We start from the raw sequence: 57,671 nt of genomic DNA, 5'->3' as shown, positions 1-57,671 counted from the left end.
GACACGGTCGTCGGGACCGACTCGCACACCCCGATGGTCAACGGACTCGGTGTGCTCGGCTGGGGCGTCGGCGGCATCGAGGCGGTGGCGGCCGTGCTGGGCCGGCCGCTGACCCTGCGCGTCCCGAAGGTCATCGGCTGCGAACTCACCGGACGGCCGGCTGACGGAGTGACCGCGACCGACATCGTGCTGACCCTGACCGAACGGCTGCGGGCGCACGGCGTGGTCGGCGCGTACATCGAGTTCAACGGCCCGGGGCTGGCCGCGCTGAGCGCCGCCGACCGCGCCACCATCGCCAACATGTGCCCGGAGTACGGGGCGACCGCGGCGCTCTTCCCCGTCGACGACGAGGTGCTGCGCTACCTGCGCGCCACCGGCCGTCCGGAACGCCACCTGGACCTGGTGCGCGCCTACGCCGAGACCCAGGGGCTGTGGTACGACCCCGCGGCGGCGGCCACCATCCGCTACACCGAACGCGTCCGCTTCGACCTGGCCTCGGTCGTCCCGTCGATCGCCGGACCCCGGCGCCCCCAGGACCGGGTGCCGCTCGCCACCACCCGTACCGCGTTCGCCGAGGCCGTGTCCGAGGTCAACGGCGGGACCGCGCGACGGGCCGAGGTCACGGCCCCGGACGGCAGCCGCCACACACTCGGCGACGGCGCCGTGGTGCTGGCCGCCATCACCTCCTGCACCAACACCTCCAACCCCGCCCTGATGATCGCGGCCGGACTGCTCGCCCGGAAGGCCGTCGAACTCGGCCTCCAGCCGCGCCCCTGGGTGAAGTCCACCCTCGCGCCGGGCTCCGCCGCCGTGATGGAGTATCTGGCCAGAGCCGGTCTGGACACCTACCTGGACAAGCTCGGCTTCAGCCTGGTCGCCTACGGCTGCACGTCCTGCATCGGCAACTCCGGGCCACTGCCCGAGTCGGTGGCCGGAGCCGTGCGCGAGTCGGGCCTGGCCTCGGTGGCCGTACTCTCGGGCAACCGCAACTTCGAGGGCCGGATCAACCCCGACGTCCGGATGAACTACCTCGCCTCGCCCCCGCTGGTGGTCGCCTACGCCCTGGCCGGGACCATGGACATCGACCTCACCACCGAGCCGCTGGGCACGGGCTCCGACGGCCGGCCCGTCACACTGGCCGACATCTGGCCCGACAGCCGGGAGATCGACGAGGTCGCGCGCACCGCGGTCGACCCCGGCACGTACACGCAGATGTACGACTCCCTGATGGCCGGCGACGAGCGGTGGCGCGCCCTCCCCGCGCACCCGCAGCAACTGTTCCCGTGGGCCGAGGACTCCACGTACATCGCGCCGCCGCCCTACTTCGTCGGCACCACCGCCCGGCCGCGGCCCCTGGACGACATCCGAGGCGCCCGGGTGCTGGCGGACCTCGGCGACTCGGTCACCACCGACCACATCTCACCCGCAGGCGGCATCCCCGCGCACTCGGCGGCCGGTGTCTTCCTGCGCGAGCTCGGGGTGCCGCCCGGGGACTTCAACTCCTACGGCGCCCGGCGCTGCAACCACGAGGTCCTCCTGCGCGGCCTGTTCTCCAACCCCCGGCTGCGCAACCGTCTGGCCGCCGGGAAGACGGGCGGCCACACCGTCAACCACCTGACGGGCGAGCTCACCACGATGTACGAGGCGGCGGTCGCCTACCAGGAGGCGGGCGTGCCCCTGGTCGTCCTGGCCGGACGCGAGTACGGCACCGGATCGTCCCGGGACTGGGCCGCCAAGGGCCCGGCCCTGATCGGGGTCCGTGCGGTGATCGCGGAATCCTTCGAACGCATTCACCGGTCGAATCTCGTCGGAATGGGAATCCTGCCGCTGGAGTTCCCGGCCGGACAGAACGCGCGGACGCTCGGTCTCACGGGCGCCGAGGAATTCGACATCAGCGGTGTGCGGGAATTCTCGGAATCCGTGCCGCGTACGGTCCGGGTGACCGCGGGAGCCGTTTCCTTCGATGCCGTGGTCCGGGTCGACACGGCCATGGAGGCGGAATTCATCCGGCACGGCGGAATCATGCCGTTCACCCTGCGCGGCCTCTTGGAATCGGCGTGACCTGAATTCCCCTCCGTAGCAAACCGATCGCACCAGGGACGAAAGGAGTGTGACCCATGACCGCTGTGTTTCCCGGTGAACTGCTGCTGGCCGAGGGCATCCACGAGATCGCCCGCGTGACCGCGCTCCTGTCCGGCCCGCTGCGCCGGGCGCCACGAGTGGCCCAGGTCGTGGGTCCCGGCTTCGCCGGACGCCCCTGGGCGCCCAGGCTGACGGACGCCCTGCGCCCCCTCGACCCCACGGTCGTGGTGCACGACGGGCCGACCACACCGGACAGCGTCGCCGCCCTGGCCCGGCAACTGCGCGCGATCCGTGCGGACGTGGCGGTCGCGATCGGCGGCGGTACTGTCATGGATGCGGCCAAAGCAGCGGCGGCCCTCGCCGACGGCGGCCCTCCGGACGCCGACCGGGTGCGCCAGGCCTGCGCCGCCGGACCGGCAGCCGGCGACACCCCACCGGCCGTACGGGTCGTCGCGGTGCCCACCACCGCCGGCACCGGAGCCGAGGCCACACCGTTCGCCACCCTGTGGGACCTGAAGCACCGGCGCAAGCTCTCCCTCACCGGACCCCGGGTCCGCCCGTCCGCCGCCGTCCTCGCCCCGGAACTGCTGGCCGGACTAGGCCGCCGCGCACTGGCCACCGGCATCCTGGACGCCCTGTGCCAGGGCGCGGAGGCCTCCTGGTCCATCCGCTCCACGCCGGAGTCCATCCGCTGGGGCACCTCCGCCGTCACCCTCGCCGCCGAAGCCCTCGACCAAGTCCAGGACGACGCCCCGGACGCCGCCGCACGGCTCGCCCTCCAGCGCGCCGCCCACCACTCCGGGCGGGCCATCGCCCTGGCCCAGACCTCCTCGTGCCACGCCATCTCCTACCCGCTGACGCTCCGGCTGGGCCTGGCCCACGGCCACGCCTGCGGGGTGACGCTGGGCCGGCTGCTGCGCTACAACCACGCCGTGCCCGCCGGGGACTGCGCCGACCCGCGAGGCACCGGCCACGTCCGCCGGGTGCTCGACGCCCTCGCGGCCCCGCTCGGCGGCACCCCGGCCCGGGCCGCGCTCCGCGTGGAGCGCTTCATCACCGCCTGCGGCCTGACCCCGTACGACGCACTCGACGTCGACCACCGAAGTCTGGCGGCCGAAGCCGTGACGTACCCCCGCTGCCACGACAACCCCCGCCGGCTGGACCGCGAGTCGCTCGGCCGGCTCCTGGGCGAACGATCGGAAATGGAGGAGACGTGCGGATAGACCCGTTCAAGCTCGCTCACTGGATGAACGCCCGCAAGTACACGGCCGCCCAGACCGCCGACCTCGCCGGGCTGCCCCTGGACGACCTGCGCCGCCTGCTCGGCGACGAGGCGAACGAACCGGACCCGGCCGCGGCCACCGCCCTCGCCGAGGCCCTCAGCGTCGAGCCGTCCCAACTCGCCGCCGACGCCCACCGCAACCTGACCGTGGTGCACAAGTCCGCCGAGGAGATGCACGCCTCCCGCCGCCCCATCCAGCGCGACGGCATCCACTTCTACAACTACTACACGCTCGCCGCGCCGGAGGGCCGGGTCGCCCCGGTCGTGCTCGACATCCTCTGCCCGTCCGACCGGCTGCCCGCCCTGAACAACGGCCACCTCGAACCCGCCATCACCGTCAACCTCGGCCCCGGCGACATCAACGGCCGGTGGGGCGAGGAGATCACCCCGCAGACCTGGCGGGTCCTGCACGCCAACCACGGCGGCGACCGCTGGATCACCGGCGACTCCTACGTGGAGCCCTCGTACTGCCCCCACAGCTACTCGCTCGCCGGCGACGCGCCCGCCCGGATCGTCTCCTACACCGCCCAGTCGAACATCTCGCCGCTCATGACGGAGGCCAACAACTGGTCGACCGGAGCGTTCGAGGAGGCGCTGAAGGCCCTGTCCGGCAAGGTGAGCGCCGGTTCGGTCCTGGATCTCTTCCTGGCCCGCCGGGCGCACACCCGCACCTCCGCGGCCGAGGCGGCGGGAGTGCCCCCGGCCGACCTGGAAGCGGCGCTGCGCTCACCGGCGTCCGAGACGGGTCTGACCGTACTGCGCACCCTCGGCCGTGCCCTCGGCTTCGACTACCGGGTGCTGCTGCCCGCCGACGACCAGCACGACGGAGTCGGCAAGACCTGGACGACCATCGAGGACTCCCGCCGTTCCCGCCGCACCTTCGGCACCTACGAAGCGGCCTCCATGGCCTCCGCCGCCCATCTGCCCGACCTGGTCGGCAGCTTCCTGCGCGTCGACGCCGACGGCCGCGGAGCCGACCTGATCGACCACGCCGAGAACCACTACGTCGTGACGGAAGGGCGCCTCACCCTCGAATGGGACGGACCCGACGGCCCCGCGTCGGTGGAGCTGGAACCCGACGGCTCGGCGTGGACCGGCCCGTTCGTTCGGCACCGCTGGCACGGCACCGGCACCGTGCTGAAGTTCGGCTCCGGCGCCCACCTCGGCTACCAGGACTGGCTGGAGCTGACCAACACCTTCGAGCCCGCGGCCACGCTGCGCCGGGGCCGGCGCGACCTGGCCGGCTGGGGTTACGACAACTAGGAGGAGACCCGTGCGCGTCGTCTACACCGACCCCGCCTGGGCCCTGGACGCCGACGGACGTCCCGACCCCGCCCTGGCCGCCGTCGAACGCTCCGTCCTCGGCCCCGACATCGACATCGAGCTGGGCCTGTTCGAGGACTCCTACGTCACCACCGGCGAACGCTTCCTGAAGCACGTGCGCGGCGCGGACGCCCTCGTCATCTACCGGTGCCAGGTCACCCCCGAACTCGTCGACGCCGTCTCGCCCGGCTGCCAGGTCATCGCCCGCAGCGGCGTGGGCGTCGACAACCTCAACGGCCCCCTGCTCGCCGAGCACGGCCTCATCGGCTTCAACGTCCCCGACTACTGCGGCGACGAGGTCAGCACCCATACCCTCGCCCTGCTGCTGGGCCTGGAGCGCGGCATCAGCGTCCAGGACCGGCTGGTGCGGGCGGACCGGTGGGGCATCCACCGCGGCGGCATCCCGCGCCGCACCTCCGACCGCACCGTCGGCATCGTCGGCTTCGGCCGGATCGGCCGAGCCACCGCCCGCAAGCTCCAGGCGTTCTACCGCCAGGTGCTCGCCGTCGACCCCTACGTCCACGCCGACGTCATGGCGGGCCACGGCGTCCACCCGGTCGGCTCCCTGGACGAACTCCTCGAACGCTGCGACGCGGTGGTCCTGCACACCGCGCTCACCGACGAGACCCGCGACCTGATCAGCGGTGCCGCACTGGACCGCGTGAAACCCGGCGCCCTGCTCGTCAACACCGCACGCGGCGCGCTGGTGGACCCCGGCTGTGTGCTGCGGGCCCTGGAGAGCGAACGCCTCGGCGGTTTCGCCTCGGACGTCTTCTCACCCGAGGACCCCAACCAGAACCCGGTCGCCCGCAAGCTCCTGGAACGCGACGACGTGATCGTCAGCTCCCACCGCGCGTTCCTGTCCGCGGAGTCGGAGGAGAGCCTGCGCCGGCGCGTGGCCGAGGGCGTTCGCTCGGTACTGCGCGACGGCACCCCGCCGGCCGAGGGCCGCGTGGCCTGACCCCCTGAACCAACCCCACGAAGCACGTCCCCATTGGAGGACCCATGAACGCGACGGAGCGGCCTGGCAGCGACGGTACGGGCTCCCCGGAATCCGTCGGCAGCCGGCTGAAGAACCTGCTGCACGGCCCCGGCACATGCCAGCTGATGGGCGTTCACGACGGGCTGAGCGCCCGCATCGCCGTCGCCGAGGGCTTCGAGGCGCTCTGGGCGTCCGGTCTGTGCATGTCCACGGCACGCGGCGTCCGGGACAGCGACGAGGCGTCCTGGACGGAACTGCTCACCCTCGTCGGCACGATGACCGAGGCCGCCCCCGGAGCGCCCGTCCTCGTGGACGGAGACACCGGCTACGGCAACTTCAACACCGCCCGCCGCTTCGCCGCCCGCGCCGAGCGGGTGGGCGCGGCCGGTGTCTGCTTCGAGGACAAGGTCTTCCCCAAGATGAACTCCTTCTTCGGGGACGGCCACCAGCTGGCCCCGATCGGGGAGTTCAGCGGAAAGATCAAGGCCTGCAAGGACACCCAGCGCGATCCCGGCTTCGTCGTCGTGGCACGCACCGAGGCGTTGATCTCCAACCTGCCCATGGAGGAGGCCCTCACCCGGGCCCACGCCTACGTCGAGGCCGGCGCCGACGGACTGTTCATCCACTCGCGGATGAGCACCCCCCAGCAGATAGCCGAGTTCATGCGGCAGTGGGACGGCAGCGCCCCGATCCTCATCGCCCCCACGACCTACCACAGGCCCTCCCTCGACGACTTCGCCGCGCTGGGCATCGCCGGCTGCATCTGGGCCAACCACAGCATGCGGGCCGCGTTCTCCGCGATGCGTGACGTGTGCCAGCAGATCCGGGCGGACCGCGGGATCTTCGGCGTCGAGGAGCGGGTCGCCCCGCTGAAGGAGATCTTCGGCCTGCTCGACTACGAGAGCCTGGAGCAGGACGAGAACCGCTACACGCAGGCCCCCGACCTCGCGCCGGTGCAGGGATGATCGGCGCGGCCGACCTGGTGGCCGGGCTCACCGGCCTCGGTGTGACCACCGTGGCCGGAGTGCCCTGCTCCTACCTGACCCCGTTGATCAACCGCGTCATCAGCGACCCCGCCACCCGCTACCTCACGGTCACGCAGGAGGGCGAGGCCGCGGCCGTCGCGGCAGGCGCCTGGCTGGGCGGCGGACTGGGCTGCGCCATCACCCAGAACTCCGGCCTGGGCAACATGACCAACCCGCTCACCTCCCTGCTGCACCCCGCGCGCATCCCGGCCGTCGTGATCACCACCTGGCGGGGACGCCCCGGCGAGAAGGACGAGCCCCAGCACCACCTGATGGGCCGGATCACCGGGGACCTGCTCGACCTGTGCGACATGGAGTGGTCCCTGATCCCCGACACGACGGACGAACTGCACACCGCGTTCGCCGCCTGCCGCGCCTCCCTGGCACACCGTGAACTGCCCTACGGCTTCCTGCTCCCCCAGGGAGTCGTCGCCGACGAGCCCCTGAACGAGACGGCACCACGGTCCGCGACAGGACAGGTCGTACGGTACGCCCGGCCCGGCCGTTCCGCGGCCCGGCCCACCCGGATCGCCGCCCTGGAGCGGCTGCTGGCCGAACTGCCCCGGGACGCGGCGGTGGTGTCCACCACCGGCAAGTCCAGCCGGGAGCTGTACACCCTCGACGACCGCGACCAGCACTTCTACATGGTCGGGGCGATGGGCTCGGCCGCCACCGTCGGCCTGGGCGTCGCGCTGCACACACCCCGCCCGGTCGTGGTCGTCGACGGCGACGGCTCGGTGCTGATGCGGCTGGGCAGCCTCGCCACCGTCGGCGCCCACGCCCCCGGCAACCTGGTCCACCTGGTCCTCGACAACGGCGTCCACGACTCCACCGGCGGCCAGCGCACCCTGTCCAGCGCCGTCGACCTGCCCGCCGTCGCCGCCGCCTGCGGCTACCGCGCGGTGCACGCCTGCACCTCCCTGGACGATCTGTCCGACGCCCTCGCCACCGCACTGGCCACGGACGGGCCCACCCTGGTGCACCTGGCGATCCGGCCGGGATCCCTGGACGGGCTGGGCCGGCCGAAGGTCACCCCCGCCGAAGTGGCCCGCCGCTTCCGGGCGTTCGTCACCACGCCGCCCGCCGGCACCGCCACCCCGGTCCACGCGGGAGGGGTGACCGCACGATGAGCGCCGAGCAGATCGCCGGGACGGGCGTCATCCACGGGCGGTTCCAGCCCCTGCACCTCGGCCACCTGGAATACCTGCTGGCCGGGGCGGAACGCTGCCGCACCCTCGTCGTGGGCATCACCAACCCCGACCCGTGGACCACCACCGAGGAGACCACGGACCCCGAGCGCGGTCTGCCCGAGTCCAACCCCTGCACGTTCTACGAGCGTTACCTCATGGTAGAGGGCGCCCTGACCGAGGCCGGGGTCTCCCACGAGCGGCTGCGCATCGTGCCCTTCCCCCACAGTTTCCCGGAGCGGCTCGCCCACTACGCACCCGCCGACGCCCGCTACTTCGTCACGGTCTACGACGACTGGGGCGACGCCAAGCTCGACCGCTTCCACGCGCTCGGGCTGCGGACCGAGGTGATGTGGCGCCGTACCGACAAGCCCGTCAGCGGCGGCCGGGTCCGCCGGTCCATCGCCGAGGGACAGCCCTGGGAGCACCTGGTGCCGCCCGCCGTCGCGAGGGTCGTCAAGGAGTGTGGAATCGATGAGCGCATCCGGGCCTGACAACCGGCCCACCGGGCCCCACGGCACACCACGGACGGGACGGCTGTTCATCACCGTGCTGTGCGGCGGCGCCGACCGGCCGGTGGCGGAACTGGGCGGGCTGACCCCCTTCGAGGCGGCCGCCACCCCCCACCTGGACGCACTGGCCGGGCGCGGCAGCTCCGCCGCGCTGGAGGTGATCGCCCCCGACGTGCCCCCGGAGTCCGACTCGGGCGCCATGGCCCTGCTCGGCTACGACCCCGCCACCCACTACACCGGGCGCGGACCGCTGGAAGGGCTCGGCATGGACTTCTGGCAACCCGACGGGTACTCCGTGGCGTTCCGGGTCAACTTCGCCAGCTGGGACCCACAGACCCGGCGACTGGACCGCCGTACCTCCCGTGACCTCGACGAGGACGACCAGACCAGGCTGGTGGAGGAGATCACCGAGCAGGTGCGGCTCGACGACCGGGTCGGCTTCAGCCTCACCGGATTCGGCCGCCACCGCGGCATCCTCGCCCTCACCAGCGACACCGTCCCGCTGTCCGGGAAGGTAACGAACACCGACCCGGGATTCGTCAGCCGGGGCCCCTTCGGCGTCCCCGTGAACGCCCCCTCGGCGACCCCGGCCACCTGCACGCCCTTCGACGGCGACCCGGCCGCCGCGACCACGGCGGAACTCGTCAACCGGTTCGTCGCGGCCAGCGCCGAGGTGATGCAGCGCAGCGAGGTCAACGCCCGCCGCCGGGCCCTCGGACGGCGGCCCGCCAACCTGCTGCTGGTACGGGACGCCGGTGACACCCTGCCGCAACTCGCCGGCTTTACCGAACGGACCGGGCTGACCCTGTCCATGTACGGGCAAGTGCCGGCCGAGCGGGGCCTGGCACAACTCATCGGCGCCCGGTTCACCCGCTCCCGGCCGGCCCGCGGCCAGAGCGAACCCGACTACTACCGGGAGCTGCTGCCGCGGTTGCTCGCGGACCCGGCCGACGCGGTGTTCGTCCACCTCAAGGGCCCTGACGAGCCGGGCCACGACGGGCGCCCGCACGACAAGGTCCGGGCCGTCGAGGAGATCGACGCACACTTCGTCGGCCCGCTCGCCGAAGCACTCACCGAGGACGACACGCTGGTCGTCACCTGCGACCACGCCACGCCCTGTGAGATGGGCATCCACAGCCCCGACCTCGTCCCCGCCGTCGCGGTCGGCCCCCGCGTGGCCGCCGACGCGGTGACGGAGTTCGGCGAGAAGGCCGCGCTCGGCGGCTCGCTGGGCGCACGCCGCGCCAGCGACCTGCTGTCCGTCCTGCTCACCGGGTCGGACGGAGGGCGCCGATGACGATCACCTCCGTCAGGCTGCGCGGCATCCTGGACTCGCGGGCACGCGTCACCCTGGAGGCCGAGGTCACCCTGGACTCCGGCCACACCGGGACGGGTTCGGCACCCCGGGCGATCGCCCCCGGCAGGCTGGAGCGGCGCCGGGGACCCGAGCCGGTGCTCGGCCCGGTCACCGCGCCCCCGCTCGCGGCCGCGCTCACCGACGGCGCCGTCGACGGTCAGCGGCAGTGCGACGCGCGGCTCGCCGACGTGTACGAGGCGGGGGAGGCCGGCTCCGACCTCACCCTCGCCGTGTCCCTGGCCCACGCCCGGGCCGCCGCGGCCGCCCGGCACCTCCCGCTGCACGCCCACCTGGCGGAGCAGTACGGCCTCGGCCATCCGGGACTGCCCCGCCTGATGGTCAACGTGTTATCCGGCGGCATCCACCGCGACGGGCCGCCGCGCGGCTTCCAGCAGGTGATGGTGCTCCCGGCCACCGGTCGCATCCACACCGACATCGAGGTGGCCGACCAGGTGTTCACCGCGGCCCACCGGGCCGTGGAACGACGCTTCGGCCCCGTCCCCCTCTCGGCCTCCAGCGGTCTGCTCGTACCACTGGAGAGCGAGGAGCAACTCGCCCTGCTGCAGGCCGCGGTGGCCGAGGCCGGGCACACCGAGGTGTGCACCCTCGGCGTGGACGTGGCGGCGGAGCACCTCCACACCGGCTCCGGCCGGTACCGCTTCGGCGACCGGGAGTTCACCTCCGGGGAGTTCGCCGAGCACCTCGCGGGGCTGGCGCACCGGTTCCGCCTGACCTTCCTGGAGGACCCCTTCGACCCGGCCGACGACGCCGGCTGGGACAAGCTGCGCGGCGCCCTGCCCTCAGCCACCAGCGTGGTCGGCGACGACTTGTTCGCCACCGACGCGCGGCGGATCGCCCCTGGCCTGGCCGACGGCATCCTGCTCAAACTCAGCCAGGCCGGCACGGTCAGCGCCACGCTGGCCGCGGCGGCCGCCGCCCGCCGGGCCGGGATGCTGCTCGCCGTGTCCCACCGCTCCGGCGAGACGGAGGACACCGCCATGTGCGACCTGGCCGTCGCCGTCGCGGCGGAGCTGATCAAGGTCGGCGGACCACGCCGCGGCGACCGCCTGGCCAAGTACAACCAGCTCCTCCGGCTCGACGAGTCCCTGGCGGGCCTCGTGACCGCTCCCTGACCCCCGAGACCCGACGCCCCGTCGGCGCGCTCCCGCGCCGGCTCCGACGCAAGGCACCTTCGAGGAGAGAAGAGATGGCCGTGACCAAGGCACGTACGTTCCGCGAGCTGATGAACGCCCCCGAGATCCTCGTCGTCCCCAGTGCGTACGACGCCCTGAGCGCCAAGGTCATCCAGCAGGCCGGCTTCCCCGCGGTGCACATGACCGGCTCGGGCACCTCCGCCAGCATGCTCGGCCTGCCGGACCTCGGCTTCACGAGCGTGTCGGAGCAGGCCACCAACGCCAAGAACATCGTGCTCGCGGTGGACGACCTGCCCGTGATCATGGACGCCGACGCCGGGTACGGCAACGCGATGTCGGTGTGGCGGGCGACCCGGGAGTTCGAGCGGGTCGGCATCGTGGGCTACCACCTGGAGGACCAGGTCAACCCCAAGCGCTGCGGCCACCTGGAGGGCAAGCGACTGATCTCCACGGAGGAGATGACCGGCAAGATCGAGGCGGCCGTCGAGGCGCGTGTGGACGAGGACTTCACCATCATCGCCCGCACCGACGCCCGTGAGTCGCTCGGCCTCGACGAGGCCATCCGCCGCTCCCGCGAGTACCTCGCCGCCGGCGCCGACTGCATCTTCCTGGAGGCGATGCTCGACGTCGACGAGATGAAGCGGGTCCGCGACGAACTCGACGCCCCGCTGCTGGCCAACATGGTCGAGGGCGGCAAGACCCCCTGGCTCACCACCAAGGAGCTGGAGTCGATCGGCTACAACCTGGCGATCTACCCGCTGTCCGGCTGGATGGCCGCCGCCTCGGTCCTGCGCAAGCTCTTCGCCGAGCTCAGGGACGCCGGGACCACCCAGAAGTTCTGGGACGACATGGGTCTGAAGATGAGCTTCGCCGAGCTGTTCGAGGTCTTCGAGTACGAGAAGATCTCCGAGCTCGAGGCGCGGTTCGTGCGCGAACAGGACTGATCACCCTCCCCTTCCCCACCCCCTTCGCGACCCACGGCTCGGGAGTCGTCATGTTCGTCAACGGAGCACTGCAGCCGGCCCGACGGCACACCACGGTCCACGACCGCTGGACGGGCGAGCCCGTCGGCACCGTCCCGCGCGACGGTGCCGAGGAGGCGGCGGCCGCGGTCGCCGCGCTGGCCGCCGGCCGTCGTGCCACGACTCCCCAGCAGCGGTCGGCCGTCCTGACCCGGGCGGCCGACATGCTCACGGCCCGTGCGGAGGAGTTCTCCACGCTCATCACCGCCGAGTCCGGCGTGTGCCGCAAGGAGACCCTGCGCGAGGTGTCCCGGGCCGCCGGGAACCTCAGGGTGGCCGCCGCGGAGGCGGAGCGGATCCGCGGCGAGTCCATCCCGCTGCCCGACGGCACCAGACTGGCGGTCACCCTGCCCGAGCCGGTCGGTGTCGTCCTGGGCATCACCCCCTTCAACCGCCCCCTCAACCAGGTCGTCGTCAAAGCCGCGCCGGCCCTGGCCGCAGGCTGCCCGCTGCTGCTCAAGCCGTCGGAGAAGACGCCGCTGACGGCACTGGCCTTCGCCGAACTGCTCGTCGAGGCCGGCTGCGCCAAGGACATGCTCGCCGTCGTCACCGGCGAACCCGGCGAGGTCGGCCCGCCGCTCGCCGCCCACCCGGACGTCGCCATGGTGACGTTCACCGGCAGCGTGGCCACCGGGCACGCGGTGGCAGCCCAGGCGGCCGGCAAGCGGCAGCTGCTCGAACTGGGCGGCAACGACCCGCTGTTCGTACTGCCCGACGCCGACCTGAGACGCGCCGCCAAGCTGGCCGCCGACGGGTCCTGCGCCACAGCCGGCCAGTCCTGCCGCGGCATCAAACGCGTCTTCGTCTGGGAGGAGGTGGCCGACGAGTTCACGGCCCTGCTGGAGCCGGCCGTAGCCGCCAAGCGCGCCGGTGACCCCCGCCGGGAGGACACCGACCTCGGCCCGCTCGTCAGCGAGGAAGCGGCCCTCGTCGTGGAACGCCGGATCGCCCGGGCCGTCCGCGACGGGGCCCGCCTCGTCACCGGCGGCGAGCGGGACGGGGCCCTGGTGCGTCCCGCCGTGCTCGACCATGTGCCGCCGGACACCGAGCTGGTCACCGAGGAGACCTTCGGCCCGGTGGCACCGGTGATCCGCGTCCGCGACGCGGACGAGGCGGTACGCCTGTCCAACGGCACCGCGTACGGCCTGCAGGCCGGAGTCCTCACCCGGGACAGCGCCGCCTTCTGGGACATCGCCGCCCGGCTGCGGGTCGGCGCGGTGAACCTCGGCGAAGGGCCCCACTTCGACTCCCCGCACATCCCGTTCGGCGGTGTGAAGTCCAGCGGAGTCGGCCGGGAGGGCATCCGCTACGCCATCGCCGAGATGACCGTCACCAAGACGGTCACCCTTCCCGGCCCCTACGGAACCGGCTGACCCCACGTCAGTCCGCTGACCGCCGACCGCCCGGGCGCGCGAGAGGAGAGAGACGGTGAAGCACTGCATCGTCGTGGGATACCACGAGACGGACATGTCCGGCGAGGAGCTGCAACTGGCCCTGGAGCACGGGGGCGACGAGCTGCCCGCACCCATCCGCAGCATGCTCCGCACCAAGATCACATTCGGGGGTGCCCACTACTCCTACCTGGACGCCCTGAGCGAGGTGCGCAACCAGGACCGGGGCACCGACCACGCCTACACGGTCTCCGAACTGCCGAGCCTCGGCACCCTGTACCTCGTCAACTACCTCCAGGAACAAGGCCATCCGGCCGACTTCGTCAACAGCTACACCTTCGAGCAGGACCAACTGGTCAAGCTGCTCGCCGACAACCCGGCCTCGGTCGCCATCACCACCACCTTCTACATGATGCCGGCGCCGGTGATCGAGATCGTCCGCTTCATCCGGCGGCACAACCCGTCCGTGCCGGTCATCGTCGGCGGGCCGCTCGTCGACAACCAGTGCCGGGCGGGACGCGACGACCGGCTGAACCGGTTCTTCGACCGGGTCGGCGCCGACTACTACGTGTGGGAGTCGCAGGGCGAGGCGGCACTGGCCGGGGTGGTCGGAGCCATCGTCGACGGCGACGTTCCGACCGAGGTGCCCAACGTCTTCCTGCGCTCCGCCACCGGCGAGTGGAAACTCACCCGCAAACGCCCCGAGGCCAACGACCTCAACGCCTGCTCGGTGCGCTGGAACCGCTTCGACCCGACCGTCCTCGGCCCGACCCTGTCCACCCGCACCGCCCGCAGCTGCGCCTTCAGCTGCGCGTTCTGCGACTATCCGGAGCGGGCCGGCGCCCTCACCCTCGCCGACCTGTCGACCGTCGAGCGGGAACTCGAGGAACTCGCCGACATGGGCGTCAAACGCGTCGCCTTCATCGACGACACCTTCAACGTCCCCATGCGCCGCTTCAAGGACCTGTGCCGGATGCTGGTGCGCCGCGACTTCGGCATCGAGTGGTTCTCGTACTTCCGCTGCGGCCACGCCCGCGAACCCGACGTCTACGACCTGATGTACGACTCCGGCTGCCGCGGCGTGCTGCTCGGCATCGAGTCGGGCGACGACCAGGTGCTGCTCAACATGGACAAGCGCGCCACCACCGCGCACTACCAGTACGGCATCGAACAGCTCAAGGCCCGCGGCATCTTCACCCACGCCTCGTTCGTGATCGGGTTCCCGGGGGAGAGCCCTCAGACGGTCCAGAACACCATCGACTTCATCAACCGCGCGGGGCCGGACACCTTCGCCGTCAACCACTGGTACTACATGCACGCCACCCCCATCCACGTACGGGCGCCCCAGTTCGAACTGACCGGCAACGGCCACACCTGGTCGCACCGCAGCATGAACTCCCGTGAGGCCCTGGAGGCCGCCGACCAGATCTTCGACTCGGTGGTCAACGCCGCCTGGATGCCGGTCAACGGCCTCGACTTCTGGGGCGTCCCGTACCTCCTCGGCAAGGGCATGGACCGCTCCGAGATCGTCCGCTTCCTGGAACTGGCCAAGCCGCTCACGGTGGCGAACGTCTCCCGCGGCAGCGCCGAAGAGGCCGCCGCGGCGGAGCACCGGTTCCGCGAGTTCGTCACCGGCCTGGACCTTGCACCCGCCCGCTACCGCACCGCAGGGAGTGAGTTTCGATGACCATCCACAACCCCGAGGAACCGGAGTACTTCCCCGAGGTCTTCCCCCGCGACGCCTTCCCCCGGTACACCTGGGACGACGGCATGCGGCCGCTCACCCTGCCGCATGAGGTCTGGCTGTCGGAGACCACCCACCGCGACGGCCAGCAGGGCGGACTGCCCCTCTCCCTGGACACCAGCCGGAAGATCTACGACATCCTCTGCGAGATCACCGGCGACTCCACGGCGATCCGGCACGCCGAGTTCTTCCCGTACCGCGACTCCGACCGCAACGCCCTGATCTACGCACTGGAACGGCACCGCGACGGCGCCCCGATCGAGCCCACCACCTGGATCCGCGCCCGCCGCGAGGACGTCGAGCTGATCAAGCGGATCGGCGTCACCGAGACCGGTCTGCTCAGCTCCTCCTCCGACTACCACACCTTCCACAAGTTCGGCTCGGGCGGCCGGACCGAGGCCGCCGCGATGTACCTCGACGCGGTCACCATGGCCCTGGACCACGGCATCAAGCCCCGCGTCCACCTGGAGGACACCACCCGCTCCGACCCGGACTTCGTGCGCGCTCTGGTCGAGGAGGTCCTGCGGATCGCCGCCCCGTACCCCGCCGAACTCCAGCCGCGCTTCCGGGTCTGCGACACCCTCGGCATCGGCCTGCCCTTCGACGACGTCGCCCTGCCGCGCAGCGTCCCCCGCTGGATCCGGCTGCTGCGGGGCTTCGGTCTGACGCCCTCCCAGATCGAGCTCCACCCGCACAACGACACCTGGCTGACCGTCGCCAACTGCCTGGCCGCGATCCGCGAGGGCTGCGGAGTGATCAGCGGAACGACGCTCGGCACCGGCGAACGCACCGGCAACGCGCCGCTGGAAGCCGTCATGGTGCACCTGCTCGGCATGGGCTACTGGCCCGAGGGCGGCGTCGACCTGACTGCCGTCAACAAGCTCGTCGAGCTCTACGACGGCATCGGCGCCGGCCCGTCGCAGAAGTACCCGCTCTTCGGCCGTGACGCCTACGTCACCCGGGCCGGCATCCACGCCGACGGCCTCAACAAGTTCTGGTGGATGTACGCGCCGTTCAACGCCCCCCTGCTCACCGGCCGGGAACTGGACGTCGCCCTCACCAAGGACTCGGGCCAGGCGGGTCTGCTCTTCGTGCTGAACAAGCGGCTCGGGCTGCGGCTGGAGAAGGGCGATCCGCGGGTCGTGGACCTGCTCGCGTGGATGGACGAGCAGTGGGACGCCGGCCGGGTCTCCGCGATCGAGTGGAGCGAACTCGAACCGGTCGTCGAGAAGGTCTTCGCCACCGAGGAAGAGGCGAGCTGACATGCAGGGAACGGCGCGAGGAGGCAGCACAGCATGACCGCAGCGACACCGGACACGGCGCCGGACCGCACCGGCCCGTCCCCGGGGGCCTGCCCCGTCGTCGCGGAGTTCGCACGACGGGCACAGGCCGGACCGGACCGCCCCGCCGTCGTCCTGCCGGAAGAGACGGTCGACTACCGCGAACTCGCCGCACGGGCCGACGCCGTGGCCCGCGCGCTCCTCGACTCCAGGGGCGAGGGCTCCGAGCCCGTGCCCCTGATGGTGCTGCACCCGGCGTGGATGCTCGCCGCGTGCCTGGGGGTGCTTAAGGCGGGCAAGTACTACGTGCCCCTCAACCCCCACCACCCGGACGCCCGCAACCGGGACCTGCTGGCCCGGCTCGGCGCGGCGCTGGTCGTCACCGACGGCGCCGTCCCGGGCCGGCTGCCCGGGCGGATCACCGTGCTCTCGGTGGGCGAACTCGACGTACGGCCCGGCACACCCGGCGAGCCGGGCCCGGCCGTCGCCCCGGACCAGTGGGCCTACGCGCTCTACACCTCCGGGTCGACCGGCCTGCCCAAGGGCATCCTGCAGAACCGCGCCGACATGCGGCAGAACATCGACCGGCACGCCGCGCTCGGCATCGGTCCCGAGGACCGGGTCACCCTGATCAACGCGGACGGTTTCGTCGCCGCCGTGTCCAACCCGTACATGGCGTTACTCAACGGCGCGGCGCTCGTGCCGTACTCCTTCCAGCGCGACGGGGTGCACGACCTGATCGACCGTCTGGACGCGGCGGGGACGACCGTCTACTACTCGTTCCCCTCGTTCCTCCGGCAGGCGGCCGCCGTGTCCGAAGGCCGCACCACGGACCGGGTCCGCCTGGCCTACCTCGGCGGGGAGAGCGTGCACAGCAGCGACGTCCTCGCGGCCCGCCGGCTGTTCCCGGCCGCCACCGTCGCGGTCGGACTCAACTCCACGGAGACGGGCCTGACCCGGCTCCGTCTGATCCCCCCGGGCGCCGAGGTGCCCGATCCGGTGCCCGTCGGCGGTCCGGTGCCCGGCGTGGAGGTCCGTGTCGAGGCGTCGCCGGGCCGTCCGGCGGCCGTGGGGGAGGCCGGGCGGATCGTCGTCCGCAGCGCCTTCCTGCACGCCGCGCAGTGGACGGACCAGGGGCCCAGGCCGCTCACCGAGGCCGTGCCGGAGGCGGACAGCGGGACCGCCTGCGAACCGGCGCCCCGGGACTTCCGCACCGGCGACCGCGGCCGGCTGGACGGCACCGGGCAACTGGTCCACCTGGGGCGGGTGGACGGCATGGTCAAGGTGCGCGGCTACCGCGTCGAGACGGTGGAGGTCGAGTCCGCGGTGTCCGCCGTGACGGGCGTGGCGGAGGCCGCGGTCGTCCCCTACGAGACGGCGGAGCACGCGACCGAGCTCGCCGCCTACGTCGTCGCCAAGGACCCCGACCTCACCGACGCCGCGCTGCGCCGTGCCCTGTCCGAGACCCTGCCGACCCACCTGGTGCCGTCCTCCGTGCTGCTGGTGCCGAGGCTGCCGCGCACCCGAAACGGCAAGATCGACCGCAAGGCGCTGCCCGACCCGGCGAGCGGCACCTCAGGCACCGCCGTCTCCCGGCCGGCTCCCGCCCACACCCCGGCCCCCGCGCCCGGCGACGGACCGGACGAGGCGCGGGCGAGGGTGCTGGGCCAGGTGGGTGAGATCTGGAGCGACGTCCTGGGGGCCGGTCCGGTGCTGCCCGGGGACGACTTCTTCTCCCTCGGCGGCACCTCCATCTCGGCGTTGCGGGTGGTCTCGCGCATCCGCAAGGAACTCGGCGTGCCACTCCGGCTCGCCGTGATCTTCGAGACGCCGTCCCTGGAAGCGGTGGCCGAATCCGTACTCCGCGAACTGAAGGGGACGTAGTAAAGAGGTGCCCGCCACCCGCTTTCGCAGAACACCGAAGGAAGACCACACGTGAGCCCAGAACGACGCCCGGTCGAGATCCGTCCCGCCACCGCCGCCGACATGGCGGCGGTCTGCGACATCGTCAATCACTACATCGAGACGAGCACGGTCAACTTCCGTACGGAGCCGCAGACTCCGCAGGAGTGGATCGACGACCTGGAGCGCCTCCAGGACCGCTACCCCTGGCTCGTCGCCGAGGTGGAGGGCGTCGTCGCCGGCATCGCCTACGCCGGCCCCTGGAAGGCCCGCAACGCCTACGACTGGACCGTCGAGTCGACGGTGTACGTCTCCCACCGGCACCAGCGGCTCGGACTGGGCTCCACCCTCTACACCCACCTGCTGAAGTCCATGGAGGCCCAGGGCTTCAAGAGCGTGGTCGCCGTCATCGGACTGCCCAACGACCCGAGCGTGCGCCTGCACGAGGCGCTCGGATACACCGCGCGCGGGACGCTGCGGGCAGCCGGCTACAAGCACGGGGGCTGGCACGACGTGGGGTTCTGGCAGCGCGACTTCGAGCTGCCGGCCCCGCCCCGCCCCGTCCGGCCCGTCACACAGATCTGAGCGGAGAGCGCATGGCATCGTCGGAGTTGGAGCTGGTGCGGGAACTGATCGGGCTCAACTGGCACACCCGCAACGGCGATGTGGAGCCACGCCGGGTGGCCTACGACCGAGCCCAGGAGGCCTTCGGCGACCTGGGCCTGCCCCCCGGCGAGACCGTCGTGATCGGCGACTGCTCGGCGGAGTGGGTACGGCCCGCCCAGGAGGACGGCAGGACCCTGCTGTACCTGCACGGCGGTTCGTACGCCCTCGGATCGCCGCAGTCGCACCGCCATCTGTCCAGCGCGCTGGGCGCGGCGGCCGGGGCGGCGGTGCTCGCCCTGCACTACCGCAGGCCGCCCGAGTCTCCCTTCCCGGCGGCGGTGGAGGACGCCGTGGCGGCCTACCGGATGCTGCGGGAGCGGGGCTGCCCGCCGGGGCGGATCACCTTCGCCGGTGACTCGGCCGGCGCGGGCCTCGCCGTCGCCGCCCTCCAGGTGCTGCGCGACGCCGGGGACCCGCTGCCGGCCGCCGCGGTGTGCATCTCGCCCTGGGCCGACCTGGCCTGCGAGGGCGCCTCGCACGTCACCCGCAAGGAGCGCGAGATCCTCCTGGACACCGAGGACCTGCTCCGCATGGCGGGGCGCTACCTGGCCGGCACCGATCCCAGGAACCCCCTGGCCTCGCCCGCCCACGGCGATCTGACCGGTCTGCCGCCGCTGCTCATCCAGGTCGGTTCCGAGGAAGTCCTGTACGACGACGCCCGGGCGCTGGAACAGGCGGCGCTCAAGGCGGGCGTACCGGTCACCTTCGACGAGTGGCCGGAGATGTTCCACGTCTGGCACTGGTACCACCCGGTGCTCCCCGAGGGGCGTGCCGCCGTCGAGACGGCGGGCGTGTTCCTGCGCCGCGCCACCGAGGAGGGCGAGCGGTGACCGACTGGATCCAGAGTGCCGAGGCCCCCCGTGCGGTGGCCCGGGTGGTCTGCCTGTCCCGGGCCGGCGGCAGCGCACGGGACTTCGACCAGTGGCGCAAGCCCCTGGGCGAGGAGATCGAGATGTGTGCCGTCCAACTGCCGGGGCGGCTCGACCGGTTCCACGAGGAGCCGCTGAGCGATCTGCACCGGATCGCCGAGGAGGTGGCCGACGCCCTCACCACGCTGTCCCCGCGCCCGTACCTCCTCTTCGGCGACTGCATGGGCGCTCTCGTCGCCTTCGAGACGGCGAGCGCGCTGCGCCGTCTCGGCGCCGCCGCCCCCGCCTCACTCGTCGTCGCCTCCTACCCGGCGCCCGACCGGATGCGCACCCAGCGCCCCTACTCCGACGGCAGCGCCGAGGATCTGCGGGAGCGGCTGCGTGAGGTCGGCGGGGTGCCGCCCGCCGTGCTGGACGAGGACGAGCTGTTCGAACTGATGCTGCCTATGCTCCGCGCGGACTTCGCCGCCTTCGAGGGCTACCGCTACCGGGAGACCGAACCACTCGCGTCGGGCATCCACGCCCTCGTCGGTGCAGACGACCCGTACGTCACGGTCGCCGACCTGCACGGCTGGCGGCCCCACACCACCGGGGAGTTCACGGCACGCGCCCTGACCGGCGGCCACTTCTTCCTGCACGAGAGCGACGAGGCGGTCTCCCTGGTACGGGATCTCGCGCTCGACGCCGCGCGGTCTCCGGAGCCGGGGAGCACCGCGTGAGCGGGCGGGGCGGGGCCGATCCGGAGCAGTGCTGCGCGCTCATCACACCGTGCCCGAGCCCGCCGTCGGCTGCTGTGCTTTCCTCATGCCGGCGCCGGGCCCGGCGTCTACCGACCGTGGGCGCGGGACATGCCGGCCGGCACGGAACTGTGGGCGCCCCGCTATCCGGGGCGGGAGGACCGGCTGGCCCACCCCTTCGCCCACAGCCTCGCCGAGCTGGCCGACGACATCGCCGCCGCCGTCGCGGCGGGACTGGGCGGTGACGTCCCGCTGGCGCTCTTCGGCCACAGCATGGGCGCGGTCATCGCCCACGAGGTCACCGCACGCCTGGAGAACGCCCACGGCATCCGGCCGGTGCTGCTCGCCGTCTCCGCGCGTGAGGGCCCGCTCCAGGTCGGCCACGCGGGGCTGCACCTGCTCTCCGACGACGACCTGCTCGCCCGCACCCGCAGTATGGGCATCCAGCCGCACGCCGACGCCTACGACGACCCGGAACTGCGGGATCTGCTGCTGCCCGTGCTGCGCGACGACTGCCGGCTGCTGGAGAGCCATCAGAACGTCCCCGTGACACGGGTGCGGGCACCCGTGCTCGCCTTCGCGGGACGCGACGACCGGACCAGCCCGCGCGCCCTGATGGAGTCCTGGGCCGAGGCCACGACCGGCGGCTTCCGGCTGCTCGAACTGCCGGGCGACCACTTCTACCTGTTCTCGCACACGAAGGACCTGCTGTCCCAACTGTTGCCGGTGCTGGCGGGGGAGGACCGGACGTGGCAGTGAGAGACACCGGCCCGGCCGCGCCCGACGCTCCGCCGGCCCGGCCGTGGCGCCAGTTGCTGAGCGGGGGAGTGGGACACACCGTCGAGTCGCACGACTGGTACGTCTACACCTTCCTCGCCGTGTACTTCGCGGACGACATGTTCCCGAAGTCGTCGGGCGATCCGCTGGTGCCGCTGCTCAACACCTTCGCGGTGTTCGCGATCGCCTTCGCCGCCCGCCCCGTCGGGGCCACCGTGATGGGTGCCTACGCCGACCGCTTCGGCCGCCGCAGCGCCCTCATGGTGACGATCCTGCTCATGGGCCTCGGCAGCCTGCTGATCGCCCTGACCCCGGGCTATGCGACGGTGGGCCCGCTGGCCCCCGCCCTGCTCGTGGTGGCCCGGCTGGTCCAGGGCTTCTCGCTCGGCGGTGAGTACGGCGCCGCGGTCAGCTTTCTCGTCGAGTCCGCCGCGCCCCGGCGGCGCGCGTTCTTCGGCAGCTTCCAGTACGTCGCCTCGTCGGCCGGCCACATCATGGCAGGGCTTTCCACCCTGGCGGCCGTCCAGCTCTCGGGCGACGGCATGGACGACTGGGGGTGGCGGCTGCCGTTCGCGTGGGGTGCCGTGCTGTCCCTGGTCGGGCTGGTCATCCGCCGTTCGGCCCAGGAGACCTACCGGCCGGAGCCGGACAAGGGAGGCGGGCGGGCACGCCCGGGCGCGTTCGCGGCGCTGCGGGACCATCCCCGGCAGGCGGCGATGGTCGTCGGCCTCACCACCGGCGGCACCGTGGCCTTCTACACGTGGACGACGTACCTGCCCGCCTACGCCACGGTCAACGCCGACGCCGACAAGGAGAGCGCGGTACTGGCCGGGACCGTCTCCCTGATCTTCTTCGGTCTGCTCCAGCCCCTCGGCGGCATGCTCTGCGACCGCGTCGGCAGAAGACCGATGATGATCGCCTTCGGCGTGACCACCGCCGTGCTGACGGTGCCTCTGCTGACCGCGCTGTCCTCGTCGTTCTGGTCGGTGCTCGTGGTGCAGTGCGCCGGCATGACCCTGCTGACCGCCTACACGTCGATCGCAGGGGCGGTCAACGCCGAGTTGTTCCCCCGTGCGCTGCGCGGCCGGGGCATCGGTCTGCCCTACGCGGGGTCGGTGGCGCTGTTCGGCGGGACCGCACCCTATGTGGGGACCTGGCTCAAGTCGGCCGGACACGGTGGTCTCTTCCCCTGGTACGTGGCGGCACTGTGCGCGGTGACGGCCCTGACGGCCACGCGGCTGCCCCGCGGGGCACGGGGAGTGGACCATGAAACGGCCGATGTCACGGAAATTCTTCCGAGGGATTCCCGGCCGAGTCGATAGTTTCTTCCGTCGGTGTGCCGTCTACAGATCATGTTTATGTGAATACTTGCCGAGCTGCCGAGATTCGCCCAGGGCGACTTCAGGACATCCTGCGTTCACTCCCAGGACAGTCTTGTCTGGGCCGGTGGTCTCGCTACACTGGCGGATTATGTCTGAACTTGTGCGTCAAGGGCGCCGCACACGGCTTTCAGAGGAGGCGGCATTGTCCTTTGAGCAAGTGGCGGCGTACGAGTTCTCCAATGCGGCCCACAGAAAAGGGTCACCCGCCCGCTTTTTCTCTCGCGAAGGCCCGTGGCCGGTACGCGCCGCCGACGAGCCGGGTGGTGACGCGGAATCCGTGATCTCACAGATCATCAGTGCCAATCGCAAAGCGGTGCGTGATCAGGGCGAGCTCCTCGAAGCCCTGGAGACGGCGCTCGCCGACCTGGTGCGCGCCTCCCCGGCGTCGCCCGACAGCGGGCCAGCCGAGTCGGAGTGCAGGGTGGTGAGCGGTACTTTCGGCGGTGACGCCCTGCCTGCGGCCATCACGGAGGTGCTGCTCTGTCTGGATCCGACCGATCTGGAGCAGGACCGCTTCGCCGGAGTGCTGCGATATGCCCGGAAAGCGTCCGCCCAGGGTGTGAGCCTTCGCTGCATCTGCGCGGAGTCGATGGTGAATGTGCCTGGCGGGAGGGCGCACATTCAGGAACTCCAGGAAGTCGGCGCGGAAATCAGGGTGGCCGCCCTGTTACCGTTCCGCCTGCTGCTGGTCGACTCCCGCATTGCCTATGTGCATGTGGTCGACCGCGACGGCCGGATCCCGGAGCTGGAGATCACGAATCCGGCTGCCTGCCAATTCGTTCACCAGGTATTCGACTACTGCTGGCTGGCAAAGACTTCCTCAAAGATCATTGAAGAAAAGACAAGTTCGGTGGATTTCTCCGAACGCGAGCTGATCATCCTGCGCATGCTGGCGAACGGCATGAAGGACGAGGCCATGGCCCGTGCTCTCGGAGTGTCCACGCGTACGCTGCGGCGGGCCATTACGGACATCATGGGAAAACTCGGGGTGAGTAGCCGCTTTCAAATGGGCGCGCGTGCCGAGGAATACCGTCTGCTATGGTCCTCCGTCTCCTGTGGGTGACATGCCTGCGGGTGACATGCCTGCGGGTGACATGGCCGCGAGTGCCGCACCGGCCGCGACCAGGGCGGCCAGCACCAGGAACGCTCCGGGGTAGCTGCTGAGCCCGGCGGCGAGCAGGGCTCCCGCCGCCGGTGCCACGGCCAGCGCGGTGCCGGCGGGGGCGGTGGCGAACGCGTTGAGCGTGGCGTAGCTCCTGACCCCCCATCGGTCGCTGACCGCCGTGGCCTGCAGCAGGGTGAACATCCCGCGCACCGCGCCCGCGGCCATGGCCGCCGCACACAGCAGGGGCGCGGGTCCGGGCACGATCGCGAGAAACCCGATCGCCACGGCCCCGGCGGACAGCAGGACGATCATCCGGTGCTGGGTGGTCGTTCTTCGGGTCAGGGCCGGATAGCCGAGCCGGCCGAGGATCTGTCCCGTACCGCACAGGGCGAGCGCGCCTGCCGCGATCCCTGTGCTGAAGCCCCGCTCGACGAGGAAGGGCACCAGGTTGAGCGTCGTGGCGTAGAGGCTGAGGGCGGCCAGGGCCAGGGCCGCCGCCAGCAGTGCGAACTCCCGGCTGAGGATCACCGGACGGACGTCGGCGAAGGCGGTGCCGGGGCGGCGCTCCTCGGCTCCGGGCCAGGGGGCCCGCAGGCAGAACAGGTGCAGCGGGGTGGCGGTGACGAGCAGGACGGCGGCGAGCAGCAGGAACGTGGTGCGCCAGTCCAGGTGCGCCAGCAGCAGCGCCGTGATCGGCGCGAAGACCACACTGGCCAGCCCGCCCGCAAGGGAGAGCAATGTCAGAGGGCGCAGCCGTCGGGGGCCGTACCAGCGGGTGAGGGCCGCGAAGGCCGGAGGGTAGAGCGCCATCGCCTGCGCGACACCGGCGAGCGCCCACGCGGCCGTGAACCACGGCAGTCCGGGCGCGGTCGCCACCGCGACCAGTGCGATGCAGCCCAGCACGGATCCCGCGCTCATCACCCACCGGGGACCGTACCGGTCGAGCAGCCGCCCCACCGGGATACCGGCCACCGCACTGGCGATCAGGCCGAGCGAGAAGGCGCACATGGTCGCCGTCGTCGGCCAGCCGGTGTCACCCGTGATGCTCGGCAGGCTCACCGGAAACGCGTAGTACAGCGTCCCCCAGCTCACGATCTCCGTGACGGACAGCGCGGCCAGCGCCCGACGCAGCGCCGGAGCCGCTCGCGACCCCTCCCTGTGTTTCTCTATAGAGAAAATCACCTCGCTATAGTACTACGATGGTCGCTCTCGCAACACTAGGCAGCCGCATCCAGGAACTGCGCCTGAGTCAGTCGCTGACCCTTCAGGACCTCGCGGACCGCGCGGCGGTGAGCGTCAGCATGCTCTCCTCGGTGGAACGTGGCCGGAAGGCACCCACGGTCGTGGTGCTGGCCCGGATCGCGGAGGGGCTCGGCGTGACGGCCGCGCATCTGCTCACCGAACCCGCGCCCGTCCGGGTCCGCCGCGCGGCCGAGCAGGACGTCGTCGAGGAACCCGGTGGCTGGCAGCGCACGATCCTGACCCCCGTGGTTCCCGGCGTGAACTTCGAGTGGATCCGGTCGGTCCTGCCGCCGCACTGCGACGCCGGGGAGTACCCGGCCTACGCCCCCGGCTCCCACGAGTTCGTCTTCGTGGAGTCCGGGGCCCTGCGACTCACCGTCGGCGAGACGGTCACGGACCTGGGCGCCGGGGACTCGGCCTACTTCGCCGCGGACGCGGTACACGGCTACGTGAACCCGGGCGGGACGCCCTGTGTCTACTACGTCGCCGCCCTGATCATGCGCTCCCGGGCCCGGGGCACCCCCACGCGGCGATGAGGCCCCGGCCATGTCCACGTCCGGAAGCGGAGGCGGGAGGCGGTCATGCCCGAGCTGCCCGACGTCGAGGGTTTCCGGCAGGTGCTGGAGTCCTGCGCCAGGGGCCGGACCGTCCGGCGCGTCGACGTGCGGGACGCCGGGGTGCTGCACGACGTCAGTGCGCGGGGCCTGCGCAACGCACTGGAGGGGCGGCGGTTCGGGGCGCCGGAGCGGCACGGCAAGTGGCTCCTGGCCCGGACCGGCGGCCCCACGCTCGTCCTGCACTTCGGCATGACCGGCCGGCTGGTCTGCTGTCATCCGGGCGATGCCGTCGAGGCGCACGACCGCGTGTTGTTCACCCTGAGCGGCGGTCGTCAGCTGCGCTTCCGTGACCAGCGCAAACTCCAGGGACTCTGGCTGGCCCACGACGACTTTGACATCGACCGGCTGCTGCGGCGGCAGGGCCCCGACGCGCTGACGGTCGACCGCGCGGAGTTCGAGGCCGTGCTCTGCGCCCGGCGCGGGAGCCTCAAGACCGCGCTCACCGACCAGTCGGTGCTCGCCGGTCTCGGCAACCTCCTCGCGGACGAGATCCTCTGGCGTGCCCGGCTGCGCCCCGACCGCCGGACGCGTGAGCTCACCGAGGCCGACCTCCGCCGCCTCTACGGCCGGATGCGCGGCACCCTGAGAGCCGCCGTCCCCGCCGGGTGCGTGCCGCCGCGCGACTCCTGGCTCACCGGCCACCGCGACGACCCCGACCCGACGTGCCCGCGCTGCGGCACCGGACTGCGCCGGTCCCGGATGGCGGGCCGGGGCACGGTGTGGTGCCCGCGGTGCCAGCCGGACGCTTGATCGGCCGCGGCGGCCCCGCTCAGACGTCGGGATGCCCCTCGGCGGCGAGCGCGCGTGCCTCCGCGGCTCCGATGTCCCCGGGTCCACCGGCGACGAGCGCCACCTGCTCGCTGGGACGCCCCGTCCTGACCGCCTCGGCTCAGGGCGCTGCCGCCGTCTGACGTTCCTCGTCCGGCGCCACGAGCGACCGCGTGAGCGGAATCCGCGCCAGGGCGAACACACCCGCCGCGATCAGCACGACACCGAACAGCTCGGGCAGCACCCACCACCCGGAGCGGATCTCCTCCTCGTACAGGGTGATGCCGAGCACGAGGCTCACCGTCGCGTCGCCGAGGGTGAGCGCGGGCTGCGAGGCGACCAGCGGACCGGCCTGCATCGCGTTCTCCAGCAGGAACAGCGCGCACACGCCGGTCAGGGCGAACCCGTACGTCTGCCAGGCGGTGAAGAAACCCACGAGCCCTTGTTCGTCGAGCACGTGCGTGGCCGTCTTCATCAGCGCCGCCGTCACCGCGTAGCTGATCGCCGTCGCGGCCCCCAGGCAGGCCGCCCGGGCGCGGCCCTCCGGACGCCGCAGAGCGGCGACGGCAAGGCCCGCGACCGCCCCCGCGCACACGGCGAGCGCGGGGATCCAGCGGTCCAGCTCCACATGCGTGCGGTTGCCGGTGGGGGAGGCGGCGGCCAGCGCCACCGCCAGCCCGGCCACCACCACCGTCACGGCCAGCCAGCCCGTACCCGGCAGACGCCGGCGCATCAGCAGCGACGCGACGACGAGGGTGAGCGGCAGCTCCAGCACGAACAGGGGCTGCACGACCGTCAACGGCCCGGTCGCCAGCGCCAGCGCCTGGCAGACGGCGGCGCCGATCACCGCGAGGATGCCGGCCAGCCAGACGGGCCGGCGCAGCAGGTCGAGCATCAGCCCGGCCCGGAACCCCTGGGAGCGCGGCACGGTCAGTGCCGCTTTGCGCTGCAGCACCGTCGCGACGGCGTTGCTGAAGGCCGCGCAGACCGCGAAGACGACAGGGAGCACGGTGTGCAGCGTGGCCACCTCCCGGATCGGCGGGGCGTGTGACGCCGGCGGTGCCGCCACCTGCCATGGTCGCCGCACCGGGTCTCAGGCGCGATCGGAGCCCCGCGAGCGCCGGCCCCCGCGGCGAGACCGAGACCCGGGATTCAGCCCAGCTTCCGGAAGAGCCCCTCCTGCACCACCGACACGACCAGCCGTCCGTCACGGTCGTAGATCCGGCCCCGGGCCAGGCCGCGCCCGCCGACCGCGATCGGCGACTCCTGGTCGTACAGCAGCCAGTCGTCCGCGCGGAACGGACGGTGGAACCACATGGCGTGGTCCAGCGACGCCATGTCGAAGCCCCGCGGGCCCCACAGCGGCTCGACCGGGATGCGGACGGCGTCCAGGAGAGTCATGTCGCTGGCGTATGTGAGGGCACAGGTGTGGACGAGCGGGTCGTCACCGAGTGGCCCCACCGCGCGCATCCACACGGCGCTGCGCGGCTCCGCGTCCTCGACCTCGTCCGCGCTCCAGCGCAGCCGGTCCACGTAGCGGATGTCGAAGGGCTGGCGGCGGGCCATGCGCTCCAACTGCTCGGGCAGCGCGCCCAGATGCTCCCGGATCTCGTCCGTGACCGTCGGCAGCGACTCGGGATCCGGAACCTCGCGGGCGGGCGGCAGCTGGTGCTCGAAGCTGCCCTCCTCCGGCTTGTGGAAGGAGGCGGTCAGATTGAAGATCGTGCGGCCCTGCTGCACGGCCGTGACCCGCCGGGTCGTGAACGACCGGCCGTCGCGGACCCGGTCGACCTGGTACACGATCGGCACGCCCGGGATGCCCGGCCGCAGGAAGTACGCGTGCAGCGAGTGCACAGGACGGTCGCCCTCCGTGGTGCGGCCGGCGGCCACCAGGGCCTGGCCCGCCACCTGCCCGCCGAAGACCCTCTGGAGGGACTCCTGCGGGCTCCGGCCACGGAAGATGTTGACCTCGATCCGCTCCAGGTCGAGCAGGTCGACCAGTCTCTCGGCCGGGTTCGTCGTCATGGGTGGGATTCTCCTGTGGTCGCTGCTGCCCGGCCGTTCACAGCTGGCCGACGTCGGTGACACGGACGACCGCGCGGCCTTCCGCGTCGGAGGCGGTGAGGTCGACCTCCGCGCTGATGCCCCAGTCGTGGTCGCCGCTCGGGTCGTGGAAGATCTGCCGGACACGCCACAGTGCGCTCTGCGGCTCCTCCTCGATGATCAGCAGCTTGGGGCCACGCGCGTCGGGGCCGGTGCCGAGGTCCTCGTACTCGTCCCAGTACTTGTCCATCGCCTCGCCCCACGCGTCGGCGTCCCAGCCGGACTCCGCGTCCATCTCGCCCAGCTCCTCGACCTGGTCGAGAGCGGCGAGTTCGACCCGGCGGAACATGGCGTTGCGGACCAGGACGCGGAAGGCACGCGCGTTGGCGGTGACCGGCTTGACCTCGTCGGCCTTCTCCTGGGCCTCCTCGGCGGTCATCTCCGCCGGGTTGGCGAGCTGCTCCCACTCGTCCAGCAGGCTGGAGTCGACCTGGCGCACCATCTCGCCCAGCCAGGCGATCAGGTCCTCCAGGTCCTCGGACTTGAGGTCGTCGGGGACGGTGTGGTCGAGGGCCTTGTAGGCGCTGGCGAGGTAGCGCAGCACGATGCCCTCGGTGCGCGCCAGCTCGTAGTGGGACACCAACTCCGTGAAGGACAGCGCCCGTTCGTACATGTCACGGATGACCGACTTCGGCGACAGCGGATGGTCGCCGACCCAGGGGTGGCTCTTGCGGTACGTGTCGTACGCGTGGAAGAGCAGCTCCTCCAGGGGCTTCGGGTACGTGATGTCCTGGAGGCGCTCCATGCGCTCCTCGTACTCGACGCCGTCCGCCTTCATCTGGGCCACGGCCTCGCCGCGTGCCTTGTTCTGCTGGGCGGCGAGGATCTGCCGCGGGTCGTCCAGCGTGGACTCCACGACGGACACCATGTCGAGCGCGTACGACGGCGACTCGGGGTCGAGCAGCTCGAACGCGGCCAGCGCGAAGGTGGACAGCGGCTGGTTGAGCGCGAAGTCCTGCTGGAGGTCGACCGTGAGGCGGACGATCCGGCCGGTCGGGTCCGGCTCGTCGAGCTTCTCGACGATGCCGCCGTCCAGCAGCGAACGGTAGATGGCGATGGCCCGGCGGATGTGCCGCAGCTGCTGCTTGCGCGGCTCGTGGTTGTCCTCCAGCATGCGGCGCATCGCCTCGAAGGCGTTGCCCGGGCGGGCGATCACCGACAGCAGCATGGTGTGCGTGACCCGGAACCGGGAGGCCAGGGGCTCCGGTTCGGAGCCGATGAGCTTCTCGAAGGTCTGCTCCGACCAGGCGACGAAGCCCTCCGGCGCCTTCTTGCGGACGACCTTGCGGCGCTTCTTCGGGTCGTCGCCCGCCTTGGCGAGCGCCTTCTCGTTCTCCACGACGTGCTCGGGCGCCTGCGCGACGACAAAGCCCTCCGTGTCGTAACCGGCGCGCCCGGCCCGCCCCGCGATCTGGTGGAACTCCCGGGCCCGCAGGGTGCGTACACGGGTGCCGTCGTACTTGGTGAGGGCCGTGAAGAGCACCGTGCGGATGGGCACGTTGACGCCGACGCCGAGGGTGTCCGTGCCGCAGATGACCTTCAGCAGACCGGCCTGTGCGAGCTTCTCCACCAGGCGGCGGTACTTGGGCAGCATGCCGGCGTGGTGCACGCCGATGCCGTGCCGGACGTAACGGGAGAGATTGCGGCCGAACTTGGTGGTGAAGCGGAAGTTGCCGATCAGCTCGGCGATCTGCTCCTTCTCCGCACGCGAGCACATGTTGATGCTCATCAGCGCCTGCGCCCGCTCCACGGCCTGCGCCTGCGTGAAGTGCACGATGTAGACGGGCGCCTGCCGGGCCTCCAGCAGGTCGGTGAGCGTCTCCGTGAGCGGCGTATACCGGTACTCGTAGGACAGCGGCACCGGACGGGTCGCCGAGCGGACGACCGCCGTCGGGCGGCCGGTGCGGCGGGTGAGGTCCTTCTCGAAGAAGGAGACGTCACCGAGCGTCGCCGACATCAGCACGAACTGCGCCTGCGGCAGTTCCAGGATCGGGATCTGCCAGGCCCAGCCGCGGTCGCCCTCCGCGTAGAAGTGGAACTCGTCCATCACGACCTGGCCGACGTCCGCGTCCTTGCCGTCGCGCAGCGCGATCGACGCGAGCACCTCGGCGGTGCAGCAGATGATGGGGGCGTCGGCGTTGACGGAGGCGTCGCCGGTCAGCATGCCGACGTTCTCCGTGCCGAAGATCTTGCACAGCTCGAAGAACTTCTCCGAGACCAGAGCCTTGATCGGCGCCGTGTAGAAGGTGACCTCGTCCCGGGCGAGCGCCGCGAAGTGCGCACCCGCCGCGATCATGCTCTTGCCGGACCCGGTGGGCGTCGACACGATCACGTTCGCGCCGGAGACCACCTCGATCAGCGCCTCCTCCTGGTGGGGATAGAGCGTGAGACCCCGCTCACCGGCCCACGCCTCGAAGGCTTCGTACAGGGCGTCGGGGTCGGCGGTCCGCGGCAGCTGATCGATGAGGGTCACGCCCCCATCTTGCCTGGCCCGGTGCCCGATGCGGGAATCGGCTGCGGGCCCCAAGATCACGAGCGCTACGCTGGGCGCCGACGACACGTCAGCGCACCTGGTCAACTGGACAGCGGCACATGAGGAATGGGGCGGACAAGCGCGATGATGGGACCTGCACACTCACTGTCGGGCGCCGCCGCCTGGCTCGGCGTCGGTGCGGCGGCCGCCGCCGCCGGGCACCCGATGCCCTGGCCGGTCCTCCTCGTCGGCGCGCTGATATGCGCCGGCGCCGCGCTCGCCCCGGACCTCGACCACAAGGCGGCCACCATCTCCCGGTCCTTCGGACCGCTGTCGCGCTGGCTGTGCGAGATCGTCGACAAGCTGTCGTACGCCGTCTACAAGGCCACCAAGAAACAGGGCGACCCGCGCCGCTCCGGCGGGCACCGCACGCTCACGCACACCTGGCTGTGGGCGGTCCTGATCGGCGCGGGCACCTCGGCCGTGGCGATCAGCAGTGACCGGTGGGGGGTGCTGGCGATCCTCTTCGTGCACCTGGTGCTGGCCATCGAGGGCCTGCTGTGGCGGGCCGCGCGCGGCTCCAGCAGCGATGTGCTGGTGTGGCTGCTGGCCGCGACCACCTCGTGGATCCTCGCGGGCGTCCTGGACAATCCGGGCAACGGCGCGGACTGGCTGTTCACGGCACCGGGCCAGGAGTACCTGTGGCTGGGGCTGCCCGTCGTGCTGGGCGCGATCGTGCACGACATCGGGGACGCGCTGACCGTCTCGGGCTGCCCGATCCTGTGGCCCGTCCCGGTCGGCCGCAAGCGCTGGTACCCGGTCGGGCCGCCGAAGCCGATGCGCTTCCGGGCGGGCAGCTGGGTCGAGATCAGGGTCCTGATGCCGGTGTTCATGCTGCTCGGCGGGGTGGGCTGCGCGGCGGCGCTCAACGTCATCTGAGCACCCGCGGCCCGGGCGACCCGGGCGCTCTCACCTGGGGCCGGCCCTCGGGGGCTCAGGAGCCGCCGTACCGCCGCTCGAAGCGGGCGACCCGGCCCTCCGAGTCCACCGTGCGGGCCTTGCCCGTGTAGAAGGGGTGGCTCTCCGAGGAGATCTCCACGTCCACGACCGGGTAGGTCTCGCCGTCGTCCCACTCGATGGTCTGCTCGCTCGTCGCGGTCGACCGGGTCAGGAACGCGTAACCGGCGGAACGGTCGCGGAAGACGACGGGGTGGTAGTCGGGGTGCTTGTCCTGCTGCATGGACGCTCCTCGGACGACTCGGATCGGTGCTGCGGTCAGCCGGACAGGGTGTCCTCGTCGACGACGTGAACGGCGGCCTCCTCGGCCGACGCGGCCCCGCCGTCGATGCCCACGTCCGTGGCGACCAGCGCGCTCTCCTCGTCCTCGTGCGCGCCCTCGTCGGGAGCGACGAGCCGCCCGGAGCGGTCGGCACCGACCTCGGTGTCGAGGAGTTCCCCGTCGGTGCCCTCGCAGTCCCCGAGGCCGTCGCCGTCCTGGCCGGCGGACTCCGGCAGCTCCTCGGCGAGCCGCTCGTCGAGCGTCTCGCCCTGCTGCCGCTCGGCCGCCGTGACACCGAGGTGCTCGACGGCCCAGGGCCGCTCCGGAGGGGACCAGCCCCGGTCCAGGGGATCGTCGACGCCGTCGTTCTCCAGCGTGTCCTCGGCGTCGAGCAGCCCCGTGTCCTCCCTCTGCTCGTCCTGGTCCGGCTGGTAGACCTCGTCTCCCCAGCCGTCGGAGCTGTTCACGGGTACCTCCAGGTTCCCCGAGCCGGTGCCTGACTCCAGCCTTCCACCGAGCCTCGGCACCGCGCAACGCCAAGGGCCCGGCGCGGCCCCCGCCCCGGACCTCACCCGTGCCACGACCGCCACAACGCCGCATACGCCCCGTCCGCCGCCACCAGTTCCTCGTGGCTGCCCAGTTCGCTGATCCGGCCGTTCTCGACGACCGCGATGACGTCCGCGTCGTGGGCGGTGTGCAGGCGGTGGGCGATGGCGACGACGGTGCGGCCGTCGAGGACCTTGGCCAGCGAGCGTTCGAGGTGACGGGCGGCGCGGGGATCGAGCAGGGACGTCGCCTCGTCCAGGACCAGGGTGTGCGGGTCCGCCAGCACCAGGCGGGCCAGCGCGATCTGCTGGGCCTGCGCGGGCGTGAGCGCCAGGCCGCCCGAGCCGACCTCCGTGTCCAGGCCGTCGTCGAGGGCACGGGCCCAGCCGTCCGCGCCGACCGCGCCCAGCGCCGCCCACAGCTCGGCGTCGACCGCGCCGGTCCTGGCGAGCCTGAGGTTGTCGCGCAGGGAGCCCACGAAGACGTGGTGCTCCTGGTTGACCAGGGCGACGTGCGCCCGGACGCGTTCCGCCGGCATCCGGGACAGCTCGGCGCTGCCCAGGGTGACCCGGCCCTCCCGGGGCGCGTAGATCCCGGCGAGCAGCCGGCCCAGCGTCGACTTGCCCGCACCCGAGGGGCCCACCAGGGCCAGCCGGGTGCCGGGAGCGACCTCGAGGGACACCTCGCGCAGCACGTCGACGCCCTCCAGGTAGCCGAAGCGCACCTGGTCGGCATGGACCCGGCGTCCGTCGGGGGCCACGGAGGAGTCGCCCGCGTCGGGCTCGATGTCCCGGACACCGACCAGCCGGGCCAGCGACACCTGGGCCACCTGGAGCTCGTCGTACCAGCGCAGGATCATGCCCACCGGGTCGACGAGCATCTGGGCGATCAGCGCCCCCGTCGTGAGCTGGCCGACGTCGATCCAGCCCCGGAGGGCGAACACACCGCCGATCAGCAGGACCGACCCGAGCACGGTCACATGGGTGACGTTGACGACCGGGAAGAGGACCGACCGCAGCCACAGCGTGTAGCGCTCCCAGGCCGTCCACTCCCTGATCCGGCGCTCGGACAGCGCCACCCGCCGGGCACCGAGGCGGTGTGCCTCGACCGTGCGCCCGGCGTCCACCGTCTCGGCGAGCGCCGCGGCCACGGCGGCGTACCCGGCCGCCTCCGAGCGGTAGGCGGCCGGCGCCCGCCGGAAGTACCAGCGGCAGCCGGCCACCAGCAGGGGCAGGGCGACGAGCACGGCGAGCGCCAGCGGCGGCGCCGTGACGACCAGGCCGCCCATGAGCAGCGCCACCCACACCACGCCGATCGACAATTGCGGCACGGCCTCGCGCATCGCGTTGGCCAGCCGGTCGACGTCCGTCGTGATGCGGGACAGCAGGTCACCGGTCCCGGCACGCTCCAGCACGCCGGGCGGCAGCCCGACCGACCGGACGAGGAAGTCCTCGCGCAGATCGGCCAGCATCCGCTCGCCGAGCATCGCGCCCCGCAGCCGCACCTGGCGCACGAACAGGGCATGGGCGGCCAGCGCGGCCACGAAGAGCCCCGCGGTGAGCTCCAGCCGCAGGTCCCGCGCCCCGTCGGACACCCGCTCCACCAGCCCGCCCAGCAGCCACGGCCCGGCCATGGAGGCGAGGACGGCGACCGTGTTGACGGCGATGAGCAGCGCGAACGCCCGGCGGTGCCTGCGCAGCAGTTCGGCCACGTAGGCGCGGACGGTCGAGGGGGCGCCGACCGGCAGGGTGTTCGCCGTCGTCGGGGCCGCCGGGTCGTACGCCGGTGGCGCCACGCCGATCATGCTGTCTCCTCGATCTCTTCCAGTTCTTCCAGTTCCAGTACGTCGTCGAGAGCCACGCGGCCGGATCGCTCGTGCGCGGTGGTCTCCTCGTCCGTCTCGCGGGTGACGACCGCCCGGTAGCGGGACTCGGTGTGCACCAGCTCGCGGTGGGTGCCGGCCGCCGCCACCTCGCCCTCGTGCAGGAACACGACCCGGTCGGCGCGGTCCAGCAGCAGCGGGGAGGACGTGAACACCACGGTCGTGCGCCCCGCGCGCAGCTCCCGCATGCCCTGGGCGATCCGTGCCTCGGTGTGCGAGTCGACGGCCGAGGTCGGCTCGTCCAGGACGAGCACCTCGGGGTCGGTGAGCAGCGACCGGGCGAGCGCGAGCCGCTGACGCTGACCGCCGGACAGGGACCGGCCGCGTTCGGTGATCCGGGCGTCCATGGGGTCGGCGGCGTCCAGCGAACCCTGCGCCAGCGCGGTCAGCACGTCCTCGCACTGCGCGGCGGCCAGCGCCGCACGCGGCTCGACGTCGCCCGAGGAGGGCACGTCGAGCAGTTCGCGCAGCGTGCCGGAGAGCAGCACCGGGTCCTTGTCCTGGACGAGGACGGACGTGCGGGCGCTGTCCAGCGGGAGTTCGTCGAGCGGCACACCGTCCAGCAGCACCGAGGTGCCTTCGTGCGAGGGGTGTCCGCCCAGGCGTTCCGCCAGGTGGCCGGCCGCGTCCGGGTCCCCGCAGACCACCGCGGTCAGCCGGCCGGCGTGCGCGAGCAGTCCGGTGTCCGGGTCGTACAGGTCTCCGGAGGGGCTGTCGGCCGCGCGCGACCCGGCGGTGTCCGTCGCCCGCTCCAGCGAGAGCACCCGCGCGGCCCGCCTGGCCGACGGCCGGGAGAAGGAGTAGGCCATGGCGATCTCCTCGAAGTGCCGCAGCGGATACGTCAGGACCATCACCGAGCTGTAGACGGTGACCAGTTCGCCGACGGTGATCCGGCCCTGGCGCGCCAGGTGCACGCCGTACCAGACCACGCCGACGAGCAGCAGTCCGGGCAGCAGGACCTGGATCGCGGAGATCAGGGACCACATCCGGGCGCTGCGCACGGCCGCGTGGCGGACCTCCTGGGAGGCGTGGCGGTAGCGCTCCAGGAACAGTTCCTCCCCGCCGATGCCGCGCAGCACGCGCAGGCCGGCGACGGTGTCCGAGGCGAGTTCCGTGGCGCGTCCCGCCTTCTCGCGCTGGATGTCGGCGCGCCGGGTGGCACGGGGGAGCAGGGGCAGTACGGCGATCGCCAGCACGGGCAGGCCCACGGCGACGACCACGCCGAGCGCCGGCTGGTAGACGAGCAGGCCGGCGCAGACCAGCACGATGGTGACCAGGGCAGCGGTGAACCGCGACAAGGCCTCCACGAACCAGCCGATCTTCTCGACGTCACCCGTGGAGACGGAGACCACCTCACCCGCCGCGACCCGCCGGGTCAGCGCCGAGCCCAGGTGGGCGGCCTTGCGGGCGAGCAGCTGCTGGACACGGGCGGCGGCCGTGATCCAGTTGGTGATGGCGGTCCGGTGCAGGAAGGTGTCGCCGACCGCGTTTCCGGCGCAGGCCAGCGCCAGCAGCCCGCCCGCCAGGGCGAGTCGGGAGCCGGAGCGGTCGACCACGGCCTGCACGGCGACACCGACGCAGAACGGCAGCGTGGCGACGGAGGCGAAGTGCAGCATCCCCCAGGCCAGCGACTTGAGCTGGCCGCCCAGCTGATTGCGGAAGAGCCACCACAGGAATCGGGGACCCGAACGCGCGTCCGGCACGCCCGGGTCGGGGTAGGGAAGGTCTTGAATCTGCATGACGTCCCAGTGGCTCGTGTCAGGGGAAAGGGGGCAGGCCGAAGGCAACAAACCGTGACAGGTTCGCGCCGCCGCGTGGTCGGCGGCAACCGGTTTTCCGCGCACCGACCGGAACCGGCCGACAGGGGCGGGAACAGGGTTGCCCGACGGGCGGGTGCTCATTGCGGAGGTGGCGGACTCCCCGTAGAACACCGCCCATGAAGAGACGGATAGTCATGTCCGTGCTTGCCGGAGCGGCCCTCCTGGCGAGCACCCTCCTCGGAACCGGTCCCGCCCACGCGGCCGACGTCCCCGCCGAGTTCGGCACGGACTGGCACGACCCGGTCACGGCCGCCCCGCCCGTCCCGACGCCCGGTGGCGCCTCCTGCGAAGTCACCGTGGCCCGGGCGCAGTTCCGCGACTTCACCCCGTACCGGGGCGCGTACACCCCGCCCGGCGACTGCGGCGGCCGCTGGAGCAAGGTGGTGCTGCGGCTCGACGGCAAGGTGAAGGGGCGGCAGTACGACCGGCTCGGCTATCTGCACGTCGGTGGGGTCGAGATCTTCCGCACCTCGACGCCGCAGCCCTCGCCCGACGGCATCGAGTGGTCCGTGGAGAAGGACGTCACGCGCTACAGCGACACGTTCCGCCGCGCCCAGGACGTCGAGATGCTCATCGGGAACGTCGTCGACGACACCTACACCGGCGTCCTCGACGTCACGGTCACGCTGACCTTCTACCGGGGCCGCCCGGACGGCACGAGCCCCGACCGCGTCCTCACCCTGGGCGGCGACGCGACGCTCACCACTCCCCGCAACAGCGAACGCATCCTCGCCGAGGTGTACGCCACGGGCTCCGGCGGCGGCTGCGAGGAGTACTGGTACCTGTCGGTGCCCGATCCGGCTCCGTACTCCTGCAAGGCGGGGCAGGGTCCCTACCGCGAGGTGCAGATCAGTGTGGACGGCCGCCTCGCGGGCATCGCCACGCCGTTCCCGACGGTGTGGACGGGCGGCTGGTCCAACCCGTTCCTCTGGTACGTGACGCCGGGCCCGCGCGCCTTCGACATCAAGCCGATCACCTACGACCTCACCCCCTTCGCCGGGATCCTCAACGACGGCCGCCCGCACCGCGTCGAGGTGTCGGTCGTCGGTGTCCCCGAGGGGCAGACCGGCTGGAGCACGCCCGTGAACGTGCTCGTCTGGCAGGACGAGCACCGGGCCAGGGTCACCGGAAAGCTCACCGCGCACCGCGCGGGCGAGCTGACCGACTCCTCGGCCTACACGCCCGGTTCTCAGCACCGGGTGGACACCGAGGGCGCCCACCGGCTGACCGTCGCCGGATACGTCGACACCTCGCACGGGCGTGTCACGACCACCGTCAGCCGTTCCCTCGCCCACTCCTCGGTGCACCGCTGGACCGACGGTGAGACGACCGACGGCCTGAACGCCACCTGGACCGACGACGAGTCGGTGACGGCCGATGGCCGCACCACCCGCATGCACCGGACGTACACCATGGACGGCACGACCACCCTCGGTGCCGGTGACCGGCTGCGTACGGTGCTCACGCTCGGAGACCGCGCCACGACCGTCGCGTCGCACGGTGCCCGGCGGACCGCGTGGTCACGGCTCGACGACACCTACACGGGCGATGCCACCTACACCGCCAACGTGCCGCGTGACCAGCGGCATGCGGTGGGTACCACCAGCGAGCGCCACCGGCTGTACGGCTCACGGGGCTGCTACGACCGGACGCTCACGACCGCGCAGGGCGTGCTCACGGAGGATCGCCACCGCTGCTGAGTGACCGGTGTGGCGTGTGTGACATGCGTCACTTAGGCCGCTTTTACGTGGCTGAAACGTTGCGGTCTTGTGCGTGATCAAGACAGCCTCCATTGTGTACGGCTACGGAAGCAGCTTTCCGTATCGCAGAAGTCCCCTCCGGCTTCTGTGTGCCCCGTCCCCCTAGGAGGCCCCGTGCCACCGTCCGTACCGTCTCTGCCGCGACGCGTCGCACGCACTCTGCGTACCTCACTCTTCGCGCAGGTCCTCTGTGCCCTCGTGCTCGGAATCGTCGTCGGGAAGCTGTGGCCGGACACGGCCACGGCTTTCCAGCCGCTCGGCGACGGTTTCACCCGTCTCATCAAGACGGTGATCTCGCCCCTGGTCTTCTGCGTGGTCGTCGTCGGCATCGCCAAAGCCGGTGACCTGAAGGCGTTCGGCCGGATCGGGGTCAAGGCCCTCATCTGGTTCGAGGTCGCCTCCACGGCCGCCCTGGTCATCGGTCTCGTCGCCGCCAATGTCGTCGGCCCCGGCAGGGGCATGAACGTCGACCCCTCCTCGCTGGACGCCGCGGCGGTCGACGAGACGACGGGCGGCGGCCGGCTGCCCTCGACGACCGATTTCCTCCTGAACGCCCTGCCGCAGAGCTTCGTCGGGGCCTTCGCCGAGAACGAGCTGCTCCAAGTCCTCATCCTGGCCTGCCTGGTGGGTGCCGCCCTGCTGCACCTCGGGCACACCAGGGTGCCGAAGATCCTGCCCGCCATCGACCAGGCCCAGGACGTGATCTTCACGGTCGTCGGGTTCATCATGCGGCTGGCCCCGCTCGCGGTCTTCGGCGCGATGGCCCACCTGGTCGGCAACTACGGGCTGGGCGTGATGAAGACCTACGCCAAGCTCATCGTGCTCTGCTATGTGGCGGCGGCGCTGTTCATCGCGCTGCTCTCCATCGCCCTGCGGCTGGTCACCGGACTCAGTCTGTGGAAGTTCCTGCGCTACATCCGCGAGGAGATGCTGCTCGCGCTCGGCACCGCCTCCACCGAGGCCGTGATGCCGCGTGTGATGCAGAAGCTGCGCCGGGCCGGTGCCCGCGACGACGCCGTGGGTCTGGTGCTGCCCACGGGCTACTCCTTCAACCTCGACGGCGCCTCGCTCTACCTGTCCATCGGCACGCTGTTCATCGCCCAGGCCGTGGGCGTGGATCTGAGCCTGGGGCAGCAGGTCACCGTGGTCCTGGTGCTGATGCTGACCAGCAAGGGCATGGCGGGCATCCCCGGTTCGGCGTTCCTCGCCCTGTCCGCGACCGCCTCCTCCCTCGGGGCCATCCCGGCGGGCGCCGTCGCCCTGCTGCTGGGCGTGGACCGCATCATGGACTCGATGCGCGTCGTCACGAACCTGCTCGGCAACTGTGTCGCGGTCTTCGCGGTGTCCCGCTGGGAGGGTGCGCTGGACATCGAGCGGGCGAAGAAGGCGCTCGACGGGGAGTACGCGGCCGAGCCGGACGACGAGAAGGGCGATGCCGGGAGCGACGGCGGTGAGAACGCCGTCGAGCCGCCGGCGGTCATCGACCCGGCGCCCGGCATCCCCACCCAGAAGCCCAAGGAACCCGCCCCCGAGGTCGGTTGACCGCATGCGAACGGGCCGCGGCCACCGCTCCAGCAGGACGAGCGGCGGTCGCGGCCCGTTCGTCTGGGCCGGATGGCGGGCGTCCTGGACCAACTCCCTCAGCAATGGCGCGTTGGCCGGCTCCTCGCCAAGGGCGCGTTGACCGGCCCCTCAGCAAGGGCGCGCCGGCGCCCCGTCGACCAGGGCGTCGAGCAGCCCCCCGAGCGCCTCGCGCTGATCCTCGGTCAGCGGTTCCAGGATCTCCTCCGCGGCCGACCTGCGCGCGGCGCGCAGCTCGCGCAGCGCGTCCCGGCCGTCGTCGGTGAGCTCGATGCGGATCACCCGCCGGTTCGCCGGGTCCGGAACCCGCCGCACCTTGCCGCTCGCCTCCAGCCCGTCGACCAGCGTCGTCACGGCCCTCGGCACCACTTCCAGGCGCTCGGCCAGATCGGCCATGCGCGGTGGCGAGCCCCAGTGGGCGAGGGTGCGCAGCAGCCGGGACTGGGCCGGTGTGATGCCGAGGTCGCGGTGCTCCAGATGGCGCTTCTGGATGCGGTGCACCCGGCGCGTGAGCCGTAGCAGCTGCTCGGCGAGCAGACCGTCGGGGTCGGGCGTGGTCATGCGGGAACAATATCAGGATGTCGTTCATTGTGAGTGTAGGTAACAATGAGCTACGATCCGATGCGCCCAGCCCCCGGCGCCCTACCGCTCTCGAAGGAGCCCATGCATCCCGACCACGAAGCCCCCTGGACACCACCCGCCGGCTCGGAGGAACAGCCGCGGCAGGTCCGCCGCATCCTCCGGCTCTTCCGCCCCTACCGGGGCCGCCTCGCGATCGTCGGCCTGCTGGTCGGCGCCTCGTCACTGGTCTCGGTCGCCACACCCTTCCTGCTGAAGGAGATCCTCGACGTCGCGATCCCCGAGGGGCGCACCGGCCTGCTCAGCCTGCTCGCCCTCGGCATGATCCTCAGCGCGGTCCTCACCAGCGTCTTCGGCGTGCTGCAGACCCTGATCTCCACCACGGTGGGACAGCGCGTCATGCACGACCTGCGCACCGCCGTCTACGGCCGGCTCCAGCGGATGTCCCTCGCGTTCTTCACGCGCACCCGCACGGGCGAGGTGCAGTCCCGCATCGCCAACGACATCGGCGGCATGCAGGCCACCGTCACCTCCACGGCGACCTCCCTGGTCTCCAACCTCACCAGCGTGGTCGCCACGATCGTCGCGATGGTCGCCCTCGACTGGCGCCTGACCGTCGTCTCGCTGCTGTTGCTGCCGGTGTTCGTGTGGATCAGCCGCCGCGTCGGCAACGAACGCCGGAAGATCACCACCCGGCGCCAGAAGCAGATGGCCGCCATGGCCGCCACGGTCACCGAGTCGCTCTCCGTCAGCGGCATCCTGCTCGGCCGCACCATGGGCCGCTCCGACTCGCTGACGAAGTCCTTCGCCGAGGAGTCCGAGGAACTCGTCGACCTCGAGGTGCGGTCGAACATGGCCGGCCGGTGGCGCATGGCCGTCATCACCATCGTCATGGCCGCCCTGCCCGCCGTCATCTACTGGACCGCCGGCATCGCCCTCCAGACGGGTGGCCCCGAGGTCTCCATCGGCACCATCGTCGCCTTCGTCTCGCTCCAGCAGGGCCTGTTCCGCCCGGCCGTGAGCCTGCTGTCGACCGGTGTGCAGATCCAGACCTCGCTCGCCCTCTTCCAGCGCATCTTCGAGTACCTCGACCTGCCGGTCGACATCACCGAGCGCCCGGACCCGGTGCGCCTGGACCGGGTCAAGGGCGAAGTCCGCTTCGAGAACGTCTCCTTCGGCTACGACGGCAAGGGCGGCCCCGTCCTCGACGGCATCGGCCTCACCGTCCCGGCCGGTGGCAGCCTGGCGATCGTCGGCCCCACCGGCGCCGGCAAGTCCACGCTCGGCTATCTGGTGCCGCGGCTCTACGACGTCACCGGCGGCCGCGTCACCCTCGACGGGGTCGACGTCCGCGACCTCGACTTCGACACCCTGGCCCGCGCGGTCGGCGTCGTCTCGCAGGAGACGTACCTCTTCCACGCCTCGGTCGCCGACAACCTGCGCTTCGCCAAGCCCGACGCCACCGACGAGGAGCTGTTCCAGGCGGCGAAGGCGGCGCAGATCCACGACCACATCGCATCCCTGCCCGACGGCTACGACACCGTCGTCGGCGAGCGCGGCCACCGCTTCTCCGGCGGCGAGAAGCAGCGCCTGGCCATCGCCCGGACCATCCTGCGCGACCCGCCGGTCCTCATCCTCGACGAGGCCACCAGCGCCCTGGACACCCGCACCGAAACCGCCGTCCAGGAGGCCATCGACGCCCTGTCGGCCGACCGCACCACCCTCACCATCGCCCACCGCCTGTCCACCGTCAGGGGCGCCGACCAGATCGTGGTCCTCGACTCGGGGCGCGCGGTCGAACTCGGTACGCACGAGGAACTGCTGGAACGGGACGGCCGGTACGCGGCGCTCGTACGCCGGGACGCGCAACTGGAACCGACAAGATGAAAATATGCCCGGATTGTGACGATATGCGGGTTACTGTGCCCGCATGGAGAAGAACACTCCGCCACGGAGCAGGATCCGGCTGACGCGCCGGGGCCGTATCGCCCTCGTCGTGACCGGAGCTGTCGTCGTCGGCACCGCTGTGGCGGTGCCGCTGCTGATCCTGGGGCGCCAGGAGGGCCGTGGGGCCGTGACCCTGGTCATCCCGGAGGGCCGGCGTGCGAGCCAGGTGTACGAGGCCGTCGACAAGGCGCTCGCCCTGCCCGCCGGCAGTACGGAGAAGTCCCTCGCGAAGCTCGACCTGAAACTGCCGGACGACGCCCGGGGCAACCCGGAGGGCTACCTCTTCCCTGCGACCTACCCGATCCGGGAGAACACCGGGCCGGAGGATCTTCTGGCGCTGATGGTCGACACCGCGAACCAGAAGTTCAACGGCGCTCCCCTCGCGGCGGGGGCGCAGCGCAACGCCATGAACGTCTATCAGGCCGTCACCATCGCGAGCATCGTCCAGGCGGAGGCGGCCACCGAGGCCGACATGGGCAAGGTCGCCCGGGTGGTCTTCAACCGCCTCGAACGCGGCATGCCGCTCCAGATGGACTCCACGGTCAACTACGCCCTCGGCCGCTCCACCCTCCGGACCACGGCGGAGGACACCCGGATCGACAGCCCCTACAACACGTATCAGCGCATGGGTCTGCCACCCACACCGATCGACAACCCGGGCGAGGCCGCCATGCGTGCCGCCGTCAACCCGCCGCCGGGCGACTGGCTGTACTTCGTCACGGTCCGGCCGGGCGATACGCGCTTCACCGCGGACTACGCCGAACATCAGCGCAACGTGGCCGAGTTCAACGCTCAGCGGCAGAGCGCGGGCGCACAGGCGGCCGGGTGACCCGTGGCCCCCACGGGGGCGCGGGGGAACCGCGCGATCAGCTACGGACGGCCCGCGGTCGCCGACGGTCCTCGCCCCCCGGGAACCGGTCGGTCACGCCGCGGCCGGCTCCCGCTCCAGCAGCCGCCTGATGTCCCGTACGGCCGCGCGGCCGGCGCGGTTGGCGCCGATGGTGCTGGCCGAGGGGCCGTAGCCGACGAGGTGGATGCGGGGGTCGGCGGCGGCGTGCGTCCCCTCCATGCGGATACCGCCGCCCGGTCCGCGCAGCCGCAGCGGAGCGAGGTGGTCGATCGCGGCCCGGAAGCCGGTGGCCCACAGGATGACATCGGCGTCGACGTGCCCGCCGCCGTCCCACTCCACCCCGTCCGGGGTGATCCGGTCGAACATCGGGCGGCGGTCCAGCACCCCGTCCTCGATGCCCTGCCGGATCGCGTCGTTCAGCGGGAGCCCGGTGACCGAGACCACACTGCGGGGCGGCAGACCCTGCCGGACCCGCTCCTCCACGAGCGCGACGGCCGCCCGGCCCGCGTATTCGTCGAACGGCCCCTCGCGGAAGACCGGCGGGCGCCGGGTCACCCAGGTGGTGGCAGCGGCGTACGGGGCGAGCTCCAGCAGATGCTGCGTGCCCGACGCGCCCCCGCCCACCACGACGACCCGTCGCCCCGCGAACTCCTCGGGCCCGGCGTACCGCGCGGTGTGCAACTGCCGTCCCCGGAAGGTCTCCTGACCCGGATAGCGCGGCCAGAACGGCCGGTCCCACGTGCCGGTCGCGTTGATGAGCGCCCGCGTCGACCACACCCCGTCCGAGGTCTCCACCAGCAGCCGCCCGCCGGGACCCTCGCGCACGGCACGTACGTCGACGGGGCGCCGCACCCGCAGGTCGAAGGCCCGCTCGTACCGGTCGAAGTAGTCGCTGATCACCTCCGCGGACGGCCGCGCCGGATCCGCGTCCGTCAGCTCCATCCCCGGCAGCGCGTGCATCCCGTGCACCTTGCCGTACGTCAGCGACGACCAGCGGAACTGCCAGGCGCCGCCGGGCCCGGGGGAGTGGTCCAGCACCACGAAGTCGCGGTCCGGCTCGAAACCGGATCGCCGCAGATGATGGGCAGCGGCCAGGCCGGCCTGACCGGCGCCCGCGACGACTACCTCGACCTCGCGTGTGGTGTCCACGCTGCTGCCAACCGCGCCGGGGCCCTGGATCTTCCCGGGCCGTGCTGCGGCACGGCCGGGGGCCGGTACGTCAGGATGGGGGCATGTCAGATGTCTTCACCACCCGAGTCCTGAACGTCGCCACCGGTGCCACGGAGAAGGTCGTCGACATCACCGGCGACTGCGAGTCCTTCCTGCGCGAGGCGGCCGCCGGCCGCGACGGCCTGCTCAACGTCTTCGTCCCGCATGCGACGGCCGGCATCGCCGTGCTGGAGACGGGCGCCGGCAGCGACGACGACCTCCTGGCCGCGCTGCACACCCTGCTGCCCGCCGACGACCGCTGGCAGCACCGGCACGGCAGTCCCGGACACGGCCGCGACCACGTCCTGCCGGCCCTCGTCCCGCCCCACGCGACCCTGCCGGTGCTGCGTGGCCGGCTGGAGCTCGGGACGTGGCAGTCGGTGTGCCTGGTGGACACCAACAAGGACAATCCGCAGCGGAACGTGCGGCTGAGCTTCCTCGGCTAGGGATTCGTCATCGCCCCGATCCCGGGTGAACCTCCCCACGACAACGGCCTCCTCTGACGTGCGGCAGCCCTGAGGGACGGATCTCCACCCGCGCTCACGCGGGCGGGGCGGGGGTCAGCACCGCACCGGTTTCCGGACCGTGTGTCGTCGCCGTCCCGCCTTCGCGCCGCATGAGGCGAAGCAGCGGACCTGTCATGGCCGTGGTGAGTACGGCCACCACGATGAGCACCGAGTAGAACTCCTCATCGATGAGGCCCATCCGCAGCCCGACCGTGAGGATGACGACCTCGGCGAGGCCGCGGGTGTTCATCAGTATCGAGACGGTCAGTGCGTCATCGCGTTGCAGACCTGATGTCCGGGCGCCGAGGTAGGCGCCCGACATCTTGGTGGAGACGGCCACAACCAGGGCCGCCACCAGAAGTCCCATGCTGGAGCCGTCGAACGCGGCGAGGTTCACCCCGGTGCCCGCCACCACGAAGTAGACGGGCAGCAGCACCTGTGTGCCCGCCATCTCCATTCGCTCCATGACCTCGACACGCAGCCGGTCCAGGCCGGCCCTGGGCATCACGGCGCCGAAGGCGAACGCGCCGAAGACGAAATGGACACCCAGCCACTCCGTGGCCGCGCAGGAGGCCATGAGGCCGGTGGTCACCACCACGATCGCTGAGGTCGGCCGGCCCTCCTCAGTTTCCCTGGGGCGCAGCAGCCGGGCCATGAGCGGGCGCACGACGGAGACCAGCACCAGCAGGTAGAGGGGGAGCAGCGTCACGCGCCACTGGTCGGCGCTGCCGAAGCAGGCGACTACTCCCGCGAGCAGCACCCACGCGGCCAGGTCGTTCACGGCAGCCGCGGCCATGGTGAACCGCCCCACGGCTGTGCGGTTCATCCGCCGGTCGGCGAGGATCCGCGCCAGCACCGGAAAAGCGGTCACCGACAGGGCCACACCCGTGAACAGGACGAAGCCCGCGCTCCCCGACGGCCCGTGTTCCGCGGCGAAAGGCAGTGCCACGAGGCAGCCGCCCGCCAAGGGCACCAGCGTGGAGCCCGCTGCGACGCTCAGTGTGGTGCGCCCGCTGCCGAGGAAGGCGGAGTGGTCCATCTCGTAGCCGATGACGAACATGAACATCGCCAGGCCGACATTGGCGAGTGCTCCGAGAAGCGGGCGAACACCGTCGAGCGCGACCGTCTCCCCCCACGGGCCCCACGTGTCGGACAGCAGTGTGCTGCCGAGCAGGATCCCCGCGACGATCTCACCCACCACGGACGGCTGTCCCACCCTGCGTGCCGCCGCCGAGAACAGCCGGGCCAGTCCGAGGACCACGGCGAAGGCAAGGAAGAACACAGCGGCCTCGTCCCCCTTCATGCCCCCTCCTGTCCACCGGTGCGTACGGCGGGTGAGTCCGGCCGGGGCCTGAGGACGGCGCGTGCGATGAGATCACGCATCACCTCGCTGGGACCGGCGGCGAGGGTGGCCGCCCGCGCGTCCCGATAGGCGCGGGAGGCATCGGAGGAATCGAGATAGCCGTGCGCCCCCTGCAGTTGCAGGCTCGCGTCCGCCATCCGGCAGGCCAGTTCGGTCGTATGGAGCTTGGCCATGGAACACTCCGTGGCCGGAAGGTCACCCTGCTCGTACAGCCATGCGGTGTGGTGGACGAGTTGCCGGGCAGCAGCCAGCTCGGTTGCCAGGTCCGCCACACGGTGGGCGGGCGCCTGCAGTTCGGACAGCGTGCCGCCGAAGAGCCGACGTTCGGTCAGGCAGCGGCGGGTGTCCTCGAGACAGCGGTCCATGCCGCCCAGTGCCAGGGTCGCCGCGACCAGCCGTTCCAGTTGCAGCCCACGCATCAGGTAGTAGAAGCCGGCGTCGGCGCGCCCGATCAGATGGTCCGCCGGTACACGGACATCCTCGTAGGCCACGGTGGCCGTGCCGGCCGCGCGCCAGCCCAGCGTGGGAGTCGCGGTGATGGTGATGCCCGGCAGGCCGGAGTCGATCACCAGGAGGGACAAGCCGGTCGTTCCGTGTGGCCCGGAACCGGTGTCGGGCGAGGTCCGCACGGCGACGACGTGGAAGTCCGCCCCCGTGCCGTTGCTGACCATCGTTTTGACCCCGCGGACCACGAAGTGGTCGCCGTCGCGCTCCGCCGTGGTGGTCAGCCCGGAGAGGTCGGCGCCGGTGCCTGGTTCGGTGATCGCCAGGGCCGCCACGCGCTCCCCGTCGACAGCGGGGGCGAGGTAGTCCCGGCGCAGCCCGGGGCTGCCGGCGGCGGCGAGGTAGTGGGTGGCCATGTAGGCGTGCACCGAGACGGCTGCCCGCAGACCGCCGAATCCGGTGCGCCCCAGCTCCTCCAGGAACACCACCGAAGTGAACAGGTCCCGCGCGCCGCCACCCGCACCGCGTGCATGCAGCAGCCCGAGGTAGCCCTGCGCGCCGAACGACTTCCACAGGGACCGCGGCAGGCCGCCCTCCCGGTCCCAGGCACTCGCGTTCGGCATCACCTCGGCCGTGAGGAACTCACGGGTACGTTCACGGAATGCCGCGTGGTCGTCGGTGAAGTACGGAGATCGCACCATTCGCTCTCTTCCTGTTCTCTGTGCGCCGGGCGATGTCGCCGCGCAGCAGGGCGAGACCTCGTCGGCAGAAGGTCGTGACCGGTACGGGAGGGGGACGGGTGGGGCCCTGCGGCCAGGACGAACCGGGCATCGCTGCATGCCGCCGCCGGCCGTCGCGTCGTCGCATCAGCCACCGAGCTCACGGTTCTCCGCGGTCAGGGGTGGGATCTTCGCTTCCGGTTCGCTGTGCGCCCGTGGCGGCGGAAGCCCTCGGGGGCGCGGATGCCTCGATCGCCGCGGCCAGGGCACCGAACGTGCTGTCCGTGAAGATCAGGTCCGGGGTCAGGGCATCTTCCCCGAGCCGCCGCTCCACGTGCGCCAGCAGCCGTACGGCGGCGAGCGAGTCGCCGCCGAGGTCGAAGAAGTCCGCGTCCGGCCGAACGGCTTCCGGACCGAAGATGCCGGCCCAGATCTCGGCGAGGTGCGCGGTGCGACATGTGGCACGCGGCACCGCGTCCGGGGCCGGGGACTGGACGGTCACCTCGTCCAGGCCGGGCACCACCACGAAGCGCCCCGGGACTTCGGCCGACGGGTCCGCCCGTGTGAGGAGTTCACGCAGTTCCCGCTCGAGCGTCCGCAGATTCGGGCCGTGGCCGACCGACGTGGCCGCCACCCTCGACGGACACGTGTCGTGGGCCGTGGCCTCGGGCCGATGGGCGTACACGTGGTGACAGGGCGTCAGGGCCAGCCTGGGGTCCTGTTCGTGCGTGACGGAGAAGCCCTGTGCGCTGAGTGTGCCGAGCACGGCTGCGAGTCGGTCATCGATGTCATGAACCTCCATGACGATGCGGTCGATACGCGGCCAGAGCGCGGCGTCGATGCCTTCGAGGACATCCATCTCGGCCTTCTCCACGTCGATCTTGAGCAGGTCGATCCTGGTCAGCCCGTGGTCGGCGGCGACGCGGGTGAGCGTGGTGGTGGGAACGCGCCTGCGCACCGCGGTCATCCGGTCGGTGACGAGCCGGTCCAGCTGCGCCCCCTCCTCGGCGCCTTCGCCGGTGAGCAGGTGCCGGCGCAGCACGTCGGAATCCTCGTCGACTTGGGCGAATCCACCCGACATCACGCTGTTGTGCGGGTAGTAGGTGAACCTGATCTCTGACTCCGCCCGTCCGAGACCGCACCGCAAGACGGTGGCGTCCACGCCGTGCAGCTCGGCGTTGACCGTAGCGGCCTCCGCGAGTTCCTCCACCGGTTCGACGGCGATGACACGCGCGCCGGGGCTGCGCCGCGCGACGTCCAGGGTGAACATGCCGATGTTGGCCCCGGCATCCACGACGACCGCGCCCGGCGGAAGGGTGATGCCATGCTTGAAGTAGGCGTTCTCGGTGAAGATCTCGCGGTACAGGAAGTCGGTTTCGCCGCGGTTCACCCCGGCCACCCGGAGACCGTCGGCGGGTTCGTGCCATCCGAGCATGCCCAGCCGTCCCGCCGCCTCGAGGGCGGCCGCACGGTGCAGCAGCGGGGCATGGCTCCGGTCGGGCACGAGCCACGCGACGCTCTCCCGGCCGTCCGCCCCCGCCGTGACGGTGGCTTCGGTGACCGCGGGGTGGGTGCACAGCAGTCGGGCCATGACGCGTGTGCGGTCGCTGTCCATCGGGTCGCTCACGTGTCCTTCCAGTGGGATGCGGTGACGTCGTGGAGGAATTCCTCGGCCAGGCGGACCAGTTCCGGGCCCGCGTCGAAGGCGCTGAGGTGATCGCCCTCCGGCAGCATGCGCAGGTCCGCCCGCTTGAGCCTCCTCGCGACGTATGCGGAGCCCGCGGGGTGCGCCGTCGTGTCCTTGGGACTGCTGACCACCAGAGTCGGCTGGCCGGCTGTCAGGAAGGGGCGGCAGTCCGTGGACATGATGGCTCCGTTGAGCAGGCCGTAGCGGTGCAGCAGGTCGGGCGTCGCATAGGGGTGAATGAGGTGGTGAGCGATGTCGGGGCGCATGCCGTTCAGCGCCTGCGGGCGTCGCATCAACCGGTGCAGCCCGGCGGCCTGCTTCAGATTCCGGGAGGCCATGGCGAGCAGTGACTCGACGTCTCGCTGATGGTCGGTCTTGGGTACCGCACGGCCCAGTTCGTAGTCTCCGTGCCACAGGCTCATGGACACCACGCGTGCCGAGCCGGAAGCGGCGGCCAAGGCGATGGCGGCGCCCCCGCACAGTCCCATGGCGTGCGCCCGCCGGATGCCGAAACCGTCGAGCACCGCCAGCAGATCACGGGCCTGCGCGGCGAGACTGTGGTCCCCGAGCGCGGCCGGACCGGGCCCCGTCCCCGTGGCGAACAGCCCACGGCTCTCCCATGTCACCACCCGGTAGGAGCCGGACAACGCCGTCATCCAACGTTTCACAAGGCCCACCGGCATGCCGCACGCCGTCACGAGGGCGACGGCCGGACGGTCCTCCCGCCCGGCCGTCCAGCAGCGCAGCGGGCTGCCGTCGTACGAGGGGACCATGAACGGCCGGCCGGGGAGCGCCGTCGACGCGGACCATGCGATGCCCTCGACGCCCTCGGGCTCGGCCCGGCCCGGCCGGGCGCTGCCCGCGACCGCGCCGTACCCGCCGGAACCCAGCATCAGGCGCCTGCTGAGCGCGAGTTCCACGGACCAGAGCGGAGCGGGCTCCGGCACCACGTCGAGCCGGGGCAACCGCAGTGCGTCGGTGAGCCGGTTCAGCAGACCCTGGAGCGTTGGCACCGAGCCCGGTGGGACGCCCTCGACCGGTGCCACCCGCAGTCGTTCCGGAACGGCGCGGACGAGGGAGGCGCTGTCGACCAAAGCCGTCGCCAGCCGGTGCAGGGCATCGTTCGCCGCTCGGGCGGCGCCCTCGGATTTCGTCATCCCCGGGTCCCGCGCCCGGGCCGGTGCCGGAACGGCTGGTCGCGGGTGGTGCGATCGACCAGACGGTTGTGCCCGTATGTGTCTTCGCCACTGACCAGCACCGCCCCGTAGCGGTCGAGGCCGACGCGACCGCCGTACTCCTCGATGGCGGAGGTGCCGGGGTAGACCTGCACGGAGGTGGGCACGTAGCGGGAGGCGAAACCCATCCGCATGTCCTTCGTCCTCCCGGCGTGCGGATGTGAGGCGTGCATGAGCGTGGACCAGAAGACGATGAACTGGCCCGCCTTCATCTCCATGGAGACGGCCTGCGACTCGTCGGGCTTCCACTCCGGGTCGATCTGCAGGTCCCGGTAGTCGTAGCCGAAGAAGCCACGCCGTACGCCGTCCTTCTCCACCGCGGTGTTCCGGTCCGGCGCATAGTGCATCCGCTTGGTTTCGTCGTAGAACATGGTGCGGTGCGTGCCGGGGATGAACTGCAGGCAGCCCATGTCGACGGTTGCGTCGCTGAACGCGCACCAGACGGTGATGGTGCCGCCGAAGTCGGACCCGCCCGGCCACTGGATCTGCGGAGTTCCCGAAGCGTTGGCGAAGGTGTCCGCCTGGTGCCAGTCGGTGCCCTCGTCCCCCGGGTACTTGGGGAAGAACTCGGTGCGCCAGCACAGCACGTCAGGACCGAGGATGCTGCCGACCCGATCGACGATCTCCGGCCGGCCGATGTGCTCGGCCAGGAATCCGTGATCCAGGTGGCGGTCGTAGTTCGAGATGTTCGTGGCACCCGATATCGCGGCGCCGTCCTGGTACACGGCGGCGCTGCGGTCGAGGAGTTCGAGGCGGGCCCGTCCCCACGCCGCCTTGATCTCTGACGGTTCGTAGAGGGTGAAGGGTCCGGCGAAGCCCTGCCGGTGGAAGGCGGCCAGCTCTTCCGCGCTGAGGGAGAAGTCGGTGGTCTGCGTGGTCATGTGGTCTCCTCGGTCGGGGAGGTGGCAAGCGCGGCGTCGACGTGTCGCCCGAGCAGGCGGACCGTCGCGCCGTCGATCAGCACGGTGATGTCGAGGTCGAGCCCGAACACCTCGTTGACACGCGTGAACATGCGCAGCAGCGACAGCGAAGTGCCTCCGAGCTCGAAGAAGTCGGCGTCGCGCTCCACCCGGGGAACGTCCAGAACGACGCGCCACACCTCGGCGATCCGCGCTTCCGTGCCGGCCGCGTCCGGGCCCTGGGCGGACGCCCCGGTCACTTCCGGGGAGGGCAGCCGTGCCTTGTCCACCTTGCCGTTGAGCGTGAGCGGCAGCTCTCGGAGTACGACGTACTTGGACGGGCACATGTGCGCCGGGAGCGCGGCGGCGGTCCGCTCGGCCAGCACCGACGCGAGCGCCGGACCTGCCGTACGCGACGCGACATAGGCGATGAGCCTGACGTCGTCCTCTCCGTAGTCGTGCGGCAGGACGACGGACTGCGCCACGTCCGGATGGCGGGTGATCAGCGACTCGATCTCCCCGGGCTCCACCCGGTGGCCCCGGATCTTCACCTGGTCGTCCGTGCGGCCGAGGTAGCCGTAACCGCCGTCGGGCAGAACGACGACCCGGTCACCGGTGCGGTAGCAGCGGTGCGGTGCGCCGTCGGCGCCGACGAGGTCGATGAACCGCTCCTTGTCCAGTTCGGGGCGGCCCAGGTAGCCGCGGGCCAGGCCGGGACCTTCGATGTACAGCTCGCCGGGCTCGCCCTTCCCCACGGGCCGTTCGTCCTCGTCCAGGACGTGGAAGGTGAGATCGGGCAGGGGTTCCCCGATCGGGCTGGGTCCGTCCCCTTCGAGGTCGGCACGGAGCAGCGGGCGGTAGGAGCTGTGCACCGTCGCCTCGGTGATGCCGTACATGTTCACCAGGCGCGGGTGTTCGTCACCGTGCCGCTCCACCCAGGGGCGCAGCGTGGCGGGGTCGAGCTTCTCGCCGCCGAGCACCACCGCCCGCAGATGGGGCAGCGGATGCGAAGCCCGCGCCTCCACCGCGGCGAGCCGCCGGAAGGCGGACGGCGTCTGATTGAGCACCGTCACCCCCTGCGCGAGGAGCAGCGCGTGGAACTCCTTCGGCGAACGGGCCGTTTCCTGAGGCACCATCACCAGCCGCCCGCCGAAGAGCAGAGCGCCCCAGATCTCCCACACGGAGAAGTCGAAGGCGGCCGAGTGGAACGCGGTCCAGACGTCGTTCTCGTCGAAGTCGAAGAACCGCTGTGTCACGTCGAAGAGACGGACGACACTGCGGTGTTCCACTTGTACGCCCTTGGGCAGACCGGTGGACCCGGAGGTGTAGATCACGTAGGCGAGGTCGTCGCTGTCGGCGGAGGGCAGCTCCCTGCTGTCTGCCAGGCTCGGGGCGGCGTGGAGGCCGTCCAGCAGGACGACGTCGGCGTCCAGACCGGAGATCGGCGCGCTCAGCGCCGAGGTGGACACGAGCACGAGCGACTCGCTGTCCTTGACCGTCCACCGTATGCGGTCCGCCGGCGAGCCGGGATCGATCGGCAGGTATGCGGCACCTGCCTTGAGGATCCCGAGCATGCCCACGAGCAGGTCCGCGTCCCGGGGGGCCAGCAGAGCGACCACCTGTCCCGGCCGCACCCCCGTGCGGGTGAGCTCGTGCCCGAGGGCATCGGCCCGTTCGTTCAGCTGCCGGTAGGTGAGTTCGCCCCGCGCCGTGGTCACCGCGACCTTGTCCGGGAACCGCTCCACCACGTCCTGGAACATGTCCGTGAGCGTGCGTCCTCTCGCGCCCATGGGTCCTCCTGTCTGTTCGGTCGGTTCGGCGGCAGGCGGTTTCTCCCGCCGTTCTGAGCTCGGTGGCGGCGTGCGTCCGAATCGTGCGCCGGACGCGCTCCTCAGACCGGTACGGTCGTGGGCTCGGCGGGCCGGTCCTTGCGCAGGAGGCGGAGTTCGGTCACCACCGCCGAGGCGCACAGCACCGCTGCCACCAGCGGGAGCCATCGCGGCGCCACCTGCCCCAGGAACAATCCCCCGACCGCACCCCCGAGTGCGGCGCCCACGTAGATGACGGAGCTGTTCAGGGACACGGCAACAGGGCCCGCCGGTCCGGCCAGTCGGAGCAGGCGGTGCTGCTGTGGTGCGGCGTACATCCAGCCGCTGACACCCCACAGCAGCATGGCGACGAGCGCACCCGGGAACGATCCGCTCAGCTGTGGCATCGCCAGGAAGACCACGGCCATGCCGGCCACCGAGGCCAGGACGAGTCGCCGGCCCGCCGGACGGTCCATGTACGCGCCGGCGAGGGCGTTGCCGGCCAGGCCACCGAGCCCGAAGGCGAAGAGCAGCACCGCGAGCCGGCCGCCCTCGCCGGCGGTCGCCTCGGCGAACACCGTGGCGGCGTAGGTCAGCACCGCGTACTCCGCGATCACCGCGAAGATCGTGACGGTCAGAACCATGCGGACCAGTGGTCCGCGCAGGGCAGCGAACCGTTCCCGCGGCCGGTGCGCGGTGTGCTCGGAGTCGACGCCACGCAGCCCGGCCGCGAGGGGCACGGCCACGGCAGCGGTGGCCGCTGCGAGGACCGCGAGGGTGGGCCGCCAGCCGAAGACGTCGGCCGCCCAGGTGCCCGAGGGCACCCCCACCACCGACCCCGTCACCAGGCCGCTGGTGACCAGCGCGAGGGACTTGCCCGTGCGTCCTTCCGGGGCCAGGGAAGCCGCGAGCGAGCTCGCGTGCGGAGTGAACTGACAGGCCCCTGCGGCGACGAGCAGCCGCCCGGCCATGGCGGCCGGCAGCGAGCCGGCGACCGCGCACACCACGTTTCCGGCGGCGACGGCGATCAGCGCCGCGGTGAGCGCGGCCCTGGGCGACCTGCGGCTGAGGGGGACAGCGAGCAGTGGGCCGAGAACGGCGTACCCGATGGAGAACACCGTCATGAGCTGTCCGGCCGCCGATATGGAGACGTTGAGCGAGGCGCCGATCTGAGGAAGCATGCCGGCGATGACGAACACGTCGGTGCCGATGAGGAAGGTGCCCACGGCCAGCAGGAGAAGCCTCATGTGTCCGTCCTGGTCCGGGCCCGCTCGAGCGGGCCGGTCGTGCGGGTGACCGCGGTGCGTACCGCCTCCACGATCAGTGGCGGAAAGCCGTTCAGATAGAAGTGGTCGCCGGCGAAGTCCCGGGTGTGGAACCCGGCGGTGGTGTGCTCGGCCCAGGCGTGTATGTCGTCGCCGTGGGTGAATTCGTCGTCCCGGCCCGTCCACGCGGTGACGGGGCAGGAGAGCAGCGAGGGGGAGCTGCCGGGCCGGTAGGCGGCGGCCGCCCGGAAGTCGCTGCGCAGGGCCGGGAGGATCACCGCCCGCAGCTCGGGGTGGCCGGTGATGGCGGGGTCGGTGCCGCCGAGCCCCAGCAGCGCTTCGAGGGCGGCGTCCTCACTGTCGCCGGTCAGTCGCGAGGCCGTGCGCCGGTACGGCGCCTGCATGCCGGAGACGATCAGTCCCGCGGGCGCGGCACCGTACCGGTGTTCAAGCCTGGCAGCCGTCTCGAAGGCGACGAGGGCACCCAGGCTGTGCCCGAACAGGACGGGCGAAGAGGCCGGTCGCGGTTCGGCGAGCAGGCGTGCGATCTCGTCGGCGAGCAGCGCGACGTCCTCGAACGCGGGCTCGGAACAGCGGTCTTGGCGCCCCGGATACTGCACCGCCAGGACTCTGATGTCGGGTGCGAGCGCAGCGGAGAGCGGGAAGTACTGGCCCGCGGTGCCACCTGCGTGGGGGAAGCACACGAGCGTGCGGGCCTGTTCGTGGGCATCATGGAAGGCCCTGAGCCAGGCGGCGCGTTCGTGCGACCCACCCGATGCGGTCGAAAGGGTCATGCGGCAGCTCGTTCCGTGATCAGTGCGGTGATCGCGTCCACCCGTGGGTCATACAGGAACTCCTGCACCGATACCTGGACTTGAAAGCGCTGCTGGAGGCGGGTGACGACCAGCGCAGCGGAGAGCGAGGTACCGCCCAGGTCCGAGAAGTGCCGGTCGGGAGGTATGTCGGCGACACCGAGGACCGTCGACCATATGACGGTGACGGCCGACCGCACATCGCCGGGATCCGGGGGCGGACCGGCGCTGTCGTTCGCGTCGTCGGGGGCCGGCAGGCGGCGGCGGTCGATCTTCCCGTTCGGGGAGAGCGGCAGCTCGGACGTGAGGACGACGTGGTGCGGAACCATGTAGTCGGGCAGCAGCCGGGCGGCGTGAGCACGCAGTTCGCCCGCATCCGGTGCCTGCCCGGGCCCGGGCACGACATGGGCGACCAGTCTGCGTTCCTCGCTGCCGGGCGGTGTCCAGGCCGCCACCGCGCATTCCCGCACTGCGGGGTGGCGCAGCAGTGCTGCCTCGATGTCGCCCGGCTCGACCCGGTACCCGCGGATCTTGACCTGTCCGTCGGTCCGTCCGAGGTATTCCAGGACTCCGTCGGGCCGCTCGCGCACCAGGTCACCGGTGCGGTACGCGCGTACGGTCCGGCCCTGGATCCGTGTGCTGCGGAACCGCTCCTTTGTCTGCCGCGGGTCGTGCACGTATCCGTGGGCGAGACCGATCCCGGCCAGCCACAGTTCGGCGCCCTCCTCCACCGGGACGACATGCGCCGTCATACCGGGAAGCGGACGCCCGATGGGGGGAAGGTCGGGCCAGGAGTGCGGCGGACCGGTGAGCGTGTGGGCGACGGCGACATGAGTCTCCGCCGGACCGTAGTGGTTGTGCAGACGCGCCGCGGGCAGCCGGGTGAACAGGTCCCGGACGGCGGGCGTGATGTGCAGCGCCTCACCGGCCACGGCCACCTCGCGCAGCGCGCCGGGCAGAATGCCGAACTCGACGGTCAGATCCGCCAGTCGGACCAGTGCCACGGGAGGCAGGAAGATCCGCTGGATCTCCCATTCCCGGCACAGCTCCCACACACGCTGCAGGTCGACACGTTCGGCGTCGGACGGTGTGTACAGGCAGCCCCCGCTGGACCAGGCCGTGAAGACCTCCTGAACGAACACGTCGAAGCCGAGCGGGGCGAACATCAGCGTGCGCAGCGGCTCAGGAGACGTGCTGGCCAGCGTCCATTCGATCAGGTTGTCCACGCAGCGATGCGGCATGGAGACCGCCTTGGGCCCTCCGGTGGACCCGGACGTGAAGACCAGGTACGCGGGGTCCTCGCTGCTCGGTTCGGGGACGTGCGGCGCCGGTGCACCGTGCACCGTGCCGGACGCGGGGTTCTCCCGCAGGGGGATCACGACGGGCCCGTCCGGCCCGTCCGGGGTCTGCAGACCCGGCTCGATCAGCGCGAACCGGGCATGGCTGCGCCGCCACATGTGCTGGATGCGGTCCGCCGGATACTGCGGATCCACCACACAAAAAGCCCCTCCCGAGCGGAGCACCGCGAGGACGGCCACGCCCAGCGCGACTCCGCGGGAGGCCTGGACGAGCACGACGTCCCCGGGACGCACCCCTCGGCGCGTCAGCTGCTCGGCCAAGTCGGCCGATCTGCGGTCGAGTTCGGCGTAGTCCAGCCTGCCGTCGGGTGCGACCAGCGCGGCGGCACGAGGACGGCGCCTTGCCTGGGCGGCGATCAACTCCACTACGCGGCCGGGCAACGCGCTGTCCTCTCCCTCGTGTCCGACGTGCGCGCGAGGCCCAGCATGTCGAGGACCGCCGCACGCGTCTCCTCGGACCTGAGCAGCTCGAAGCGCTCGCAGCTCAGGCGCAGTGCGCGCTGCCGCCCGCCGGCACAGGCGAAACCGAACGGGTCGGTGTCCGCGGAGGTCAGACGCAGCACCTCGCCCTCCCAGGGCGACGTACGCGCGTGGTGAGCCGCCACCAGATGGCTGAGCCAGTCCGTGTACGCATTCACCAGCTGCGTGGCGCTTGCCGCGCTCTCCGCCTCATCGGCGCCTGCCGCACGCAGCGCGGCGCGGGCCCGGCGGGCCAGATCGCCGGTGAGCTCTTCGACGAGGCGCTCCGGGGCGTCGGCCAGCGCGACGGCGTCGACGCGCTCGCTCAGCTCCGTCTCGTCCAGCTGGACGCCGAGACCGGCGAGCCGCGTGCGGTAGTCCGCCGCGATCGACTCCCGGGACGTCGCCTCGGCGTCGAACAGCACGATCGCCGGCGGCTCTCCGCCCAGGGCGGCGGCCACTTCGAAAGCGAGCGGTGCGGAGGCACAGTACGCAGCGACCGCCGCGACCGGTGCCGGCCCGGACGGCGCGTTCGCCAGCAGGCGGGCCGCGTAGTCGGCGCCGCTCACCGCCCGCGGCAGGGGGCCTCGCAGGAGGTCGTGGACACGGACCCCGTGCCGGTCCAGGCCCAGTTCCTCGATCCGGGCCTCCTTCCGGTATCCGGGGTAGTCGAGTGCGAGA

At 71.7% G+C, this 57,671-nt stretch carries 48 protein-coding genes (1 of these 48 running past the window's edge); 28 read left to right on the top strand and 20 right to left on the bottom strand.

Annotation, left to right across the window (positions count from 1 at the left end; translation table 11 throughout):
* From acnA to SSQG_RS04985, 20 genes are all read left to right on the top strand, one after another.
* Positions 1-2,061: the 3' portion of an aconitate hydratase AcnA gene (acnA, locus tag SSQG_RS05080; RefSeq protein WP_003988640.1), read on the top strand. The gene continues 675 nt to the left of window position 1, outside the view; the window shows 2,061 of its 2,736 coding nt (coding positions 676-2,736); its start codon lies beyond the left edge, outside the window; its stop codon occupies positions 2,059-2,061.
* A 56-nt stretch (positions 2,062-2,117) separates the two neighbouring features.
* On the top strand, positions 2,118-3,305 hold the full coding sequence (locus SSQG_RS38110) for a phosphonoacetaldehyde reductase (protein ID WP_003988639.1): 1,188 nt from the start codon (positions 2,118-2,120) through the stop codon (positions 3,303-3,305).
* The gene (gene hepD, locus SSQG_RS05070; protein WP_003988638.1) at positions 3,296-4,627 is read left to right on the top strand and encodes a 2-hydroxyethylphosphonate dioxygenase; all 1,332 of its coding nucleotides are present in this window, start codon (positions 3,296-3,298) and stop codon (positions 4,625-4,627) included. Before SSQG_RS38110 ends, hepD begins: the two co-directional genes overlap by 10 nt.
* A gap of 10 nt (positions 4,628-4,637) precedes the next feature.
* Complete coding sequence (locus tag SSQG_RS05065) at positions 4,638-5,648, top strand: C-terminal binding protein (protein WP_003988637.1); 1,011 nt, start codon at positions 4,638-4,640, stop codon at positions 5,646-5,648.
* A 44-nt stretch (positions 5,649-5,692) separates the two neighbouring features.
* A complete protein-coding gene (gene aepX, locus SSQG_RS05060; RefSeq protein ID WP_003988636.1) occupies positions 5,693-6,634 on the top strand; it encodes a phosphoenolpyruvate mutase in 942 nt (313 codons plus the stop codon).
* The gene (gene aepY, locus SSQG_RS05055) at positions 6,631-7,824 is read left to right on the top strand and encodes a phosphonopyruvate decarboxylase (protein ID WP_003988635.1); all 1,194 of its coding nucleotides are present in this window, start codon (positions 6,631-6,633) and stop codon (positions 7,822-7,824) included. Before aepX ends, aepY begins: the two co-directional genes overlap by 4 nt.
* The gene (locus tag SSQG_RS05050; protein WP_003988634.1) at positions 7,821-8,375 is read left to right on the top strand and encodes a nicotinamide mononucleotide adenylyltransferase; all 555 of its coding nucleotides are present in this window, start codon (positions 7,821-7,823) and stop codon (positions 8,373-8,375) included. Before aepY ends, SSQG_RS05050 begins: the two co-directional genes overlap by 4 nt.
* A complete protein-coding gene (locus SSQG_RS05045) occupies positions 8,356-9,690 on the top strand; it encodes a CMP-5'-phosphonoformate--3-phosphoglycerate phosphonoformyl transferase (protein ID WP_039931975.1) in 1,335 nt (444 codons plus the stop codon). The genes SSQG_RS05050 and SSQG_RS05045 overlap by 20 nt, the downstream gene beginning before the upstream one ends.
* Positions 9,687-10,883 (top strand): hypothetical protein, encoded by a 1,197-nt coding sequence (locus SSQG_RS05040; protein WP_003988632.1) that lies wholly within the window; start codon positions 9,687-9,689, stop codon positions 10,881-10,883. Before SSQG_RS05045 ends, SSQG_RS05040 begins: the two co-directional genes overlap by 4 nt.
* A gap of 74 nt (positions 10,884-10,957) precedes the next feature.
* Complete coding sequence (gene bcpA, locus SSQG_RS05035) at positions 10,958-11,848, top strand: carboxyvinyl-carboxyphosphonate phosphorylmutase (RefSeq protein ID WP_003988631.1); 891 nt, start codon at positions 10,958-10,960, stop codon at positions 11,846-11,848.
* 50 nt (positions 11,849-11,898) lie between these two features.
* Complete coding sequence (locus SSQG_RS05030; protein WP_003988630.1) at positions 11,899-13,299, top strand: aldehyde dehydrogenase family protein; 1,401 nt, start codon at positions 11,899-11,901, stop codon at positions 13,297-13,299.
* Positions 13,300-13,354: 55 nt separating this feature from the next.
* Positions 13,355-15,004, top strand: a complete 1,650-nt coding sequence (locus SSQG_RS05025; RefSeq protein ID WP_003988629.1) for a PhpK family radical SAM P-methyltransferase — start codon at positions 13,355-13,357, stop codon at positions 15,002-15,004.
* Positions 15,001-16,323, top strand: a complete 1,323-nt coding sequence (locus SSQG_RS05020) for a pyruvate carboxyltransferase (RefSeq protein WP_003988628.1) — start codon at positions 15,001-15,003, stop codon at positions 16,321-16,323. The genes SSQG_RS05025 and SSQG_RS05020 overlap by 4 nt, the downstream gene beginning before the upstream one ends.
* A gap of 33 nt (positions 16,324-16,356) precedes the next feature.
* Positions 16,357-18,225: a non-ribosomal peptide synthetase gene (locus tag SSQG_RS05015; RefSeq protein WP_003988627.1), complete on the top strand. Its 1,869-nt coding sequence runs from the start codon at positions 16,357-16,359 to the stop codon at positions 18,223-18,225.
* Between the two features lie 51 nt (positions 18,226-18,276).
* Entirely contained in the window at positions 18,277-18,828 is a 552-nt protein-coding gene (gene pat, locus SSQG_RS05010; protein ID WP_003988626.1) for a phosphinothricin N-acetyltransferase, read from the top strand.
* A gap of 11 nt (positions 18,829-18,839) precedes the next feature.
* Positions 18,840-19,739 (top strand): alpha/beta hydrolase, encoded by a 900-nt coding sequence (locus tag SSQG_RS05005; RefSeq protein WP_003988625.1) that lies wholly within the window; start codon positions 18,840-18,842, stop codon positions 19,737-19,739.
* Positions 19,736-20,497, top strand: coding sequence for a thioesterase II family protein (locus SSQG_RS05000; protein ID WP_003988624.1), 762 nt, complete (start codon positions 19,736-19,738; stop codon positions 20,495-20,497). Before SSQG_RS05005 ends, SSQG_RS05000 begins: the two co-directional genes overlap by 4 nt.
* An 18-nt stretch (positions 20,498-20,515) precedes the next feature.
* Positions 20,516-21,274, top strand: coding sequence for an alpha/beta fold hydrolase (locus tag SSQG_RS04995; protein WP_063749152.1), 759 nt, complete (start codon positions 20,516-20,518; stop codon positions 21,272-21,274).
* Positions 21,271-22,614 (top strand): MFS transporter, encoded by a 1,344-nt coding sequence (locus tag SSQG_RS04990; RefSeq protein ID WP_003988622.1) that lies wholly within the window; start codon positions 21,271-21,273, stop codon positions 22,612-22,614. Before SSQG_RS04995 ends, SSQG_RS04990 begins: the two co-directional genes overlap by 4 nt.
* A gap of 148 nt (positions 22,615-22,762) precedes the next feature.
* Positions 22,763-23,737, top strand: coding sequence for a helix-turn-helix transcriptional regulator (locus SSQG_RS04985; protein WP_158681011.1), 975 nt, complete (start codon positions 22,763-22,765; stop codon positions 23,735-23,737).
* On the opposite strand, the gene SSQG_RS04980 is transcribed toward SSQG_RS04985, so the two are convergent.
* The gene (locus SSQG_RS04980; RefSeq protein ID WP_003988620.1) at positions 23,711-24,961 is read right to left on the bottom strand and encodes an MFS transporter; all 1,251 of its coding nucleotides are present in this window, start codon (positions 24,959-24,961) and stop codon (positions 23,711-23,713) included. The two genes, SSQG_RS04985 and SSQG_RS04980, sit on opposite strands and share 27 nt — an antisense overlap.
* A gap of 17 nt (positions 24,962-24,978) precedes the next feature.
* Here SSQG_RS04980 and SSQG_RS04975 point away from each other — a divergent pair, with 17 nt between their 5' ends.
* Complete coding sequence (locus SSQG_RS04975) at positions 24,979-25,557, top strand: helix-turn-helix domain-containing protein (protein WP_003988619.1); 579 nt, start codon at positions 24,979-24,981, stop codon at positions 25,555-25,557.
* A 45-nt stretch (positions 25,558-25,602) separates the two neighbouring features.
* Complete coding sequence (locus SSQG_RS04970) at positions 25,603-26,388, top strand: Fpg/Nei family DNA glycosylase (RefSeq protein WP_003988618.1); 786 nt, start codon at positions 25,603-25,605, stop codon at positions 26,386-26,388.
* 139 nt (positions 26,389-26,527) lie between these two features.
* On the opposite strand, the gene SSQG_RS04965 is transcribed toward SSQG_RS04970, so the two are convergent.
* The 3 genes from SSQG_RS04965 to SSQG_RS04955 all read right to left on the bottom strand — a co-directional run bounded on the left by SSQG_RS04965 (position 26,528) and on the right by SSQG_RS04955 (position 30,982).
* Positions 26,528-27,424: a DMT family transporter gene (locus SSQG_RS04965; protein WP_039934769.1), complete on the bottom strand. Its 897-nt coding sequence runs from the start codon at positions 27,422-27,424 to the stop codon at positions 26,528-26,530.
* A gap of 134 nt (positions 27,425-27,558) precedes the next feature.
* Positions 27,559-28,431 (bottom strand): acyl-CoA thioesterase, encoded by an 873-nt coding sequence (locus SSQG_RS04960; protein WP_003988616.1) that lies wholly within the window; start codon positions 28,429-28,431, stop codon positions 27,559-27,561.
* A gap of 37 nt (positions 28,432-28,468) precedes the next feature.
* Positions 28,469-30,982 carry a DEAD/DEAH box helicase gene (locus SSQG_RS04955; RefSeq protein WP_039931968.1) on the bottom strand — a complete coding sequence of 838 codons (2,514 nt, stop codon included), beginning with the start codon at positions 30,980-30,982 and terminating at the stop codon, positions 28,469-28,471.
* Between the two features lie 144 nt (positions 30,983-31,126).
* On the opposite strand from SSQG_RS04955, the gene SSQG_RS04950 reads away from it, so the two are divergent.
* Positions 31,127-31,921 carry a metal-dependent hydrolase gene (locus SSQG_RS04950; protein WP_003988614.1) on the top strand — a complete coding sequence of 265 codons (795 nt, stop codon included), beginning with the start codon at positions 31,127-31,129 and terminating at the stop codon, positions 31,919-31,921.
* 55 nt (positions 31,922-31,976) lie between these two features.
* Here the strand turns inward: SSQG_RS04950 and SSQG_RS04945 are convergent, their stop codons facing one another.
* The 4 genes from SSQG_RS04945 to SSQG_RS04930 all read right to left on the bottom strand — a co-directional run bounded on the left by SSQG_RS04945 (position 31,977) and on the right by SSQG_RS04930 (position 36,428).
* Entirely contained in the window at positions 31,977-32,222 is a 246-nt protein-coding gene (locus tag SSQG_RS04945; RefSeq protein ID WP_003988613.1) for a type B 50S ribosomal protein L31, read from the bottom strand.
* A gap of 35 nt (positions 32,223-32,257) precedes the next feature.
* Complete coding sequence (locus SSQG_RS04940) at positions 32,258-32,728, bottom strand: DUF5709 domain-containing protein (RefSeq protein ID WP_003988612.1); 471 nt, start codon at positions 32,726-32,728, stop codon at positions 32,258-32,260.
* Positions 32,729-32,829: 101 nt separating this feature from the next.
* Positions 32,830-34,611: an ABC transporter ATP-binding protein gene (locus SSQG_RS04935; protein ID WP_003988611.1), complete on the bottom strand. Its 1,782-nt coding sequence runs from the start codon at positions 34,609-34,611 to the stop codon at positions 32,830-32,832.
* Positions 34,608-36,428: an ABC transporter ATP-binding protein gene (locus SSQG_RS04930; RefSeq protein WP_003988610.1), complete on the bottom strand. Its 1,821-nt coding sequence runs from the start codon at positions 36,426-36,428 to the stop codon at positions 34,608-34,610. The genes SSQG_RS04935 and SSQG_RS04930 overlap by 4 nt, the downstream gene beginning before the upstream one ends.
* A 197-nt stretch (positions 36,429-36,625) precedes the next feature.
* Here SSQG_RS04930 and SSQG_RS04925 point away from each other — a divergent pair, with 197 nt between their 5' ends.
* Both SSQG_RS04925 and SSQG_RS04920 read left to right on the top strand, forming a co-directional pair.
* Positions 36,626-38,209: a peptide-N4-asparagine amidase gene (locus SSQG_RS04925; RefSeq protein WP_003988608.1), complete on the top strand. Its 1,584-nt coding sequence runs from the start codon at positions 36,626-36,628 to the stop codon at positions 38,207-38,209.
* Positions 38,210-38,383: 174 nt separating this feature from the next.
* Complete coding sequence (locus SSQG_RS04920; RefSeq protein WP_039931965.1) at positions 38,384-39,811, top strand: cation:dicarboxylate symporter family transporter; 1,428 nt, start codon at positions 38,384-38,386, stop codon at positions 39,809-39,811.
* A 150-nt stretch (positions 39,812-39,961) separates the two neighbouring features.
* On the opposite strand, the gene SSQG_RS04915 is transcribed toward SSQG_RS04920, so the two are convergent.
* Positions 39,962-40,411: a MarR family winged helix-turn-helix transcriptional regulator gene (locus SSQG_RS04915; protein ID WP_003988606.1), complete on the bottom strand. Its 450-nt coding sequence runs from the start codon at positions 40,409-40,411 to the stop codon at positions 39,962-39,964.
* A 102-nt stretch (positions 40,412-40,513) separates the two neighbouring features.
* Here SSQG_RS04915 and SSQG_RS04910 point away from each other — a divergent pair, with 102 nt between their 5' ends.
* The gene (locus SSQG_RS04910) at positions 40,514-42,316 is read left to right on the top strand and encodes an ABC transporter ATP-binding protein (RefSeq protein WP_003988605.1); all 1,803 of its coding nucleotides are present in this window, start codon (positions 40,514-40,516) and stop codon (positions 42,314-42,316) included.
* Positions 42,317-42,359: 43 nt separating this feature from the next.
* Entirely contained in the window at positions 42,360-43,205 is an 846-nt protein-coding gene (gene mltG / locus SSQG_RS04905) for an endolytic transglycosylase MltG (RefSeq protein WP_039931963.1), read from the top strand.
* A 93-nt stretch (positions 43,206-43,298) separates the two neighbouring features.
* Here the strand turns inward: mltG and SSQG_RS04900 are convergent, their stop codons facing one another.
* Positions 43,299-44,375 carry an NAD(P)-binding domain-containing protein gene (locus tag SSQG_RS04900; protein WP_003988603.1) on the bottom strand — a complete coding sequence of 359 codons (1,077 nt, stop codon included), beginning with the start codon at positions 44,373-44,375 and terminating at the stop codon, positions 43,299-43,301.
* 83 nt (positions 44,376-44,458) lie between these two features.
* Between SSQG_RS04900 and SSQG_RS04895 the strand changes: the two genes are divergently transcribed.
* On the top strand, positions 44,459-44,881 hold the full coding sequence (locus SSQG_RS04895; protein ID WP_003988602.1) for a secondary thiamine-phosphate synthase enzyme YjbQ: 423 nt from the start codon (positions 44,459-44,461) through the stop codon (positions 44,879-44,881).
* A 94-nt stretch (positions 44,882-44,975) separates the two neighbouring features.
* Here SSQG_RS04895 and SSQG_RS04890 read toward each other — a convergent pair whose 3' ends face one another.
* The 10 genes from SSQG_RS04890 to SSQG_RS04845 form a co-directional block, all read right to left on the bottom strand.
* Positions 44,976-46,244: a cation:proton antiporter gene (locus tag SSQG_RS04890; protein WP_003988601.1), complete on the bottom strand. Its 1,269-nt coding sequence runs from the start codon at positions 46,242-46,244 to the stop codon at positions 44,976-44,978.
* Positions 46,241-47,449 (bottom strand): acyl-CoA dehydrogenase family protein, encoded by a 1,209-nt coding sequence (locus tag SSQG_RS04885; RefSeq protein ID WP_003988600.1) that lies wholly within the window; start codon positions 47,447-47,449, stop codon positions 46,241-46,243. The genes SSQG_RS04890 and SSQG_RS04885 overlap by 4 nt, the downstream gene beginning before the upstream one ends.
* Before the next feature lie 178 nt (positions 47,450-47,627).
* The gene (locus SSQG_RS04880; RefSeq protein WP_003988599.1) at positions 47,628-49,094 is read right to left on the bottom strand and encodes an FkbM family methyltransferase; all 1,467 of its coding nucleotides are present in this window, start codon (positions 49,092-49,094) and stop codon (positions 47,628-47,630) included.
* A complete protein-coding gene (locus SSQG_RS04875) occupies positions 49,091-50,311 on the bottom strand; it encodes an alpha/beta fold hydrolase (RefSeq protein ID WP_003988598.1) in 1,221 nt (406 codons plus the stop codon). Before SSQG_RS04875 ends, SSQG_RS04880 begins: the two co-directional genes overlap by 4 nt.
* Positions 50,308-51,270: a chlorinating enzyme gene (locus tag SSQG_RS04870; RefSeq protein ID WP_003988597.1), complete on the bottom strand. Its 963-nt coding sequence runs from the start codon at positions 51,268-51,270 to the stop codon at positions 50,308-50,310. The genes SSQG_RS04875 and SSQG_RS04870 overlap by 4 nt, the downstream gene beginning before the upstream one ends.
* Positions 51,267-53,078 (bottom strand): amino acid adenylation domain-containing protein, encoded by a 1,812-nt coding sequence (locus SSQG_RS04865; RefSeq protein ID WP_003988596.1) that lies wholly within the window; start codon positions 53,076-53,078, stop codon positions 51,267-51,269. Before SSQG_RS04865 ends, SSQG_RS04870 begins: the two co-directional genes overlap by 4 nt.
* Before the next feature lie 101 nt (positions 53,079-53,179).
* On the bottom strand, positions 53,180-54,343 hold the full coding sequence (locus SSQG_RS04860) for an MFS transporter (protein ID WP_003988595.1): 1,164 nt from the start codon (positions 54,341-54,343) through the stop codon (positions 53,180-53,182).
* Complete coding sequence (locus tag SSQG_RS04855; RefSeq protein WP_003988594.1) at positions 54,340-55,155, bottom strand: thioesterase II family protein; 816 nt, start codon at positions 55,153-55,155, stop codon at positions 54,340-54,342. Before SSQG_RS04855 ends, SSQG_RS04860 begins: the two co-directional genes overlap by 4 nt.
* Positions 55,152-56,912 (bottom strand): non-ribosomal peptide synthetase, encoded by a 1,761-nt coding sequence (locus tag SSQG_RS04850; RefSeq protein WP_003988593.1) that lies wholly within the window; start codon positions 56,910-56,912, stop codon positions 55,152-55,154. Before SSQG_RS04850 ends, SSQG_RS04855 begins: the two co-directional genes overlap by 4 nt.
* Positions 56,897-57,671: hypothetical protein (locus tag SSQG_RS04845; protein ID WP_039931962.1), on the bottom strand; the 775-nt coding region annotated here is incomplete at its 5' end. The genes SSQG_RS04845 and SSQG_RS04850, both read right to left, overlap by 16 nt.

Origin of the sequence: Streptomyces viridochromogenes DSM 40736, from assembly GCF_000158955.1 — a bacterium.
GTDB classification, from domain to species: domain Bacteria; phylum Actinomycetota; class Actinomycetes; order Streptomycetales; family Streptomycetaceae; genus Streptomyces; species Streptomyces venetus.
Note: the sequence above shows the minus strand (reverse complement) of the source record. Positions and strands in the feature narration are given on the sequence as shown.

Coding starts and splice junctions, on each gene's coding strand:
- SSQG_RS04930 (WP_003988610.1), bottom strand. CDS start 36,428: ATGCAGATTCAAGACCTTCCCTACCCCGACCCGGGCGTGCCGGACGCG.
- SSQG_RS04985 (WP_158681011.1), top strand. CDS start 22,763: ATGTCTGAACTTGTGCGTCAAGGGCGCCGCACACGGCTTTCAGAGGAG.
- bcpA (WP_003988631.1), top strand. CDS start 10,958: ATGGCCGTGACCAAGGCACGTACGTTCCGCGAGCTGATGAACGCCCCC.
- SSQG_RS04970 (WP_003988618.1), top strand. CDS start 25,603: ATGCCCGAGCTGCCCGACGTCGAGGGTTTCCGGCAGGTGCTGGAGTCC.
- SSQG_RS04975 (WP_003988619.1), top strand. CDS start 24,979: ATGGTCGCTCTCGCAACACTAGGCAGCCGCATCCAGGAACTGCGCCTG.
- SSQG_RS04865 (WP_003988596.1), bottom strand. CDS start 53,078: ATGGGCGCGAGAGGACGCACGCTCACGGACATGTTCCAGGACGTGGTG.
- SSQG_RS04915 (WP_003988606.1), bottom strand. CDS start 40,411: ATGACCACGCCCGACCCCGACGGTCTGCTCGCCGAGCAGCTGCTACGG.
- aepX (WP_003988636.1), top strand. CDS start 5,693: ATGAACGCGACGGAGCGGCCTGGCAGCGACGGTACGGGCTCCCCGGAA.
- SSQG_RS05030 (WP_003988630.1), top strand. CDS start 11,899: ATGTTCGTCAACGGAGCACTGCAGCCGGCCCGACGGCACACCACGGTC.
- SSQG_RS05015 (WP_003988627.1), top strand. CDS start 16,357: ATGACCGCAGCGACACCGGACACGGCGCCGGACCGCACCGGCCCGTCC.
- SSQG_RS04895 (WP_003988602.1), top strand. CDS start 44,459: ATGTCAGATGTCTTCACCACCCGAGTCCTGAACGTCGCCACCGGTGCC.
- SSQG_RS05005 (WP_003988625.1), top strand. CDS start 18,840: ATGGCATCGTCGGAGTTGGAGCTGGTGCGGGAACTGATCGGGCTCAAC.
- SSQG_RS04855 (WP_003988594.1), bottom strand. CDS start 55,155: ATGACCCTTTCGACCGCATCGGGTGGGTCGCACGAACGCGCCGCCTGG.
- aepY (WP_003988635.1), top strand. CDS start 6,631: ATGATCGGCGCGGCCGACCTGGTGGCCGGGCTCACCGGCCTCGGTGTG.
- SSQG_RS04935 (WP_003988611.1), bottom strand. CDS start 34,611: ATGATCGGCGTGGCGCCACCGGCGTACGACCCGGCGGCCCCGACGACG.
- SSQG_RS05050 (WP_003988634.1), top strand. CDS start 7,821: ATGAGCGCCGAGCAGATCGCCGGGACGGGCGTCATCCACGGGCGGTTC.
- mltG (WP_039931963.1), top strand. CDS start 42,360: ATGGAGAAGAACACTCCGCCACGGAGCAGGATCCGGCTGACGCGCCGG.
- SSQG_RS04870 (WP_003988597.1), bottom strand. CDS start 51,270: ATGACCACGCAGACCACCGACTTCTCCCTCAGCGCGGAAGAGCTGGCC.
- SSQG_RS04925 (WP_003988608.1), top strand. CDS start 36,626: ATGAAGAGACGGATAGTCATGTCCGTGCTTGCCGGAGCGGCCCTCCTG.
- SSQG_RS05020 (WP_003988628.1), top strand. CDS start 15,001: ATGACCATCCACAACCCCGAGGAACCGGAGTACTTCCCCGAGGTCTTC.
- SSQG_RS04910 (WP_003988605.1), top strand. CDS start 40,514: ATGCATCCCGACCACGAAGCCCCCTGGACACCACCCGCCGGCTCGGAG.
- SSQG_RS05040 (WP_003988632.1), top strand. CDS start 9,687: ATGACGATCACCTCCGTCAGGCTGCGCGGCATCCTGGACTCGCGGGCA.
- SSQG_RS04890 (WP_003988601.1), bottom strand. CDS start 46,244: ATGAAGGGGGACGAGGCCGCTGTGTTCTTCCTTGCCTTCGCCGTGGTC.
- SSQG_RS04950 (WP_003988614.1), top strand. CDS start 31,127: ATGATGGGACCTGCACACTCACTGTCGGGCGCCGCCGCCTGGCTCGGC.
- SSQG_RS04885 (WP_003988600.1), bottom strand. CDS start 47,449: ATGGTGCGATCTCCGTACTTCACCGACGACCACGCGGCATTCCGTGAA.
- SSQG_RS04960 (WP_003988616.1), bottom strand. CDS start 28,431: ATGACGACGAACCCGGCCGAGAGACTGGTCGACCTGCTCGACCTGGAG.
- SSQG_RS04860 (WP_003988595.1), bottom strand. CDS start 54,343: ATGAGGCTTCTCCTGCTGGCCGTGGGCACCTTCCTCATCGGCACCGAC.
- SSQG_RS04945 (WP_003988613.1), bottom strand. CDS start 32,222: ATGCAGCAGGACAAGCACCCCGACTACCACCCCGTCGTCTTCCGCGAC.
- SSQG_RS05045 (WP_039931975.1), top strand. CDS start 8,356: ATGAGCGCATCCGGGCCTGACAACCGGCCCACCGGGCCCCACGGCACA.
- SSQG_RS04875 (WP_003988598.1), bottom strand. CDS start 50,311: ATGACGAAATCCGAGGGCGCCGCCCGAGCGGCGAACGATGCCCTGCAC.
- SSQG_RS38110 (WP_003988639.1), top strand. CDS start 2,118: ATGACCGCTGTGTTTCCCGGTGAACTGCTGCTGGCCGAGGGCATCCAC.